Source organism: Pseudomonas sp. NBRC 111124 (assembly GCF_001320245.1).
Classification (GTDB): domain Bacteria; phylum Pseudomonadota; class Gammaproteobacteria; order Pseudomonadales; family Pseudomonadaceae; genus Aquipseudomonas.
This window is the reverse complement of sequence record NZ_BCBA01000107.1, coordinates 55,272-110,131: the sequence shown is the minus strand read 5'-3', so window position 1 is coordinate 110,131 and position 54,860 is coordinate 55,272. Positions and strand designations below refer to the sequence as shown.

Here is a 54,860-nt window from a genome sequence, read left to right as displayed (position 1 = left end):
GGTACTGACCCGCACCGTGTTCGGCCGCTACCTGATCGGCATCGGCACCAACGAAGAGGCCGTGCGCCTGGCCGGCATCGACCCACGCCCATACAAGGTGCTGGTGTTCGCCCTGATGGGGCTGCTCGCCGGCCTGGCCGCGCTGTTCCAGATCTCGCGCCTGGAAGCCGCCGACCCCAATGCCGGTTCCGGCCTGGAGTTGCAGGTGATCGCCGCCGTGGTGATCGGCGGCACCAGCCTGATGGGCGGGCGTGGTTCGGTCATCAGTACCTTCTTCGGCGTGCTGATCATTTCCGTGCTGGCCGCAGGCCTTGCGCAGATCGGCGCGTCGGAACCTACCAAACGCATCATCACCGGGGCGGTGATCGTCATCGCCGTGGTGCTCGACACTTATCGCAGCCGGCGTGCAGGCCGGCGGAACTGACAACATGGCAACCATCAAAGACGTCGCGGCCCTCGCCGGCATTTCCTACACCACTGTTTCCCATGTGCTGAACAAGACCCGCCCCGTGAGCGAGCAGGTACGGCTCAAGGTCGAGGCGGCCATCCTTGAGCTCGACTACGTGCCCAGCGCCGTGGCGCGCTCGCTCAAGGCGCGCAGCACGGCCACTATCGGCCTGCTGGTACCCAACAGCGTCAACCCGTACTTCGCCGAGCTGGCCCGGGGCATCGAGGATGCCTGCGAGCGCAACGGCTATTGCGTGATCCTGTGCAACTCTGACGACAACCCGCAGAAGCAGCGCAGCTACCTGCGCGTGCTGCTGGAAAAACGCATCGACGGCCTGGTAGTGGCATCGGTGGGCGAGGATGCCGACCTGCTGCAAAGCCTGGCCTGTGTGCGCACGCCGATGGTCATCGTCGACCGCGAGCTTGAGGGCGTCGATGCTGACCTGGTGCGCATCGACCATGAACACGGCGCCTATCTGGCGACCCGCCATCTGCTGGAGCTGGGCCATCGCGACATCGCTTACCTCGGCGGCCCGGCCGAAACCGGCGTCACCCAGTTGCGCCTGAGTGGCTTCCGCCGGGCGATGGCTGAAGCCGATGCCCAGGTGCTGGCCGGGCGTGTGCTGCACTGCGACTTCACCAGCCCCGGTGGCCATGCCGCCGCCGCGCGGTTGCTCGATGGCGAGCGGCCGACGGCGATCTTCGCCGGCAACGACATGATCGGCTTTGGCGTGCTGCGTGCCGCTGCCGAGCGCAACATCAACGTGCCGGGCGAGCTGTCGGTGATCGGCTTCGACGACATCGAGCTGAGCCGCTATGTGTACCCGCCGCTGACCACGGTCGGCCAGTCGATACGTGAGCTGGGCGAGAGTGCTGCCGCCTTGCTGCTGTCGCGCATCGCCACGCCGCGCCGCGATGCCGCTGAGCAGCGCATCGTCGCCCCGCGCATCGTGCTGCGTGAATCCACCGGGCCGCGCCCGGACCTGTTCAATGATTACCGCTAAGGAATTGCGCTATGAATGCCAAGGTAGTGGTGGTCGGGAGCCTCAACATGGACCTGGTGGCCCGCGCCCAGCGGCTGCCACGGGCCGGTGAAACACTGGCCGGGGAAAGCTTTTTCACCGTGCCCGGCGGCAAGGGTGCCAACCAGGCGGTAGCGGTGGCGCGCCTGGGGGGTAGCGTGGCAATGGTGGGCAACATCGGCGATGACGCCTACGGCCAGCAGCTGCGCCAGGCCTTGGAAGTGGAAGGCATCGATTGCCAGGCGGTCAGCGTGTGCCCGGGCGTGTCCAGTGGCGTGGCGCTGATCACCGTGGATGCTGCCAGCCAGAACTGCATTGTCATCATCCCTGGTGGCAACGGGTTGCTGACGCCTGAGTCGGTACGGCGCTTCGATGCCTTGCTGCAGGCAGCCGAGGTGATCATCTGCCAGCTCGAAGTGCCAGCCGAGACCGTGGCCTGGACGTTAGCCAGGGGGCGCGAGTTGGGCAAGCAGGTGATTCTGAACCCGGCGCCGGCCACTGGCCCGTTGCCGGCGGACTGGTTTGCCCAGATCGACTACCTCACGCCCAATGAAAGCGAGGCCGAGGCACTGACCGGGCAGCCAGTCAACGACCTGGACAGCGCGCGCCGTGCCGGCGAGCGCTTGCTGCAACTGGGCGCCGGCAAGGTGATCATCACCCTCGGCGCGCAAGGGGCCTTGTTCGTCAGCCGCGATGGCAGCCAGCATTTCCCGGCGCCTCAGGTGACGCCGCTGGATACCACGGCGGCGGGCGATACCTTCATCGGCGGTTTTGCCGCTGCGCTGGTGCAGGGCAAAGGGGAGGGCGAGGCCATCGCGTTCGGTCAGCGTGCTGCGGCGTTGTCCGTTACCCGTGCCGGTGCCCAGCCGTCGATTCCTTATCTGGCGGAGCTGACCCCATGAAGAAGACCACGCTGCTCAATGTCGCTCTGTCGCGCACCATCGCCGGGATGGGCCATGGCGACATTCTGGTGATCGGCGATGCCGGCTTGCCGGTGCCGCCAGGTGTCGAGCTGATCGACCTGGCCTTGACGGCGGGCATACCGGATTTTGCCAGCGTGCTGCGCGCGGTGCTGAGCGAGCTGCAGGTGGAGCGGCATGTGCTGGCCGAAGAGATGCAGAAGGTCGTGCCGCCGGCGCTGGTCGAGGTCGAGCGCTTGAAGGGCAAGCTGGGCAAACGTGAATGGCTGAGCCATGACGCTTTCAAAGCGCTGTCGCGCAGCGCCCGGGCAATCGTGCGCACCGGTGAATGCCAGCCCTACAGCAATATCGCCCTGATTTCCGGCGTCACCTTCTGAAGGCAAGGGCTGCGCCCTCGATCGCAGGCAAGCCAGCTCCCACAGGGATAGCAAATAGCCTGAAGGCACCGCGATACCTGTGGGAGCTGGCTTGCCTGCGATTGGGCCGCAAAGCGGCCCCAGAAAACACTACCGAGGCAACAGGAGTGCCCCATGTTCAAACCCCTGCTACAAGGACTCACCCTCATGGCCGCAGCCGCCATCAACACCCTCCAGGCCGCGCCGCGTGACCTGATCATCGATACCGACCCCGGCGCCGACGATGTGGTCGCGCTGTTCCTGGCCATGGCCTCCCCTGAAGAGTTCAACATCCGCGCCATCACCACCGTCGCCGGCAACGTGCGCCTGGACAAGACCTCACGCAACGCCCGCCTGGCGCGCGAGTGGGCCAACCGCGAAGACATCCCGGTCTACGCCGGGGCAGGGCGCCCACTGGTGCGCACGCCCATCTACGCCGCCGACGTGCATGGTGAAGAAGGCCTCGCCGGCGTGCCAGTGCATGAACCGAAACAGCCCCTGGCCGAGGGTAATGCCGTGCAGTACCTGGTCGACACCCTGGCTAGCGCCAAGCCTCACAGCATCACCCTCGCCATGCTCGGCCCGCAGACCAACCTGGCCCTGGCGTTGATCCAGCGTCCGGAGATCGTCACGGGCATCAAGGAGGTAGTGATCATGGGCGGCGCCCACTTCAACGGCGGCAACATGACGCCGGCGGCCGAGTTCAACCTCTATGCCGACCCGCATGCCGCCGAAGTGGTGCTTGCCAGTGGCGTGCAGTTGACTTACATACCGCTGGATGTCACCCACAAGATGCTTACCAGCGACGCCCGCCTCAAGCAGCTAGCCGCCGTGAACAACCAGGCCAGCAAGAAAGTGGTCGACATCCTTAAGGTATATATCAAGCACGACATGGACCTGTACGGCATGCCCGGCGGCCCGGTGCATGATGCGACTGTCATCGCCTACCTGCTCAAGCCCGAGCTGTTCAGCGGCCGGCGCATCCACATGAGCGTCGACAGCCGCGAAGGCCCGACCTTCGGCCAGACCATCGCCGACTGGTACGGCGTGCTCAAGCAACCGGCCAATGTGCTGTGGGTCAACGAGGGTGACGCTCAGGGCTTTTTCGACCTGCTCAGCGCGCGCCTGGCTCGATTGCAATAGCCGCGTGCGGCGCGAAGCGCTCGAACACCTGGTCGATGAAACTGCGCGCTGCCTCGCTGCCGCGGTCGCGCACCAGCAGGTCGATGGCAATCAACAGCAACTCTTCGGGCGTGCTGGGGCTGTAGGCGCTCTGGCCTTCGGCCCATTTGACCTTGATATCGGCGTCGATGCTGTGGCTGCTCATGAAAGGCTCTCGCTGCGGGCCCGGGACGGAGGGGCGAACACCGGATCCTGGCGTTCGAAGAAGGCACTATGCCTTCACTTCCTAAAGTAAATCATGACTTTGCAGCGCAAACCAAGCGACTCGTCGGTTGAGCGGTAAAATTCGGTCACGATTGCCTTTGGCCCCGGGGTGCCAAGTTCAGGCAGACTTGTCCGGTTTTGCAACAAATTCCGGGCGGAGCTGTCGGATCAGGCAGTTCCCAGATCGTTTTTTTAGGAGGATTCATGTTCCGTACCCGCGCTTACCTGGCAACCCTGGCAGTGGCTGCAGTCCTGGCTGGTTGCAGCACTGGCGGCAATTCGGGGGGTGGCAAGGCGCCTGAGGCATCGGCGGGCAATGATGGCCGCTGCGAGGCCAGCGGTGCCGACTTCGCCATCGGCAAGCCGGGCAGCGCCGACCTGCTGGAACAGGCGCGCAAGGCCAGTGGTTCGCAGATGGCGCGCATTCTCAAGCCGCACGACGTGGTGACCTTGGAGTACCGTTCCGAGCGCTTGAACCTGAATGTGGATGAGCAAGGTGTGGTGACTCGCGTCAACTGCGGTTGATGCACCCTTGAAGCTTGCGCTGTCCCTGTGGGAGCGGGCGAGCCCGCGAAGCAGGCATCGCGGTCTATGGCACCGGCGTTGCCGGTGTTCGCGGGCATGCCCGCTCCCACAGGATCGCGGCAAACACCCATAAAAAAACCCGCCACAAGTGGCGGGTTTTTTACAGCTGCCCGAATTACTCCGGACGAACCTGTGCAGCCTGCATGCCCTTCTGGCCGCGCTCGGCGACGAAGGTAACAGCCTGGCCTTCTTTCAGGCTCTTGAAGCCGTCGGATTCGATGGCTTTGAAGTGTACGAACAGGTCGTCGCCGCCGCCTGCTGGGGTGATGAAGCCGTAGCCTTTCTCATCATTGAACCATTTGACGGTGCCGTTTTGGCGATTGGACATGGGGTGAATCTCCAGACATTTTAATTTTTCAGTAGTGCAATGTGGCCGAGGCTACGGAGCACGGACAACATCATAGTCTAATTCTGCGCATCTAGCGCCTTTTACCTTCGCAGGATTTTGATCCACGGCAAATAATGCGTGAATCCCCCGGCGTACGGCTCATTTCGGCTTACAGGCAGCCTGCACGACGGTCTGTGCTTTCTGCATCAGCTTGGCGTCCACGCCGTCAGTGCTGTCCAGATCTGCGATCTCCTTATCGGTGAAATTCTTTTTGATGGCCTGGGCACCGCAGTCGCAGTGCTTTTTCGCGGTCGCGGCGTCGACGCCCTGGCCGCTGGCCACCTGTTGGCACTGGGTCATGTAGTGGGCCTCCTTCCCGGCTGGGAAGTTGCCAGCGTTGGCAGTCATTGGCAGCAGCAGGGCGCCAGCGGCCGCCAGGGCCAGAAGGGATGGTACTCGCATAACCAGTTACTCCTTGGGTTAAGGTCTCAACAAGAGTAGGTTGCTTCCCAAAGTCTGATAGGGTTTTTTCCGCGATAGTTCACCGAAGCGGTGCAATTTCCAAATATTTCTACGGGCCACGCAACCCGCGTGCTAGCATGCTCGGCTTGCAGCTCGCCACAGGCAGCTCGCAGCTTTTTCCTTTCCAGTCACTCTGGTTCGTCCCTGGCAAGCCGAAAGGCTTCTGCCACTGTGAGGCAGGCTTCCCTTGTGGGAAGGCAGGTCGGATCTTGTACTGGCTCATCCCAACCCACGTGACCTTTGGTAGGGGTCACCACTAGGAGAGGAGGCGCCATGCCCGTTATTACTCTTCCCGATGGCAGTCAACGTTCGTTTGATCACGCCGTATCCGTTGCCGACGTCGCCGCATCCATCGGCGCAGGCCTGGCCAAAGCCACCGTGGCCGGCAAGGTCGACGGCAAGCTGGTCGATGCCTGCGACCTGATCCACAACGACGCCACCCTGCAGATCATCACCCCTAAAGATGCAGAGGGACTGGAGATCATCCGTCACTCGTGTGCCCACCTGGTTGGCCACGCGGTGAAGCAGCTGTACCCGACCGCCAAGATGGTGATCGGCCCGGTGATCGACGAAGGCTTCTATTACGACATCGCCTTCGAGCGCCCCTTCACCCCAGAAGACATGGCCGCCATCGAAAAGCGCATGATGGAGCTGATCGAAAAAGACTACGACGTGGTCAAGAAGGTCACCCCGCGCGCCGAAGTCATCGACGTGTTCAAGGCCCGTGGCGAAGACTACAAGCTGCGCCTGGTCGAAGACATGCCGGATGAACAGGCCATGGGCCTGTACTACCACGAAGAATACGTCGACATGTGCCGTGGCCCGCACGTGCCGAATACGCGCTTCCTCAAGGCATTCAAGCTGACCAAGCTGTCCGGCGCCTACTGGCGCGGCGATGCCAAGAACGAGCAGCTGCAGCGTGTGTACGGCACCGCCTGGGCTGACAAGAAGCAGCTGGCCGCCTACATCCAGCGCATCGAAGAAGCCGAAAAACGCGACCACCGCAAGATCGGCAAGCAGCTCGACCTCTTCCACCTGCAGGAAGAAGCCCCGGGCATGGTGTTCTGGCACGCCAACGGCTGGACCGTGTACCAGGTGCTCGAGCAGTACATGCGCCAGGTTCAGCGCGTCAACGGCTACCTGGAAATCAAGACCCCGCAAGTTGTCGACCGCATCCTCTGGGAGCGTTCCGGCCACTGGTCGAACTACGCCGAAAACATGTTCACCACTTCGTCGGAAAGCCGTGACTACGCGGTCAAGCCGATGAACTGCCCGTGCCACGTGCAGGTGTTCAACCAGGGCCTGAAGAGCTACCGCGACCTGCCGCTGCGCCTGGCCGAGTTCGGTGCCTGCCACCGTAACGAGCCCTCCGGCGCCCTGCACGGCATCATGCGCGTGCGTGGCTTTGTGCAAGACGACGCGCACATCTTCTGCACCGAAGAACAGGTGAAGAAAGAAGCCGCCGACTTCATCAAGCTGACCCTGGATGTGTACAAGGACTTTGGCTTCACCGACATCGCCATGAAGCTGTCCACCCGTCCGGCCAAGCGTGTTGGCTCTGAAGAGCTGTGGGACCGTGCCGAAGGCGCACTGGCCGACGCTCTGAACGAGTCGGGCCTGGAGTGGGAATACCAGCCGGGCGAGGGCGCGTTCTACGGCCCGAAAATCGAGTTCACCCTGCGCGACTGCCTCGGCCGTAACTGGCAGTGCGGTACCCTGCAGTACGACCCGAACCTGCCAGAACGTCTGGATGCCAGCTATATCGCCGAAGATAACAGCCGGGTTCGCCCCGTCATGCTGCACCGTGCGATCCTCGGTTCGTTCGAGCGCTTCATCGGCATGCTGATCGAGCACTACGCCGGCGTGTTCCCGGCATGGCTCGCACCGACCCAGGCGGTGATCATGAACATCACCGACAAACAGGCCGATTTCGCCCTCGAGGTGGAAAATGCTCTGAACGGTAGCGGTTTCCGTGCCAAGTCGGACTTGAGAAATGAGAAGATCGGCTTTAAAATCCGCGAGCATACTTTGCTCAAGGTCCCGTACCTTTTGGTTATAGGGGATCGCGAAGTCGAAACACGAACCGTTGCAGTGCGTACTCGCGAAGGCGCAGACCTGGGCTCCATGCCCGTCGCCCAGTTCGCTGAGCTCCTGACACAAGCGGTTTCCCGGCGTGGTCGCCAAGAATCGGAGTAATGACTATTAAGCGTGAAATGAGAAACGATAAGCGTGCTGTACCGAAGGCCCCGATCAACGAGAATATCTCGGCCCGCGAGGTTCGGTTAATTGGCGCTGATGGCGAGCAGGTTGGCATCGTCTCGATTGATGAAGCGCTTCGTATCGCTGATGAAGCGAAGCTGGATCTGGTAGAAATTTCTGCAGACGCGGTACCGCCTGTCTGCAAGGTCATGGACTACGGCAAGCACCTCTTCGAGAAGAAGAAGCAGGCTAACGAAGCCAAGAAAAACCAGAAACAGATCCAGATTAAAGAAATCAAGTTTCGTCCAGGGACGGAGGATGGGGATTACCAGGTAAAACTACGCAACCTGGTACGTTTCCTTACCGATGGGGACAAGGCCAAGATCTCTCTGAGATTCCGCGGCCGTGAGATGGCCCACCAGGAGCTGGGCATGGAGCTGTTGAAGCGGGTCGAAGCCGACCTCGCCGAATACGGCACCGTTGAGCAGCATCCTAAGATGGAAGGACGCCAGCTTATGATGGTCATCGCCCCCAAAAAGAAGAAGTAATCTCCCGGGCACGGCAGGCCTGATGATTATTGTGTAATTTTTATCGAATGCGGAGTTCAACATGCCAAAAATGAAAACCAAGAGCGGTGCTGCGAAGCGCTTCCTGAAGACAGCTTCGGGCTTCAAGCACAAGCACGCTTTCAAGAGCCACATCCTGACCAAAATGTCGACCAAGCGTAAGCGTCAACTGCGCGGTGCCAGCTTGCTGCACCCGTCCGACGTGGCAAAAGTCGAGCGCATGCTGCGCGTTCGTTAATTCTGGTTAAGATAGAGGAAGTTACTCATGGCTCGTGTTAAGCGCGGCGTTATCGCTCGTAAGCGTCACAAAAAAATTCTGAAACTGGCTAAAGGTTACTACGGTGCACGCTCGCGCGTATTCCGTGTAGCCAAGCAAGCGGTCATCAAGGCAGGCCAATACGCCTACCGCGACCGTCGCCAGAAGAAGCGTCAGTTCCGCGCACTGTGGATCGCTCGTATCAACGCCGGTGCCCGCACCAACGGTCTGTCGTACAGCCGTCTGATTGCTGGCCTGAAAAAGGCTTCGATCGAAATCGACCGTAAGGTTCTGGCCGATCTGGCAGTGAACGAAAAAGCGGCGTTTGCTGCGATTGTCGAGAAAGCTAAAGCCGTTCTGGCTTAAGTACCCGCGACAATCACCCGGCGGCGCTTGCGGCGCCGGGCATTGAACGTCATCGATAGGGGAAGAGCCTTCAAAGCTCTTCCCCTATTTTCGTATCTGGAGTCTGTACATGGAAAACCTGGATGCGCTGGTCTCCCAAGCCCTAGAGGCCGTCGAGCGCGCTGAAGACATCAATACCCTGGAACAGATCCGGGTTCAGTACCTCGGCAAGAAGGGCGAACTGACCCAGGTGATGAAGACCCTGGGCAACCTGCCAGCCGAAGAGCGCCCGAAAGTCGGCGCGCTGATCAACGACGCCAAAGAGCGCGTCACCGTCGTGCTCAACGCACGCAAGGCAGCCTTTGAAGAAGCCGAGCTCAGCGCTCGCCTGGCCGCCGAATGCATCGACGTGACCCTGCCAGGCCGTGGCCAGACCACCGGCGGGCTGCACCCGATCACCCGTACCCTCGAGCGCATCGAGCAGTTCTTCACCCACATCGGCTACGGCATCGCCGAAGGCCCTGAGGTCGAAGACGACTACCACAACTTCGAAGCGCTCAACATCCCCGGCCACCACCCGGCCCGGGCGATGCACGACACCTTCTACTTCAATGCCAACATGCTGCTGCGCACCCACACCTCGCCGGTGCAGGTGCGGACCATGGAGTCCACCCAGCCGCCGATCCGCATTGTCTGCCCGGGCCGCGTGTACCGCTGCGACTCGGATATCACCCACTCGCCGATGTTCCACCAGGTCGAAGGCTTGCTGATCGACCGCGGCATCAACTTCGCCGACCTCAAGGGCACCATCGAAGAATTCCTGCGCGTGTTCTTCGAAAAAGAACTGGCCGTGCGCTTCCGCCCGTCGTTCTTCCCGTTCACCGAGCCGTCCGCCGAAGTCGACATCCAGTGCGTGATGTGTTCCGGCAAGGGCTGCCGCGTGTGCAAGCAGACCGGCTGGCTGGAAGTCATGGGCTGCGGCATGGTGCACCCGAACGTGCTGCGCATGTCTGGCATCGACCCTGAAGAATTCCAGGGCTTCGCCTTCGGCATGGGCGCCGAGCGCCTGGCCATGCTGCGCTATGGCGTCAACGATTTGCGTCTGTTCTTCGATAACGACCTGCGGTTCCTAGCGCAATTCCGCTAGGCCCAATCGACGCACTTTCTAGGAGAACAGCATGAAATTCAGTGAACAGTGGCTGCGCGGTTGGGTAAACCCGCAAGTCTCCCGTGACGAACTGGTCGCCCGCCTGTCCATGGCCGGCCTTGAAGTCGACAGCGTGACCCCCGCTGCCGGCCAGTTCAGCGGCATCGCCGTGGGCGAGATCCTCGCCACCGAACAACACCCGGACGCCGACAAACTGCGCGTGTGCCAGGTGAGCAACGGCCAGGAAACCTTCCAGGTCGTGTGCGGCGCGCCTAACGCCCGCCCTGGCATCAAGATTCCGTTCGCCATGATCGGCGCCGAACTGCCAGGCGACTTCAAGATCAAGAAGGCCAAGCTGCGCGGCGTCGAATCGTTCGGCATGCTCTGCTCGGCCGCCGAGCTGCAGATCAGCGAAGAAAACGACGGCCTGCTGGAACTGGCTGCCGACGCCCCGGTGGGCGACGACATCCGCCAGTACCTGAGCCTGGACGACGCCAGCATCGAAATCGGCCTGACCCCGAACCGCGGTGACTGCCTGTCTATCGCAGGCCTGGCCCGCGACGTCAGCGCCCTGTACGACACCCCGGTCACCCGCCCGGTCGTACCCGCCGTTGCCCCGGCCCACGACGAAGTGCGCCCGGTCGAAGTCAGCGCCCCAGCCGCTTGCCCACGCTACCTGGGCCGCGTCATCCGCAACGTCGACCTGAGCAAGCCGACCCCGCTGTGGATGGTCGAGCGCCTGCGCCGCAGCGACGTGCGCAGCATCGACGCCGCCGTCGACATCACCAACTACGTGATGCTCGAACTCGGCCAGCCGATGCACGCCTTCGACCTCGCCGAAATCAACGGCGGCATCCGCGTGCGCATGGCCGAAGAGGGCGAGAAGCTGGTCCTGCTCGACGGCCAGGAAGTGGCCCTGCGTGCCGACACCCTGGTGATCGCCGACCACACCCGCGCCCTGGCCATCGCCGGCGTCATGGGTGGCGAGCACAGCGGTGTGAACACCGAGAAAACCCGCGACCTGTTCCTCGAAAGCGCCTTCTTCGAGCCGATCTCCGTCGCCGGTAAAGCCCGTTCCTACGGCCTGCACACCGACGCCTCGCACCGCTACGAGCGCGGCGTCGACTCGCAGCTGGCCCGCGAAGCCATGGAGCGCGCCACCCAGCTGCTGCTCGACATCGTCGGCGGCGAAGCCGGCCCGATCGTCGAAGCCGTCAGCGAACAGCACCTGCCAAACGTCGCCCCGGTCACCCTGCGCGCCGACCGCATCACCCAGATGCTCGGCATGGAGATGGACCCGGCCCAGGTCGAGCAGCTGCTCAACAACCTCGGCCTGGCTACCCAGGCAAGTGGGGCAGGGCAGTGGACCGTCAACGTCCCAAGCCACCGCTTCGACATCAGCCTGGAAGTCGACCTGATCGAAGAGCTGGCCCGCCTGTACGGTTACAACAACCTGCCAGTGCGCTACCCGCAAGCCCGCCTCGCGCCGCAGGCCCGCCCGGAAACCCGCGGCGAGCTGCCAAACCTGCGCCGCCTGCTGGTCGCCCGCGGCTACCAGGAAGCCATCACCTACAGCTTCATCGACCCAAAACTGTTCGAGCTGTTCAGCCCAGGCGTCGAGCCGCTGCTGCTGGCCAACCCGATCTCCAACGACATGGCCGCCATGCGCGCCTCGTTGTGGCCAGGCCTGGTCAAGGCACTGCAGCACAACCTCAACCGCCAGCAAGACCGCGTGCGCCTGTTCGAAAGCGGCCTGCGCTTCGTCGGCCAGCTCGGTAACCTGCAGCAGCAGCCCATGATCGCCGGCGTCGTCACCGGCAGCCGCCTGCCAGAAGGCTGGGCCAACGGCCGCGACACCATCGACTTCTTCGACGTCAAAGCCGATGTGGAAGCCCTGCTGGGCTACAGCGGCGCCCTGAGCGACTTCACCTTCGCCGCCGGCAAACACCCAGCCCTGCACCCTGGCCAAACCGCTGTGATCCAGCGCGACGGCAAGGACGTCGGCTACCTCGGCGCCCTCCACCCGGAGCTTGCCAAAGCCCTAGACCTGGACCGCCCGGTGTTCGTCTTCGAGCTGGTATTGGGCGATGTGGTCGAAGGCCGCCTGCCGAAATTCAGCGAACTCTCCAAGTTCCCGGAAACCCGTCGCGACCTGGCTTTGATTGCAGGACGTGATGTAGCTTCTCAAGACGTGCTTGAAGTAATTCGTGACAATGCAGGCGAATGGCTCACAGACCTCAGGCTGTTTGATGTCTACCAAGGTAAAGGCATTGATCCTGATAGAAAAAGCCTCGCCGTCGGCTTGACCTGGCAGCATCCATCGCGCACTCTTAACGACGATGAGGTGAACACTACCCTGCAAAACATCCTCACCTCGCTCGAACAAAGGTTGAACACCACGTTAAGGAAATAACGGCATGGGTGCTCTGACGAAAGCTGAGATGGCCGAAAGGCTGTACGAGGAGCTGGGGCTTAACAAGCGTGAGGCCAAGGAGCTGGTCGAGCTGTTTTTTGAAGAAATTCGGCACGCACTTGAAGAGAACGAGCAGGTCAAGTTGTCCGGTTTCGGCAACTTCGACCTTCGCGACAAACGCCAGCGGCCGGGCCGCAACCCCAAGACAGGGGAAGAGATCCCGATTACCGCACGGCGCGTCGTCACCTTTCGTCCAGGGCAGAAGTTGAAGGCCCGGGTTGAGGCCTATGCTGGAACCAAGCCATAACGACGAACTGCCCCCCATACCGGGCAAACGCTACTTCACCATCGGTGAAGTGAGCGAGTTGTGTGCCGTAAAGCCACACGTGCTGCGGTATTGGGAGCAGGAGTTTCCTCAGCTCAACCCTGTGAAGCGGCGGGGGAACCGGCGGTATTATCAGCGGCAGGATGTGCTGATGATTCGCCAGATCCGCGCCCTGCTGTATGACCAGGGGTTTACCATTGGCGGGGCGCGGTTGCGGCTCTCCAGTGATGAGGTGAAGGATGAATCGAGCCAGTACAAGCAGCTGATTCGGCAGATGATTGTCGAGTTGGAGGATGTGTTGGTGGTGTTGAAGAAGTGACCTTGGCGGTTTTTCTGATGAGTGGAAATTTTTTGAGAAAAAGGTTTCATTTATCAGGAGGTTAGGGTACATTCTTCAACGTTCTCGGCAGGATTGAGAACATGCTTCAAGCCCAGTCGGGGCGTAGCGCAGCCCGGTAGCGCACTTGCATGGGGTGCAAGGGGTCGAGTGTTCGAATCACTCCGTCCCGACCATTATTGAAAACGAAAAAGCCCAGTCGGTGACGACTGGGCTTTTTTATTAGTCTTGTATCGTCCTAAATAAAGTTTGCACCTCCCATCCCGAATTCTCGGAACCCCGCAGTTTGAAACGCACGCAGCGGGATTGATTGCTGTCTTTTAGATTGGCAAGCGATCTAGCTGCATCGATGTGGCTGCAGTGTTGATCGAGTATTATGTTTGCGACACTGCGTTTGAGCTCAGGCGTAAAGTTTCAGCGGTGACTGCTCGTCGAACGTTTCTCGATGGCGGTGCCCGGTATCACTTGGCCGTTATATGAACTGCGTGCGTAGTCGTTCTGCTAGCAAATAGCTCTGCCACTACTCTTTAAAATCCTCTACCATCGAGCGTTATGTATGGAGACAGCCGACTTGAGGGTCATATGGCACTGAAATCAAACCTGGTAAACCTCGATGCGATGATCGCAAGAGCAGATTTTGCCATAGCCGATGCCGACGCAGCTCTGTTTGAGAATGTGGCGACCATTTCTCTGCGAGAATTTTCTTCTGGTGGGATGATGGGGCCGAATCTTAGGAAGCCTGATTTTCAGAGGGAAACCAATCATTGGACTCCAGATCAAGTGGTGTCATTGCTTGAGTGCTTCGTAGATGGAGATCTGATTCCATCGGTTATTCTGTGGCAGTCTCCAACGTATCTATTTGTGATTGATGGCGGGCATAGATTAAGTGTACTGAGATCTTGGGTGGAAGATGATTATGGGGATGGTCCGGTTTCTCAGGCGTATTTTGGATATGATATATCGCAGTCCCAGAGGGAAATCGCTAAAAAAACGCGCGATTTGATCGCGAGAAGAGTTGGTACTTGGCAACACTACCAAGCGCGGAGCTCAGATTTGGGGTCGGCTATTGTTGATAGAAAGAGGTTGACTACAGTTATTAGTAGAGGGTTGCCGATACAGTGGGTTAAGGGTGATGCAGATAAAGCCGAGAGTTCATTCTTTAAAATAAATATGAAAGGCACTCCTCTTGATGATATTGAGGAGATGCTGCTTAAAAATCGAAAGAAACCAGTCCCGATAGCTGCTCGTGCAATTATCCGATCTGGGAAGGGGCACAGATACTGGTCTAGTTTTTCCCCTGAGGCAATGCTTAAAATCGAAGATGCCGCAAAAAATCTTCATTCAACCTTGTTTGATCCAGAGCTGAAAAGGCCAATCAAAACTCTTGATCTTCCATTGGGTGGCCCGAAAGTAGTTAGGGCGGCTTTGCAAACCTTAATTGACTTTGTTCTCGTTTCTGTGCGAGATCAATTAGGCAATCCAAAAGTAATATCAGATATGGATGATGATCTTGATGGAGGTGCGACGGTTAGAGCCTTAGAAAAAGCCCTCGGTTTGGCTAAAAGAATCACCGGAAATGACAATGGAAGCTTGGGCTTGCATCCCGCAGTGTATTTTTATGGTCCGACGGGGCGTCATTCTGGAGGGCTTTTCATGGGTACTGTAGTGCTGTTGGGCAAGAAGATATCCAACAATGATCAGTCATTCTTTCCTAAATTTACCAGGGTTAGGGAAAGATTGGAGTGGGAGCTGATAGAGAAAAAGGAATTAATCGCTACTATTCTACAAAAAAGCTCCAGCAAGAGCCGCGCGGTCGTCTACGCTGAACTGCTCGAGAAGCTAATACAAGCTTTGGATAAAAACTTTGAAATTTCGGAGCAAGATATAATTAAGTTTTCAGGTGCAGCTGGGAAGGTTTTTGTTGGTGACTTGGCATCTGTTTCGAAGGTATTCAGTGACGATGTTAAGAGTGAAGCCTTTATAAGTGTTGCGCTAGCTTCTGCTCCGAAATGTGCAATTTGTAAAGGCTACCTGGATCCAGAGAAATCCATCTCGTACGATCACGTCGTCAGGGCAAGGGAGGGTGGTATTGGATCGTTAAGTAATCTGCAATTTACACACCCATACTGTAATCAGTCAGTTAAGGCCTGAGGTATTAAATCAAAATCGAGCTCTGCTGCCAAAGCGCTATTTAGCTGCAGACGGCGCGATTTCTAAAAAGCTTGACTAGGACAGCAAGGCCTAGTCAAGCTAGATATTAATAATGTTGCGCAGTGGGTTCGCAACCAAGGCAGGCATATTGCCTAGTTTCGATTTATGCGTGACAGCTCGCTGTTTGCCTTACGCCAACTTTAGGTTCCCATGCACATATTGCGAGCGACCTTTTTTCCATGCTACTAGAAGCTTGCGTGTCTCAAGGTTTGAGTGTGCGTAGATTCTTCCAGCTCGGAAGCACGTCGACATACTATTTGATAGACAATTTCTGCAATTTTATTAGCCAGCAAAGGCGGTACTGCATTTCCTACTTGGTGATATTGCTGGGTTCGATTCCCTTCGAAATAATAGTTGTCTGGGAATGTTTGAAGTCGTGCAGCTTCGCGAACGGTCAGGCTACGACATTGCGCAGGTTCGTAGTGAATAAAGTAATGCCCATCTTTAGAGATGTGACTTGTAATGGTAGTGGCCGGAAGATCTGCAAGTTGCACTCTGAAGCGGTCACTAAACTTGCCGCTTTCCCAGTTTTTGTGCGCTGGTGCAAGTCCGGGAAGTGAAAACTGCTGATGCCCCTTTGGTGAGTATTTGTTGTGCTCAGCGAAGGTGCTTGCAAATACGTACCGGCGGAGGTCCGCTCGCATATGGCTACGGGCGTCATGACTCATCCAGTATTTTATCTTGGGATCCTGATACCAATTATCCAAAGATGGGACGCCTGTGATCCCTTGCCCTTCTTTTTTAAGCACGCGCTGATCGCCGGAGCTTTTTGGTGAATCGAATAGCGCCTGGCGTGTAGCCCGAAGAGGAGCAATTAATTCACCATTTTCAAGCTCAGCATAGCGCACCAGATCATCCACTTCATCCGCAACAGCACGATACCAGGCTTCTTGAGAGTCCGTGCCCCGTGATAGCTTGCTTCTGAGCTTGGGTAGCTCTCCAATCGCTTGCTTTACCGAAACTGGTTCAGTTGTATTCAACAGCTCATGTGGCGGAATATTGCCGTATTCGTCGACAGCTATTCCTAAAAGAATGACGCGATGTCGGGCTTGAGGAATTCCGTACTTCTCAGCTTGGATGATAAAGGACTTTGGGTTCACCCTATCAATGCAGTCTGAAGAGCTGACAGACTCCTCGGAAACTAGTGAACAAATCTTGTATTTTTGACCGCCCTCTACATTATCTAAAGCTTTAGTAGGGTCCACTAGGTCCTGAAGAATTTGTGCAAAAATCCCTTTGCCTCCAACTTTAGAGGATAAAATTCCTTTTACATTTTCCATGACAAATACGGTGGGGCGATAATCCTTGATGATGCGTAGATAATCTTTATATAAGAAATGCCTATGATCATTCTCGGCGACGTAACCCTGCTTAGCTTGGTTTCTGGCTCGTCCTACAATTGAATAAGCTTGGCAGGGAGGCCCCCCTATGAGAACCCATGGACGCCCCTCTCTGTTCAATCTTTCTTTGATAAGATAGTTTAATTCTTTGTCACCGCTTTCTGAACCCAAGGTTATCTGGCGTGCTTCTTGGTCAGCCTTGTTCCAATAATCAAGTGTATCAGGGCTGAAGGGCTCTGTTGCCTCGCCATTGCAGTAGCGATAGTAATCCTTTAGGCCGTCAGGATAATCACGCTTGAGCAAGCGGTAGAAGGCACGCAGCCGCAGAGTCTGTCTGGCGATAGGATCCATTTCGGCTGAAACGATGATGTCGAACCGCTTACCCTTGCCTGAGGAAGAAAAGCCTTCACCCAGACCGCCAGGGCCAGCGAAAAGGTCGACGATCTGGATAGCATCTTCGACTGCAATGGCTGGCTCAGCGGCTGCCTTAGGCGGAAAAAGGGGGTTCTGGTATTCAATCATGGGCGTCGTCGTCACAAAATCAGGGATGGCTACAGCATGGGAAGCCGAGTCACGCTACTCTACCAGGATTGGGGCGGCAGTGCAGCTTCAGGGGCAATTTGCATGGTCACTTTTTTCCAGCTTGAGGCCGGATGGATAACCGTCGTCTCGCTGAAGTCAATCCGAGACCTCCTTTGTCTTTTTGTGCAGATAGGCTATTAACCGATAGCGAAAAAATATCCAGTTGTGCTTGAGGTGTAGGTGCGCTAAGGCTATTGCGGTAGCAGGTGTATGCGTCCTAGGGAGTGATTAATGGACAGGGTAAGCAAAGAAGTTAGGTCTCGTATGATGGCCAGCATTCGCAGCAGTAATACAGTGCCTGAGATAAAGGTCCGGAAACTTCTGCATAGGCATGGTTTTAGATATCGCTTGCATCCAAGAGAGCTTCCAGGTCGTCCAGATATAGTGCTTTCTCGCTACCGCGTCTGCATATTCGTCCATGGCTGCTTTTGGCATAGACACCCAGGTTGTCAATATGCGACCGATCCCAATTCTCGAAAAGACTTTTGGCACTCAAAATTCGAACAGAACGTGAAGCGAGACGCCAGAAATCGTACAGAATTAATTCGGCAGGGGTGGCGCGTCTTCGAGTTGTGGGAGTGTGGTATTCGAAAGCCGGATTCTGAATTAAAGTGGCTATTAGAGGCGTTGACAGACCTTGGTCGGCAATATATCTTCTGGCCCGACTTAACTAATTCTTCTTCCAGCTCACAATGAAATTGATTTAGTCAGGCCGGGGACTCTTAAGCTCTCTTGATCCGTTGCGGTCCTCTATTTCGCTTCGGTGTTAGTAGTCGCTGCTTGAACAATGATAGTGTAGGCTTTAAAATTTCTGTGATTGCAAGCCAGAAAGGTCTACTCCATACTCCAGCTGAACAACACCCGCTGGTACGACACCGCCTTCGAAACATGCAGGTGTTACACGAGGGAAGCAGTCATCAACCGTATAAGATCGCACTTCTAGCAGGTTGTATGCCTCTTTCCGTACAGCGCACCCTGCTTCCATACCAAGCCGCACTAAAGCGGCTTCTAGTATGGCGGCATCGATTCCGAGCGCAATTAGGCGATCACAGACAAGATCTATCGATAGGCCGGCTTCAACTGGCTCGAATCTGAAATGTATCAGCTCCAGCGGCTTGCCTGATGAAGCAGCCAACTGGAACTGACCAGAAATTTTGACTATGGCCCCGTAGCGGCTGATTGTTGACTTGATCTCATAGTCAGTAGCTGGGGTCTTGATATCCACTACACCGCCGTAGGGGCCGCTCCACTCAAAAGAATCTCCTCTGATGACCAGTCTCTCCAGTGCGAGCAACTCTGCGAGCACATCATAACCATGTTTGTCGATCAGTGCGTTTCCAAGTAGGTGGCGCCATCGCTCCCACCAAATAATTGGGTCAGCCAATAGTGCTGAGCGGGTATCGGTGCCAAGGTCGGTACTCACCATGTGCGCACAAATCAGTCCGAACTCGTTGCGAAGCCATTCCATGGACGATTCCAAGCGAAGAAAGCGCCTGTGCTCGCCTGAAACAATTCGTTCTACTGTTCTGAGTCTGGCGCCGGAAAATCCTTCTGAAATTTTCAGTGATTCAGAGCACTCAACTGCAACACCAAACCTATTGTCTTCTCGAAAAATCCACGCTGGAGCCTCTGAAGGCATCGCTTTGATGAGTAGCATTCGGCCGCTTTGGTCAAGGTTGGCAAAGCCTTCCTGGATTTCTTTCAGCAGGTCAGTCATGGTCACCATCCGAACTCTTAGAAGCGCAGCCCACGTCTGAAAAAAGCTCGTCGACGTAGCCGAACAAGCCCCCTTTACATAGTAGAGGCTCTTTCAAAACGATTTGCGCCGTATTGAGCTTCATGATTGCCCTGAACTGATCTTGGGAAGGGTTGCGTAGAAGACGCATCGCAAAAATCTCTCTTGTAAGGTCAATTCTGAAACCTCCCTTACCTGGGCGCTCGACCAGTTGCACAACCGTATCCGTAGTTACGCTCTCCAATATCTTACGAGTGCTCTTTTCCGAGCCTTGCCATGTTAGATACACCGTCCACCACACCGCACGCAACCAGATGCGGCTTCGCCCCTTCCAGAAGCGAACTGGTGGGGCGCTATCCCAGCGGCTTTTCACTAGGTCTGGGAGTACCCGCAATGAAAGGAAGCGCCACCAGCCATCATCGGCTGCGGTTCGAAGGTCCATACCTGCCTCTTCCAGTATCTGGAATAACGCTAGTCCGACTTTCATGTCATAAGCGCCAGGGCCTGAGAAGTTTCCTCTAGCACTTGCATCGTACGGCAATACCACAGCAAGCAGTTGCTGGCGTATTTTTTCGACTTCCGGATTGCACTTTTCTGGAGTAAACGAGCCCTGCTTCACCATTTCGTCGAAGTGGCGCTGCGATAATTTAAGATTCAGTGTCGGGAAGTTCATTTTTTGGTCTCCAGCTCCCGTACACGGTTGTCAAGCCAGCATTGGGTAGATTTGAAAAGCTCTGGAAGGGAGGCTGTATTCAGGTGACCTAATTTTATGAATGATCGCACCGCTTCCGCAATGCTTCCGATCCCGTCATCGGCTTCGGGGGCGTCCATATACGTATCGAACTCAACTCCCATGTCCTCTTTGACATTAGCAACAACCAAGGCGAGCCAAGCTGCAAAAACCTGACGCATCAGTGGCGACTGCTCGACATTAAGAGCCCGGCGATCGCGTAACTGATCGAAATGAGGGTGGCTGCTGTTAAGTACTAAAGCGACATATTCACTGGTAAACGGCTCATCCTGCGGGTCGCTCCAGTGGACCTTCAGCTCCCACAGTGGTTCCTCTTCACCCAAAGCTTCTTCGAGCACAGGGAAAAGGGAGCCGTCACCGTCAATGATAATTTCTATCGGCTGTGCCAAAGGTCCCAGTCGAGCTCCCGACTGATTTGCATAGCCTGGGATGTAGTCTGATGCGTGCCTTCCTACGAATGCTTGAACTGATATATGACCACTGCCTCTGACAGTTCCTTGTTTGAGTTCGAGCTCGAGAACTATATTTCTATCGCTTGCGTCGTGCTGCAGTCTATGCACGCCCCCAAGAGTTCTCCAGCTGGAGTCTGCAGATGCCCACTCCAATGCGAGCAAAACTTCAGTTTCCGCAGTTGCCACCCCCTCAGGACCGAATATGGCTTCCAGCAGAGGTGGTCGTTCAATCACGCATTGAACCATTAGAGAATGTTCGGCCGGATTCCAATCACTATCCTTGCCGATGGCGTACTGATAGTGAGCCACGGAGGTCACACCAGGATCGAGATAGTCATCTGAGCTGAAACTGAAATCCACTACCGAATCACTTCCGTGGGCGAGCGGTGCATTCAGCATGCGATACAGTGGCAGTCGAGTGCTCATTCCGCTCCCCCATTAGCATCCAGAATCCGAACGCCGACAACAGGTCGCAGGAGCTTGCCACCGGATTCGCTCGCTTTTACTAAAACTTCTCCCTCAAGCTCCAGATCAGAGGGAATGGGATTTGCGCCAATAATGGTAAGTTTTACGCCGCTTCCGTCAGCTGATTGTGAGCAATCTACAATGGCGGTACTACTCGTGATGCGTGGCGACTCCAATCGAAATGGAAACGAGCTGAGCCCACTTTCAAACCATCCTTCACATGTGATTGGTCCGGTCTCTGAGTCAACAGAAACTATAATCTCCCTCGGGGTATTTACTTGCACGATTCCCCACCTCAAGCACCACTTCATGGCGATGCCGGATGCTGCATGCTTGATTTCTGTTATTTCAAGCATCGGCGAAGTAACTTTTATTCCTTTGGAGCCGTGCCCAGTAGTAGCACGTGGCGTAGTTTTACCAAACCGACCATCACCACCAAAGCCTCGATTAGGTAGTACCAACTCGGCCAGTTTGCGGGACATCCGCATGGATGGTTTTACAGTCACGCTAGGCTGCGGTGGTACGCCGAACTCCTTCCAGGCTCGGCCGCACTGCGAGCGAATCTTTTCAACGATCCGCCCTCCATTTACGTCTACCCACGCAGCATGATCGGCGCGCTCGCAACTTCGCAAATAACCTTCTAGATTCTGTATGCTCGAGCGTAAGCCCCGTGCTGCCGATGGCATAAGTTCTTGTTGCGAATCTGGCAGAAAGATGCCTACCACGTATCGTCCGTCCGCAAAACCAGCGAAACCACCGGCCCAGCCTCTTGAATCAAGACTGTCATCCCAGCAGATATTCATTCCGGGTGAGCGCATGAAGGTCATGATCGGTCGGTGCGGAGCACCGCTGTCCTTCTTGGAGAAAATACACACTTCTGGGCTAGGGTTGTTGTGTGGTGCTTCCATTTGCAATTGGCGCGGAGTTAGCGCCACTGCAAGCAGTTGCCCCGCCTGACCACTGCCCACGAATTCGCTGCGCAATGAAATAGATCTATTCAGCACTTCGTTGAGCTTGACGCCCTGTGTCGTAAGGTAGTCGCTCGCTTCGGGCGCGTCCCCTACCGCGCGATCATACAAACACTGAGTTGCTCTGAAGATTGGCAACATTTTATCGCTGGTTAGCTCTTTCCCGTTTACAGATGCTCTCAGATATCTACCGCTAGCGAAAAATGGGTTGTCCAGCCGGGCGCTGAACCAGCGCTGAATCGCGACATTCACATAGTCCGCGTACGTATGGGTCCACCACGGCGCCGTCACGTCTTCTTCTTCGAATACAGGCAGCAGGGTTTCCTTCAATAACGGAATTATGATTGCCGTTCCGGTCTCTCTATCTGTGAATGGCTCGGCACCAAAGGCCATCAGAATATCTTTAATACGGCCAGGCTCGGTGATTGCTTGTAGTGCTTCTTCTGCTCCCCACCATGCGATGCCGGTTTGTGTCGTGAGTTGCAATCGGTCTTCTCGGCTCTCATCTTCAACCAGTGAGGCCACCAGCCGCTCCTCATACCCTTCGGCATTTTTGATCCGGCTGTAATAGATAACCAAACCGGCGCCCATTCGGAAGTAGCACGTCTTGCCTAACCCCCATGAACCGCCAGCGCCGTCATCTGATCGAGTTCTTCCGATTTCGAACACAAGCTTCAGAAAATTTCCATGCTGGCCGTTGTTTTCGACACTGTCGAAGGTCATCGGCCCAGTCAGACCTTCTGTATCAGAATCGCGAATTTCGAGCAGTTTCGGTGTGCGCGAGTAGCGCTTGGCCAGCATCTGCAGATCTAGACCGTCACTAAAAGTGGAAGAAATGGCATCCAGAGAGTGCTCGCGGATATGGAAATCCACTGAAACTGGACGTCCCCGAAATCCATTTCGGCCTGCATCAAGGGCATTCTGAACGGATTCGCGTACCAATAGGTCCAGCAATGGGGTTTCTTCGTTCTGCAGCGCGCGAAGCAAAAACGCCCCGGACTCTTGCATGGGTTGCAGTGGGAGGCAGTAGTATTTCATGTGTCAGATCGCGCCTACTTTCTCTTCGAGACTTTCTTCCGATCCCGAGAGAGGTTCAGGAATGTGCACAGTCACGTGAGTGACATAGCTCTTCTTCTTACCTTGCGAGCCCGGTAGATATAGACTGATGCCTACGATGTGGGCTTTGGCATTTAGTGACTCTCGCTCTCTACGCGGTGCAGGCTTCACCTTTGACGGATTGTCATATTTGCTGGCTTTATCTATGAGGTAGATGAGTAGTTGAGGCGTATTTCCGACTCCACCTTTACTGCGTAACTCTGCTACCTTGGAATTGGTGAAAATCGCCTTTGAAAGGTCGTCGTCTTCAAGCTCTCTTGCGTCCGCCAGCAAATCCTTTGGATCTCGCAGCGCGCCAATGGATACGCCATCATCCGAGCGTTTGTCAGCAAACCGGCTACGGTTAATCCGACCAACAGCTTTGCCGGCGATCTCCCAACTATTTCCTTCCTTTGGAGAACTGCCAGCAACGACAACGTTCCAGTTTGTATAGCCGGCAGCATCAGCATGTTCGCCGAGCCATTCTAGAAAAGCTGTAATGTCGGAGAAGAACTGATTGCCTGGATGGAAAGACAAACGTGCCAAATACTCAGCTATTTGGCTCACATCTACGTTGCGCCAGACGAGGCTATTGGCCCCCTTCAAATCAGACTTCTCGAGAAGGGCACCTGCTGAATTCAGAAATTTCTCTGTAAGCTGTAAATTACCATTAAGCGCTTCTACAGCATCATCGCCATCATGGAAGACCGTCGTCTGCCGATTAATACCTGAAAAGTCGAATGCTGCTTTGATCGCGCGCTGCATTCTGTTCGCACCAGTCGGACGAATCCAAGCCAGCCTTGCATGCACCCGGACACGCGGACCGAATTCATCAGGCCTTGAGCCGCCATGCATGAAGCGCTGCAGATCATCACGAAGCTCTTCTTCCGCAACTGTCATGAATTCGTATTTGGCTCGCGTGTCATCAGACATCCAGATCCTAGGCAACAATTCATAACCCTTGCGATATCCAAACCAACGTCCCATCTGCATGAGGGAGTCTGCCTGTGCCGAGCCACGCAGGAAGAAGGTACTAACTAGGTTCTCAATTGTCAGTCCGCGGGAAAGGGTTCCGCCACCGATCACAATAAAAGCTGTGCAATAGTCAAGTTTTTGTGCGGCGTCAGGATAGAATAGGCGCCGAACTTCATTGTCATCGTTGACCCCATTGTTGGCGCAGTTGTCAACGCAAACATGGACCCCTCGGTGATACATAAGCCTGGAGTCAGCGTCGAGTTGAATGGCTGTTACCGTATTTAGAAGAATTCGTATTTCTGGGAAAATACTTTCAAACGCTGGCAGCTCTCGAAGTTCTGAGAGTCGTCCGTAGTCAGGGAAACGGATAGAAAACTGGTTGACGTCTAGATCTTGCGAGACTTTTTCCCATACATGCCTAAACAATTGATCCAGCTTAGTATCACTGTATTCTGACCATGCTTCGAGCGCAGTCTGTACTGCTTTGCTCATGTAATCATGGTGCGCCTGCCTTGCGCTTGTATGAATCAACATACTGACGGGTTTTGCAAGACCTGACAACCGCATCGCGGCCACGCAGCACAAGTACCAGATGAGGCTTTCTCTCAGCGCTTGAGGTAGGGCAAGGTCTTCGCCTTCATGAATGCCGCGAACCTTTTCCAAATCATCGTTAGTTATTTCACGAACGATTCCAAGCGGCTCCTTATTCTGGTCAGGGTATCCGAAAATCTGCACAGGTCCGAAATGTTCATCCGCTTGTGGCAAAGCAGCTATGAAATCGGTGGGGTAGAGGGTTTCACCAGGACCTTCGTTAAGGAAGTTGGCTGCCGGAGTAGCAGTAAACGCCACGTAGTTCACGCTTTGAAGCGGCAAATTGATCAATTGCAAGATGAGATCGTTGATAACCGTGCGTTCATCCTTGGAAACGTCATTCGCGTTAACTCCTGCCTGATCCGCCTCGTCATCTATTACCACGAGCCGCATTTGCGACATTCCCTGCGGGTATGCACTGATCCAATCTATGAGGTGCCTCAAGCGCGCGGGGTTCTTCAGGCAGACCACTAAATGACGGTCTCTCCGGCCGGCGTCGAACTGCATGTCCTGCGCGCGACCTCCATAAGGACTATTTCTAGACGGGTGTTCAATTGACTTCCAGCTGAGGTTGCCATCATGCTCGAAAAGATCGCCGACGAGTCGCTTGCCGGTTTGTACGCGCAGATTCTCCAGCGTGCCGGTGAGAACGACGAATAGGTTCCATCGATAGTCTGCGGCCATTGAAATTAGGCCGGCCATGTTGGCAGTTTTTCCGGACTGCACATGCCCCACCACCAAGCCTTTCACTGCGGCTCGGTCTTTTGTGTTTTGGCGAAGGTGCTTGAGCACACGCAAAGCAGATTTCTGGATGTTATCGACCGAGGCTTCCTTCCAGCCTTGGTTGATCAGATGTTTCCTGTAGAGCTGCCAAGCACTCCGCCCCTCTTGTGGCACAGCTAAGCCAGGCTCGGCCTCTTCGGGCCCAACAATGATCAAGGGTCTCGCCGCGGCGACAGACTGCTGCTCTGCGTGTTCCTTGTGCCAGACAAGTTCCTTCCAACGTTTGAATCGCTCTTCCGGGCTATTTCCTAGCGAAGGCCAATCCTCCATTTCCTCCTGCATCAAGAACCAGTCATTGACCTTCTCGAGTGATTCCCCCAAACGGCCCAGCGCGGCAATGTTGTCCCAGTTCCTGCCTTTCAGGCGCCAGCCATCAATGAAAGCACGGCATTTGTCGTACGCTGGGTCAATGCTGTAATCAGCCATGAGCATCCCTACTTTAGTCGGAAGACAACCTGGATCAGGTACGTTCGCCTTACATCCAGGTCAGAGAACGGGATAGTGGCACAGCGCCGCATGCCTTGCAAAACCGCATTAGCAATGCGGCCACTAAGTACCCTCCATGATTGCTTGAGCGCTCTTTTCCTCTCGAACCATAGCCACCTATTGAGTAGAGAGATTCCAAATCTGACCGAAAGCTGTGGGACCGGAGACCGACCTTGCGACGACGCTTTGCTTCAACCGTCTCGCTGTTTTACATCGTTAGCGGGATATGACTCTTAATCGATGTATCGAGAGGAATGGTGTACGGGCGATGGGTATTAGAGTCTTGAGCGCATGCTGACTTGCAAATGTGGTTATTAAATTCCGTGCTTCAGGCAATGGAAGGCGCTGGGGTAGTCTTGAGGATACCAAGCGCAACACGCCATGTTTTCGCTGATCAGTCCACCCACCGCCACAACGGCTCATCCAGCAACCCAACCCCACGCAACTGCGTCTGCCCCTGGTGCTTCTCCAGCTCCAGCACATTGCACCCCTCACACGCCGTCAAAGCCTCAATCAGCGGCCTGCTGTGCGATACCACCCACACCTGGCTGCGTTGCGAAGGGCGGATTATCAGCCGCGCCAAGGCGGGGAGCAGGTCGGCTGCAGGCTGGTTTCCGGTTCGTTCAGCACCATCAGCGATGGCGGCCGTGGCGTCAGCAGCGCGGCCATCAGCAGCAGGTAGCGCAGGGTGCCATACGATAATTCGGCGTCTCCCAGCGGGCGCAGCAGCCCGTGCTGGTACAACCGCACGCTGAACAGGCCACCCGGTGGCGCGTCGATCTCCAGGCGGCTGCCCGGGAATGCATCCTCCAGCGCGGCAACGAGGTCTTCCACTTCACCAATCTCGATGATGGTCTGCAGCGCCGAAGCGAGGTTGCGGCCATCGTGGTGCAGCACTGGTGAGCGGGTGCCCAGCTGGGGCTGGCGGCAGGGCGCATCGCGGTCTATGCGGAAGTGGTCATAGAACCGCCAGCTGTTGATGAATGCCCGCAGCTCGCCGATCTCTGGCGCTTGCCGGGGGCGTCCGACGATGTTGAAGAAGCTCTCACAACTATCGGCATGCTGATCGAGCACCGTCCAGCTGTTGCCCTCGCGGGCACGCACCACGGCGTTCTTGCGCTCTACCAACAAGGAAGCGGGGCGGTAGGCTCCAGCACCCCAGATGGCTTCAGATTTGATCTCGGGGTCGAGCATGAATGCAGTGGGATAGGGCAGGGGAATCGGCAGGCCGAGCGAGATGGCAAAGCCGAAATCCTCGGTAGCGAAACCCAGGCGCAGGCGTTTGACGTCGCTTGGATGCTGGCCTTGGATGGGCACTTCACCGCGCTTCATGCGTGCACTCATCTCAGGCCCGGCCCACCAGGTCGAATCCAGTCCGCCTTCGCGGGCAAGCGCTTCGATCACGCCGCCCTGGGCGGTTTCGGCGAGCAGGCGCAGGGCCTTGTAGAGATTGGATTTGCCGCTGCCGTTGGCACCTGTCACCAAGTTGAGTTGGCCTAGTGGCAACACAAGGTGATTGATCGAGCGGTAGTTGCCGATGGCGAGGGTGGTGAGCATCCGGTGCGTCCCAGCTTGAACGGAGTGGCCGATTGTGGCCGAACTGGGGCGGCGTTACTACCGGTCAGCTGGGGTTCGGGAGAGGGGGCGGGTGTGTTCGAATTCATCAAACAGGGCGCGAACCATCATGTTGAGGTAGTGGGAGGCAGCGACTCTGCGGTGGTCGCCTAGCATGACGCCGGTGTGGTTGAGGTAGCGGGCGCAGTCCAACAATTTCGCGGCTTGTTCTTTTGCTTGGGTGGTGGGTATCCCGGGGATTGCGGTGATCAGTTGTTGGGATGGTTTATAGCTTGGGGCCGGAATGTTGTTGCTCCCACTACTCGGGGTATTGTTTTGGGGCATCTGTGAAATCTCCTGGAATCGGCGCAGGGGCTTGGATTGCTGGGGCCGCGTTGCGGCCCTTTCGCGACACAAGGCCGCTCCTACACTGGGTGGCGCCGGTGCTGACAATTCAATCTTTCGTCATGCCCAGTTCGGCATCATCGAGCAGGGCCTTGGCCAAGGCGCTGAGGTAGTGCGAGGCCCAGAGCAGCTGGGGTTTGTCTTCCATCAGGCCGTCGATGGTCAGGTCGCGGACGTAGCCCATCAGTTCAGAGGCCTGTTCGCGGGCGCTTTGGCAGGGGATGCCGGGTTCGATGCGGAAGAGGGGATGGGTCTGGTTATCACCTTGGTAGAAGGTGGTTTTGCCGACTGTGAATTTGGTTTCTTCGGTGGCCATTGGTTGATCTCCCTGAAGTTGTAGCTGCCTGGGCTGGCCCAATCGCTCGCAAGCTGGGGGCCCGAAGACGAAAGCGTCAGTCCAGGCATGAGCATGATGCGAGTTAATGCAGCGTCTGCGGATCGGCTGGTTTCTGGATTTGAACCAGCGCCGATTCGAGCAATTTGCGCAGGGTTTCGAGTTCATGCATTGACGTCATGATCAACAGCGACACGGGGGACTTGGGCTGCATCAGCATTGCCTGCTGGGCAACGACCTCTGCGCAAAGTGCATAGTCAGCCGCCATCATCAGGGTGTCTTCGAGGGAGTGGAGATTGTGGGGTGGATCTGGAACTATTTTTAACATTGGCTGTGTTCTCGATGGGGCTACCGCCAATCCGCTGTCAAACGGAATGGTGGCAGCTGTGTATGGGTTGACAGACCGGCGAACACAGAAACCGGCGCACGCGAACGTGCCCCATACACAACCGCCATGAACGGCTGTGCGCTGTATATCGTCGCGGCCTGTCAAAGCCGGTCGTTGATGTGCAACGACCCACCGAGCCTAAAACTCAGAAATAACAACCGCAACGAAAAACAGGCGTCGGCAGTATCTTTGGGAAAGGTCCTACAAGGAAGGGGCTAAATCTGATTTTATTAGCCAGAGGGGGTAACAATATATGACTGCTCAGCCCCATAAGCCGGCTCGAACAATCGCGGCAGTGGCCCACCCATCAAGGGTGAGCCAACTCAGAATCAGGCTTTCTTGCGCTTGAACAGCTTGCCGAAGAACCCGGCAATGGCCACCAACCCCAGCACGATAAACTTCTTGAACGCCAGCAACGCAACACCAATCTTGGCGAACAGCCCCGCCTTGGCAGCAATGCCTCCGGCGACCAGTGCGGCCAGCCCATAAGGCGCCAGCTTGTCGGTCTTGGCGTCGTAGTCGGCGTAGCGGTTGCCGTCGGTGAAGTTGGTGAAGGCGAGGATCTTCGGCGTTTCCTGCTTGATAGTCTGCAGGTCGGCCATCGCCGCCACGGCGTTGAGCTCCAGCACGCCTTCGCGGCCCAGCACGCGGATGCTGTAGTTCAGCGTGGTCTGGTCGGCGTCTTCGGCCTTCAACTCGCGCGCCCAGTACATCTTGTGGGTCGCCTGGTCGTAACTCGGTGGCTCGGCCCAGCCCAACAGGGTCAGGCCGGCATAGCCTTGCTCGCGACGCTGCTTGTTGTCTTCCTCGTCTTCGGCCTTCATCTGCTCGAGCAGCTCGGCGTAGTCGATCTTGGCGGCGTCATCGTCGGAAATGTGGCCGTCGTTCTTGTAGCTGATGATCACGCCCCAGCCGTTGTCGGCCAGTGGGTTGACGGCGGTCGGGATGATCATGCCGAGGGTCTTGAAGCCCGGTGGGTTGCCCCAGCCTTCGGTCAGCAGGCGCTCGGTGTCGTCCGGCGACAGGTAGTAGAACTCATTGTTGAGTTGCAGGCTGGCGATGCCGCTGGGCAGGGTGATGGTGCCGTGCTGTGGCTTCAGCGTGGCCAGCCATTGTTCGGCGGTTTGGTGCGATTGTTCGCTGGCGGTTGGCGCAGAGGCGGGCGTGCTGGCGGCAATGGCGGGCAAAGTGGTTGCGCAAAGCAACACTGCCGCCAACAACTGGCGCAGGTGTTTCATTGTAGTCCCTTACAATTTGAATCAATTTGGGCGCGCAGGATAACTGAAAGAACTGGCCAATCGCCAGAATTTCATGTTCGTGACTGTTTTGCGTGGGCAACGGGATACCATTGCACTTACGCCTCTCTGGCGGCCCACGGGGCTATTCCATGCGGTGTTGGCGATGAAAATATCAAGCGCTACGGTTTATTGAGGAACCACTGGCAAGTCCGTGCATTCACAGTTTAAAGATCACTTGTGAGGGCTATGCCATGTCAGACCAGAAACAAGACCCGCAACAATCGGAGGTGCCTGCTCACTCGACCGAGGAGGAAAAAGCGCGGCTCAAGGACAAGAACAAGGACGGTATTCCGCCAGGCGCTGAGTGATGGCTGGAGCCGGGGTTAGTGTCCTTCGGTTGTGGGATTGATCTGAGGGGGTTGGCTGGGGCTGGGATCGTTGGGGCCGCTTTGCGGCCCTTTCGCGGCACAAGGCCGCTCCTACAGGGGCCGAGTCAGGCTTGAGGCAGTTGCACCCACACGGCAGCAGTGTGGGTGCTGCAGCGAGGTCAGCGCTGGTAGGCTTTGCCGAAGTGTCGCTCAAGCCGTGCCTGCACCAGCTCCAGCAGGATCGACAACACCCAGTAGATCACCGCCGCCGTGGTCAGCATCTCGAGGTACCGATAGCTCGAGCGCCCATACGACTGCGCCAGGAACATCACCTCCCAAACCCCCATCACCGAGATCAGCGACGAGTCCTTGAGCATCGAGATGAACTGGTTGGCCGTAGGCGGAATGATCACCCGCATCGCCTGGGGCAGCACGATGCTGCAGAAGATCTGCACCGGCCGCAGGCCCAGCGCCAGTGCCGCTTCGCGCTGACCACGAGCCACGCCGAGGATGCCGGCGCGGAAGATCTCGCTCAGGTACGCACCGTAGTTCAACGACAACGCGATGATGCCGGCGCTGATGGCCCCGGGCACCAGGCCCAGCTGCGGCAGGCCCAGGTAGATGAGCAGAATCTGGATCAGCAGCGGGGTGCCGCGGAAGAACGAGGTGTAGAAGCTGGCGATGCCCACCAGCACCGCGCTGTTCGACAGGCGTGCAAGCGCGGCGGCAAAGCCGAACGCCACCGACACCACCATCGAGCACAGGCACAGGAACAAGGTCAGCGCGGCGCCTTGCAAAAACCCGTTGGGCCCGAGCTTGAAGCCGGCGAGGTTGGGGAATTTCTCGACGATGATCGCGAACTTCAAATCGAAGCTGAGGAAAAACGCCACGAACAGGGCGAACAGCGCCAGCCAGGTCAGGTACAGCCGGGTACGAAAGCCGAACAAGCGTAGGCCCGTGGCGCGGGCCACGGGTTTGGGGGCAGGGGGGTAGGTGCTCATTTGCTGATGTCGGCGCCGATCCATTTCTGCGAAATCTGCGCCAGCGTGCCGTCAGCTTTCAGTTCGGCAAACACCTGGCGCACCTTGGCGTCCCACTCGGGGTCGCCTTTCTCGATGGCCACCGAATTCGGCTCTTCATACAGCGGGGCGCCGGCCAGCTTGAAGCGGTTGTCCTGGTCCAGGCGCGGCTTGGCGGTCACCAGGTTGGTGAGGATGGCGTCCAGGCGCACGCCAGCACCCAGGCCAAGGTCCTGGAAGGCGACGTTGTCAGTGTCGTAGGGGGCGATCTGCACGGCGTCGAAGGGGTAGTCGATGTGCTGGTCTTCGGCGCCTTCGATCACCAGGTTCTTGTTCAGGTAGCTTTCATAGCTGGAGGCGGCGGTCAGGCCGACCTTGCGCCCGTCCAGGTCCTTGGCGCTGTGGATGCGCTCATCCTTGGCGTTGACCACGATGACGGCGGGCGAGGCGTAGTACTCCACCGGGAAGGCGAACACTTCGGCGCGGGCCTTGCTCGGGGTCATCGAGCAGATGCAGATGTCGTAGCGGCCGCTCCAGCGGCCAGCGGCAATCACGTCCCACGAGGGGGTTTCCAGGCGCAGCTTGACGCCGAGCTTCTGCGCCACGGCCTTGGCCACGTCCACATCAAAGCCGTCGAGCTGGTTCTGGTCGTTGAGGAACGAGAACGGCGGGTAGCTTTCCATCAGCACGTTCACCAGTTCCTTGTTGCCCTCGACACGCTGCAGCGTGGTGCCGGCGAACGCTGATGGGAGGGAGGCGAGCAGCAAAAGGCTCGCGCCGAGCAGGGCGGGGATGCGCATGTAAACACCTGAACAGTTGGCAAAACGGGATGGGATGTATTAAATAGTTATAAATAATTCATTCATAATGAATTTTATTCATAAGCACCTTTAGGGACGTTATATGACACAGCGAGCAGTGGTGATTCTGGACGGTGGCATGGGGCGGGAGTTGCAGCGCAGCGGTGCGCCGTTTCGCCAGCCCGAGTGGTCGGCGCTGGCCCTGAGCGAGGCGCCTGACGCGGTTGTCGGTGTGCATGCGGCGTACATCGCCGCCGGTGCGCAGGTGATCACCAGCAACAGCTACGCCGTGGTGCCGTTCCATATCGGTGAGGAACGTTTCGCGCAGGAGGGCCTGCAATTGGCCACGGTGGCGGGGCAGCTGGCACGTCGGGCGGCGGATGCCAGTGCGCAGCCGGTGCAGGTGGCGGGGTCGTTGCCGCCGCTGTTCGGCTCGTACCGGCCAGACCTGTTCCAGCCGGAGCGGGTGGCTGAAGTGCTGGCGCCGCTGCTGCAGGGGCTGGCGCCCCATGTCGATCTGTGGCTGGCAGAGACCCAGAGCTCGATTGCCGAGGTGCGGGCTATTCACAGCCATCTGCCAGCGGACGGCAAACCGTTCTGGGTGTCGTTCACCTTGCAGGACGAAGACGTCGACAGCGTGCCGCGCCTGCGTTCCGGCGAGCCGGTGGCCGACGCCATTGAAGCGGTGGCGGGCCTGGGCGTGGCGGCGGTGCTGTTCAACTGCAGCCAGCCTGAAGTGATCGGCGCGGCGCTGGATGTGGCGCGTTCGGTGATCGAGGCCCGCCAGGCGGATATCGCCATTGGCGCTTATGCCAACGCCTTCCCGCCGCAACCGAAGCAAGCCACCGCCAACGATGGCCTGGATGAACTGCGTGAAGACCTCGACCCGCCGGGCTATCTGATATGGGCCCGCGATTGGCGAGCGCGTGGGGCGAGCCTGATCGGGGGTTGCTGCGGCATCGGCCCGGAGCACATCGCGGAACTCAAGCGCAACTTGTGAGTGCCGCGGGGTGCAGGCGGGCGTTCCAGGGATCTCGGATATACAGCTCGCCTGGCCGCTACCTGCGAAGGAGCAAACCCGTGTAAATCAGAACACCGACCAGCCAATCCGCGAACTGAGCAGCTCCAGCGCCGCCATCCCAGCGAGGGAGTTGCCCGCCGCATTCAGCTCCGGCGACCACACGCACACGGTAAATTGCCCCGGCACGATTGCCACGATCCCACCGCCCACGCCGCTCTTGCCGGGCAACCCGACCCGGTAGGCAAAATTGCCGGCCTCGTCATACAGCCCGCTGGTGGCCATGATCGAGTTCACCTGTTGGGTCTGGCGCCGGGTCAGAATCTGCTCACCGCTGTGCTTGCAGAATCCGTCGTTGGCCAGGAAGCAGAAGGCGCGGGCGAGGTCCAGGCAGCTCATTTGCAGCGCGCAGTAACTGAAGTAGCTGCGCAGCACCGTCTCGACCTCGTTGTGGAAGTTGCCGAAGGCCTGCATCAGGTACGCCATGGCCGCGTTGCGCGCGCGGAACTGATACTCAGAATCGGCAACCTTGGCGTCGATCGCGATGTGCGGGTTGCCCGACAGCCGGCGGACGAAATCGCGCATCGACAAGGTGGGCGCTGCAAAGCGCGACTGGTTGATGTCGCAGATCACCAGCGCGCCAGCGTTGATGAACGGATTGCGCGGGCGCCCCCGCTCGAACTCCAGCTGCACCAGCGAGTTGAACGGCTGGCCCGAGGGCTCGTGGCCCAGCCGCTCCCAGATGGCTTCACCCGAGTGGCCGATCGCCTGGACCAGGCTGAACACCTTGGAAATGCTCTGCACCGAAAACGGCACCAGGGCGTCGCCTGCGCAGTAGTAGCTACCATCGTTGCCATACACGGCAATGCCCAGCTGGTTCGCCGGCACGTCGGCCAGCGCCGGGATGTAGTCAGCCACTTTGCCCTTGCCGATCAAAGGACGCACTTCGTCGAGAATCTCGTTCAACAGCGTTTGCATGGAAGGCCTTGTTATCAGTCCCCGGGCGACAGCGAGGGGGGTGCGCTTGTGACGCAGACTGAACAAGAGAAATCACACACCCGCCAATGAAATCTCGCAGTGGCCTGCCTTCGCCGCCTTACAAGGTCGTTGACTTGCCCATCCGGTCCATCTCGAACACCTTGCTGCGTTGCAGGCACTCGCGCAGGTAACGCGCCGCCGGCCCAGGCTGGCGCTTGCGGTGCCATAACAGGTCCACCCCCACCAGCCAGTCAGTGTGGGGGTAGGCCTCCAGTTGCAGCTCCACCAGCTGCCCGCTTTCCAGCTCGCGCTGTACCAACTGGCGCGGCAGGGTCGCCCAGCCAAGCCCGCCGCGCACCATCTCCACCAACGCCAGGTAGCTTTCTGCCCGCCACAGCTGGCCGGCACGCAGGTATTCGCTGCTGGGTAGCTTGTCGGCATGGGCAAAAAAAGCCAGCCGGCGATGGGCGTTGAGGTCGGCAAAGCTGACCGGGCACTGCCGCGCCAAGGCGAATTGCGGGTGGCAGACGTGGGTCATGATCAGCTTGCCCAACTGCTGGAAGGCAAGCTCCGACGGGTAGCCAGGCTGGGCGAAGCTCACCCCCAGGTCCGCCTCGCCGGTGAGGATCATCTCGCTGACATCGCCGTGCACCGGGTGGCGGATCAACAGGTCGACAAAAGGGAACGCCGCGTCAAAGCCCCTGAAGGGCGGTATCAGCGGGCCATAGGGCACTTCGATCGCCAGGGTCAGCGCTGCTTCCACCTGGCCGGCCAGGCTGTCGGCGCTGCCCTCCAGGGCATAGCAGCGCTCAAGGATGCCCTCGGCACGCAGGAGCAGTTTATGGCCCGCCGCGGTCAAGGCCGGGATGCGGCTGGTGCGGTCGAACAGCTGCACACCCAGGTCGGTTTCCAGGTTGCTGATGGCCGCGCTGACGGTCGACTGCGTGCGCCCCAGCCGCCGCGCAGCGGCAGAGAACGAGCCGGCTTGCACGGCACTGACGAATACCTGCAACTGCTCCAGTGAAAAGCGCATCACTTGCTCCTGTCCACGCATCGATCCATCGATGGTAGCGATGGTTAATCATTTGCTCCATCGGTGATTTCACAGGAATCTGCACTTCGACATCGGCACAGCTGCCACGCTTCCCTGCGCTGCATGTCACTCCGGGCGCCTTCAACAATAAAAAGAGCCGCACTTCAGGAGATTCACGACATGAGCCAACCTGTTATCCACCCCGTGGACGAAATACTGCCTGCGCGGCAGCTGTTCACCTTCGGCCTGCAGCATGTGCTGGTGATGTACGCCGGTGCCGTCGCCGTGCCACTGATCCTGGGTAGTGCCCTGGGGCTGACCCAGGCCCAGGTGGTGACCTTGATCAATGCCAACCTGCTGACCTCGGGTGTCGCCACCCTGTTGCAAACCCTCGGGCTGTGGCGTTTCGGCGCACGCTTGCCGCTGATCCAGGGCTGCTCGTTCATTGCCCTGGCGCCGATGATCATGATTGGCAAGGAGTTCGGGCTACCTCACGTGTTCGGTGCGGTGATCGCAGCCGGTGCGCTCACCATTGCCATCGCGCCGCTGTTCAGCCGTTTGCTGCGGTTTTTCCCGCCAGTGGTGATCGGCAGCCTGATCACCGTCATCGGCATTTCGCTGATGCCGGCTGCGGCCATCTGGCTGGGGGGAGGGCAGCCAGGCACTGCGGACTTCGGCAAGCCGGCCAACCTGATGCTGGGTGTGGTCACGGTGGCGCTGACGCTGGTGATCCACGCTCGTTTTCGCGGATTTATCGGCAACCTCAGCGTGCTCCTGGGGCTGATTGCCGGCAGCGTGGTCGCCGCGGCCTGCGGCATGACCGACTTCAGCCGCGTAGCCGATGCAGCCTGGTTCGAACTCAGCGCGCCGATGGCGTTCGGCGTGCCGCAGTTCGCCTTCACACCGGTGCTGATCATGCTGCTGGCGATGCTGGTGATCATGGCCGAGACCACCGGCAACTGCCTGGCCATTGGCAAACTGACCGGCAAGCCCACCGACCAGCGCACCCTGGGCAATGCGTTCCGCGCCGATGGCCTGTCGACCATGCTCGGGGGCGTATTCAACAGTTTTCCTTACAACGCCTTCACGCAAAACACCGGCCTGATCGCGCTTTCCGGGGTCAAGAGCCGCTTCGTGGTCGCCGCCTCGGGCGCCATCATGGTGTTGATGGGGCTGTTCCCCAAGCTGGGTGCGCTGATTGCCAGTGTGCCGACGCCGGTGCTCGGTGGTTGCGCCATCGTGATGTTCGGCATGACCACGGTGGCGGGCATCCAGGAACTGGCCCGCGTACGTTTCGAGGGCACCCGCAACGGCCTGGTGGTGGCGGTGTCGGTCAGCATCGGTGTGTTACCGATGTCGATGCCGGCGCTGTTCGAACAGGTCAGCGGCCCGCTGAAGCTGGTGCTGGAAAGCGGGATCTTCCTCGCCGCAGTCAGCGCCATCCTGCTCAACCTGCTGCTCAACCGTGAAGCCGAGCCCAGCAGCCAGGACGCCATCGAAACCCGCCTGGCCAAGTGAGCCTGCATTCTCACGCGCGCCCCTGGGCGCGCTTTCAACTGCCGTTCAAGGAGTAACCGCCATGACTTACACCCGCCCCAGCGCTGACCTGTCCGAGTTGGACCTGGCCCTGCTGCGCGAGTCGATCCGCCTGTCCGAACAATCGCGCCAGGGCGGCCGACACCCATTCGCTGCCCTCGTGGCCGATGCGCAAGGCCAGATCATCGCCAGCGCCGGCAACAACTCCATGCCCCCCGAAGGCGACCCGACCCAGCATGCCGAGCTGGTCGCAGCGGCCCGCGCGGCCAAGCTGCTGACAGCGGAGCAACTGGCAGGCTGCACCCTGTACACCAGCGCCGAGCCCTGCTGCATGTGTGCTGGCGCGGTGTACTGGACCGGCATTGGCCGGGTGGTGTACGCGTTGTCTGAGCATGCGCTGCTCGGGCTGACCGGTGCGCACCCTGAAAATCCCACCTTTTCGCTACCGTGCCGCGAGGTATTTGCCCGCGGTCAGCGCACGGTTCAGGTGCATGGCCCGGTGCTTGAGGACGAGGCCGCGGCTGCCCACCAGGGGTTCTGGTCATGAACGGTGGCATCTCCGTGCATGTGGTGGACATTGCCAGTGGGCGAGCCGCGCAAGGGCTGCGCCTGAGCATCGGGCTGGCGGGCGGCGCGCCGATAGCAGAAGGCATCATCGATGCGCGCGGCCAGTGGCCGGGGCTGGCTGATTTGAACGCGCGCTTCGCAGCGGGCGTGTATGAAGTGCGTCTGCAGGTGGCCCGGTTTTATCGTGAGGGGGGTACGCAGTTGCCTGAAATACCCTTTCTGGATGAGCTGGTGTACCGCTTCGGTATCGGTGATGCGCAGGCGCACTATCACTTGCCGTTCAAGCTCACCGCCTGGGGTGTCAGCTGCTTCCGGGGTGGCGCTTGAGAGGCGTATGACGATGGCGGGTAACTAAATCAGCAGCAATTCATCCTCTTTCTGCTGCTCACAAGCGCTGCATGGCTTATCCTTGCGTCACGCAATCAACGTAGAAGCAGTGAATTAACGATGGGTTTTGAACAACTAGCCGAATTACGTGACCGCCTGCGGTCTGAAAAACAGCAGCAGGCGAAGGCCGACACCCCGCGCCCGCCCAAGCGTAAGCCCGCCCCGCAGGCCAAGGCTCGCGAGCAGGATCCGGCCGTGGAAGCGATCTGGCCACTGCAGAAGCACTTCCCTTTGGCCTTCCCGGTAAACCCGGCCCCCAAAGTGCCGCTCAAGGAGGGCATCTTCAAGGATGCCGAGCAACACCTGGAGCTGCTGGGCATCACCAGTGAACAGCTCAAGCTGGGCATCTCGACCTGGTGCCGGGGCAACCGCTACTGGTCAAGCATGGTAGAGAACGCACCGCGCCTGGACCTCAATGGCCAGCCTGCGGGCGTTGTTACCGCCGGCCAGGCGCTGTATGCCAAGCAGCAAGCCTCGCGCCAGCGCGGTAAAAGCCGTAAGGATCGTGCAAAGGCAAAAGCGCCTGCTCAGGCCCCTGCCGCCGATACCGCAGTGGAACAGGCTGCGGAGTAAGTCCAGTCGCGCTCGGCCCCGTACCAGTCAGTTTGCTGGTGCAGGGGCTGAGTTCGGATCAGACCAGTGGCAACAGCCCCATCACCGTCACGGCGGCCTGCACCACGATCGTCACCAGCAGCCATTTCGGCCACCTGCGGATAAACCAGTAGACCGCGTTCAACAGCAACGTGATCAAGTTGGTGAGCCACAGCACGCTGAGCGCCAAGACGCCTGAGATGTTGACGGGCGAGGAGGTGGGTGATTGCAGAACGTACACCGCCAGTATCAGGCCAACGATCACGGTCACGATAGAGAAGCCGGCGACCCAGCGGGTAAACCGTAAAGCATCATGTGGCATCATTGCCGGAGCACTTCCTTGACTAAGCTGGCTTGGGATTTTGCCTGCGATCTTCGAACTGGCCAATACTCTCCCAAGGTGTAATCGTTAACCGGATCAACCCCCCAGGCTGATTTCAGAGGAGTCCGTCATGAGCTTGGTCGATCGCCTTAGGTATCTGCGCGTCGTTCTGGTTCTGGCAGGCCTCGCATGCCTTGCCCTCTACCCACTCATGCTGTTCTGGCCGTCCGGCTGGGCCTGGCACATCGGTCACTCGGACTACCCGATGATGATTGTTGGCATCTACGCCACACTCGGCGTGTTCCTGATCCTGGCCGCACGTGATCCACTGGCCAATCTCAGCCTTATCTGGTTTGCCGTATGGTCCAGCGCCGTACATGGGGCAATCATGGCTGTTCAGGCGGTAACCCAGCCGGAGCAAATGGGGCACCTGGCAGGTGACGTGCCTGCGCTCCTCATCGTGGCGGTTGCCTTGGCCTTTTTGACGCCTCGTTCCAAGCAGGCCGGTCGGCCCCGTACACACGATGGGCACTGAAGCCTCACGTACATCTGGAAATAGCGATGCATCCAAACAAAGCATGCCCAGTAGTGCATTCGAACACCACGCCACCGAAGCTGCTGCTGTTTCGGCATCCCCTGGTAGGCACGCTGAATCGCCCCTAGTTGCGTATACGCTTGCACACCTCCAGGATTGTCAGCTCACTCGAAGCCGTTCGCTTTTGGCCGTTTGCCGCGCTCGGCGATGGCAGCTACGGGTCATAAGCAGCCATCGCGATCGAGCAACAGGCCCCATAGAAGTCGACCTAGGGGCAAGGCTTAGCAAGCTTTTTGGATTCGAACTACCAGGTACGGTTACTCAGATAAGTGAGCGTACACGTTGCCATTCACTCCAGCATTCTTCTGGGGCTATGTCTTCGTAACCGCGTTCTTTTTCCAACGCTAAAGCGACACTGAAGGGCACCGCTGTCGCGGTTGCATTATCTCGAATCTCAAGCACCTCATCCTCGCTGAGCGGTGTGCCTTTGCGATCCTCGGCCGCTTTTAACAGTGATACAAGCGTCGGTATACATACCAGGCAGAGCGGGTCTGTAGACAAGGGTTGCCTCGTGGGAAAGGTAATCGGGTTTGACAATTGCAGCTTATAGCCCCGAGCGGCACACGCAAAGCCCAACCTCACATTGGCTGCTTTAACAGTCGAAGCGATATGCTTGGGCGAAAAGCTAACGGCTGCGGGCGTCTGCTTTCGACCCATAGCTGCCTTTCGCGGAAGACAGCTAAACTCATTGGGACGCTCCAAGTGGCATTGGAATTTGGGATAGGAAGCTCATTGGAGCCTCGGGACGAAGGCCTTCGTCACCGAAATCAAACCGCCAATACCCCACATCATGCCAAGCATCGAGTTTGAATCCGACCTGCGCAAACGTGCCGATGTGCTGGAAACCGAGTCGCTCATGCAGCCCGACACTGCCTTCATTCGGCAAGGCAATGCCGGCATACGCCGAACGATATCCCAATTGTTTCAGAGCCGGCAGCAGCACGTCATAGAGCTGCCGAGCAATCCCGCTGCGGCGCTGCCCCTCAGCGACATACACCGTCACATCTACCGCCCACCGGTACGCCGCGCGTGCCCGGTGCTGACTGGCGTAGGCATAGCCGACTACCCGTCCCTCTAGCACAGCCACCAGATAAGGGTAGGTTTGCAGCGTCGTGGCGATCCGCTCACGCATTTGCTCCACGCTCGGCACTGCCTCTTCGAATGAGATAGCCGTGTTGAGCACGATGGGCGCGTAGATGATCTGGATCTCTTCTGCATCCTTCGGTCTGGCGACACGAATCTCGATTCCGCTATGCATCCGGCTGCTCCAAGCTGTTCAGGTGTTCAACTACTTCGTTAACTATGCTGCGCGCGGTACGGGTGACGCCGATCAATGTCGCCGAGGCCAGGCCGGTCCAGTCGGTTTCCCCACCGTTGGGCCAGACGACTCCGTCAGGAGTGATGGGGCAACGATTTCAATGAGTAAGGATGCGACATGCTCATGACCTCAAATAGACCGAATATTGACTCTCTTGGATAGTTCTTCCGCCGACTCTTTGCGCTCGGAGTAGCGGTCTACCAAATAATCCTGGCGATCACGCAGCAGGAGAGTGAACTTGGTCAGTTCCTCCATTACGTCCACCAGTCGATCGTAGAAAGAAGACGGCTTCATGCGCCCGGCTTCATCAAACTCCAGGAAGGCTTTCGGCACCGAGGACTGGTTCGGGATGGTAAACATACGCATCCAGCGGCCAAGCACGCGCAGTTGGTTCACCACGTTAAAAGACTGCGAGCCCCCGCAAACCTGCATCACGGCGAGGGTCTTGCCCTGGGTTGGGCGAACGGCGCCCATGGCCAGCGGTACCCAATCGATCTGCGCCTTGAAGACAGCACTCATTGAGCCGTGACGCTCGGGCGAGCACCACACCTGGCCCTCGGACCATTGCATCAGCTCGCGGAGTTCCAGCACCTTCTCGTGGGAGTCCGGAGCGTCATCCGGCAGGGGCAGGCCGGAAGGGTCGAAAATACGGGTTTCGGCGCCGAACTCTTCCAGCAGGCGCGCAGCTTCCTGGACCATCAAGCGGCTGAATGAGCGTTCGCGGGTCGATCCGTACAGCAGCAGGATGCGCGGTTTGTGTGTGGAAGGATCCTTCGGCGCCAGCCGCTCCAGCGACGGCAGATCAATCAGTTCAGGTTGGACATTTGGCAGGTGGTCGTTCATTTCGGTCTCCATTGATCCAGGCCTAGAGCGCGCCGATGCGGGCAAGTTCGGCTTTCAGTTCGTCCTGGTTCAGTTGCGAGAAAGGCAGCGCAATGAAGGCGCGCACGCGCTCATCGATCTTCGCAAGTGTGGTCTGGAAGGCTTCTTCGATTTCTGCCTCACTCCCGGTGACCGCCGAAGGGTCGGCCAGGCCCCAGTGGGCTTTAAGCGATGGACCGAAGAAGATCGGGCAGGCTTCGCCGGCAGCGCGGTCGCACACGGTGACAACGATGTCGGGAGGAGTGCTCTCGAAGGCATCCGAGGCCTTGCTTGAAAGACCAGCGGAGGGGATACCGGCGGCTTCCAGGGTATTCAGTGCCCGCTCATTGACCTTACCGCTTGGGAAGCTGCCCGAGCTCACAGCTTCCATACCCTCGGGGGCCAGGTGATTGAACAGCGCCTCGGACAGGATGCTGCGGCAGCTGTTGTGGGTGCACATGAACAAGACTTTCATCAGGTATCTCCGGTTCAAAAGCTCAGGCGGATGGCCAATGCGGCCAAGGTGGCAAGCAGGATCGGCAGCGTCAGGACGATGCCGGTGCGGAAGTAGTAACCCCAGGTGATGACGATGTTCTTGCGGGCCAGCACGTGCAGCCACAGCAAGGTGGCCAGGCTGCCGATTGGTGTGATTTTCGGACCGAGGTCACAGCCAATGACGTTGGCGTAGATCATGGCCTCGCGCACGATGCCGGTGGCCTCGGCGGAATGGATCGACAAGGCCCCGACCAGCACGGTGGGCATGTTGTTCATGACCGACGACAGGCCAGCGGCAAGCAGCCCCGTCCCGAGGGATGCGCCCCAGATCCCGTAGCCGGCGAAGACATTGAGGATCTGCGTCAGATAGTCGGTGAGGCCGGCGTTACGCAGGCCATAGACCACGAGGTACATGCCAAGCGAGAACACCACGACCTGCCAAGGCGCGTCCTTGAGCACCTTGCGGGTAGAAATCACGTGCCCGCGCGCGGCGATCAGGTAGAGGATCAGCGCACAGGCAGCAGCGATGGCGCTGATCGGAACGCCCAGCGGCTCGATGGCGAAAAAGCCGACCAGCAACAGCGCAAGCACCCACCAGCCGGCAACGAACGTCGCCTTGTCGCGGATAGCGGCCTCGGGAGCCTTCAGTTGGTCGAGTTCATAGGTACGCGGCAGGTCCTTGCGGAAGAACCACAGCAGCATTCCCAGGGTGGCGGCGATGCTGACCAGGTTCACCGGCACCATGACCGAGGCGTACTCGCTGAAGCCAATGCCAAAGTAGTCGGCGGAAACGATGTTCACTAGGTTGGACACCACCAGCGGCAAGCTCGCGGTATCGGCGATGAAGCCCGCCGCCATGACGAATGCCAGCGTCGCCGCCGGGGAGAAGCGCAGGGCCAGCAGCATGGCGATGACGATTGGGGTCAGGATCAGTGCCGCACCGTCGTTAGCGAACAGCGCCGAGACGGCGGCGCCCAGCAGGATGATGAAGGCGAACAGCTTGCGGCTGCTGCCTTTGCCCCAGCGGGCCACGTGCAATGCCGCCCACTCGAAGAACCCCGCCTCATCCAGCAGCAGGCTGATAATGATAACGGCGATGAAAGTGGCGGTAGCGTTCCACACGATCTGCCAGACCACGGGGATATCGGACAAGTTCACGATGCCCGCCAGCAGCGCCACGACGGCCCCCAGTGCGGCGCTCCAGCCCACGCCCAAGCCTTTGGGCTGCCAGATGACGAGAACGATCGTCACCAGGAAAATCAAAAATGCGATCAGCATGACTACAACTCAATCAGCTAAGGGAAGTCTCAAGCACAAGCAACAGGGCTCTGCGGCCGCTCGCCCATTTCGGCAAGGCGCAACGCATCGAGGCTCAACCATTCCTGGTTCGCATCGACCACTCCCTTCAGCATCGCGTCCACCCACTGCGGCAGTTCGGGGTGCAGTCGGTAGTACACCCATTGACCCTTGCGGCGATCCATCAGGATTCCAGCCTCGCGCAAATGGGCAAGATGCCGGGAGATCTTCGGCTGGCTCAGCTCCAGCGCGTGGGTAAGTTCGCAGACACAGAGTTCGCCTTCACGGGCGATCAGCAGGGTCATCCGGGCCCGGGTGTCATCAGCCAGGCATTTGAAAACGAGGGGGGGAGTCAGTGTTTCCCGCATGTGACCTCCTGAGGAATGCGTGCACGGCCAATATCTGGAAACCCGAATATATGCATATTCGAATATATGGTAAAGCAGATATTTAGAGCCGCCTCGCCTTACGGGACGTCATAAACTGGAAAAAGCCCGGGCTCTGGGCCCTGGCCATTCAACTGGCGCTATTTTTTATTCTCTTGCCTCGCCGTACCCTGGTGGAATGCCATTTGCCAATCGTCTCCCACCTGGCGCCATATTGAGCTTCTCAAAGATTCGCTGCTGCCGCTCGGACTAAGGACAGTGCATCGATAGGTGGTCAGTACCACTTTTTCGGACAGGATGCGTATCTGAAAATCGTTGATCTGACGCTGGACAAAGTCCTGCTCCAGCAAGGCGTCTATGATCTGTGTTCGGTTCCAAACGGCACCATTCGCGCCAAATTCCACAAAATCTGGAGCCAGCAAGCTGTTCAGTATGTCGCGATCAAGGCGAGCCTCGCGTTCAAGCAGACGTACTTCCAGCGAGTAAATGGCTGACAGCAGCCATGCCTTCGAAACACCCATGTGGTTAACCTCCTTGAGCGAAGCATTTAACCCCGATAGGCATGGCTGGATGGAACCAGGCCGTTACTGTTGTTCTGAGGACACCGCCGAAACAGCTTGCGTGGTTGGGGAGCAGGAAAAATTTGCTGACGCGGCCATAGGCGCCAGTTGATCGTGGCACGAATACAACCCAGTCGAAAGGTATTGCTCTGGCAAGTTATTGTGTCAGCCGCAGCTTTGGGTCGAGAGTTACCGGTGCAATTGACCGTAAATGACCCCGATTTGCCGCCGAGCCCTGCTTACCGACCGCTCGGCAAAGGCGGCCGCGTTTCGACTTGTTCAAGGCTTACGCGGTAGGTGGTGTAAGTATCACCGTCCTCAAGGTAAAGGTCGCTCCGGTAGCGCGAGACTGCACCTTTGAGCTTGATGTGCAGGCCGTTGGCGACACGCTGGATTACCACATCTTGCAAGTCCGTGTCCGAGACCAGGAAAGGCGGGGTCTTGGCGAGGAGCGTCTTCATCGTCGCATCACTTCTGCCGTCGCCGTCGTTGACGTAGAACCTCAGGCTTCTGGGCTCGTCGGGATCTCTGGCAGCCTGCACGATGTAGATCGATTGCCCCGCAATGAAATCCTGCTTCAGCACGACCTCAGACGGAAATTGCGGCTTATGCAGGTACCCGTAGGTGAGAACGCATGCAAGGCAGATCAAAAAGCCAATCGCGAAATACTGTTTAACGTTCACCCTAAGGTTTTGACGTTCGGTCTTGTCCATGGGTTCGGCAGGGTTCTTCCTTGTGGGCGCCCCAGGCGGCGACGCCAGCTAATAACGTTATGGCCGGCATCGGAATGTTGTATTACATCTGCCCGCACACGGCTGTTTAGCATCGTCGATGTCTTCCTGTCGACGAGAACAACAACGTGAACCTTGGAACGATCATTACCCGAAGTGCCCGCTACTGGCCGGACCACCTCGCCGTGGCGGACAGCCAGGCGCGCCTGACCTACGCCCAGCTGGAACGCCGCAGCAACCGCCTGGCCTCCGGGCTGGGGGCGATGGGCGTGGCCGTCGGCGAGCATGTGGCGATCCTTGCTGCCAACCGCGTCGAGCTGGTGGAAGCGGAAGTGGCGCTGTACAAGGCGGCGATGGTCAAGGTGCCGATCAATGCGCGGCTGTCACTGGATGAAGTGGTGCGGGTGCTGGAAGACTCCTGCAGTGTTGCCGTGATTACCGATGCCAGCTTTGCCCAGGCGCTGGCAACGCGCCGTGCGCAGTTGCCGCAGCTGCGCCAGATCATCGTGCTGGACGGCGAGGGCGGTGACCTGGGCTATGCCGCCTTGCTCGACCGTGGCAGTGAAACACCGCCGGGCCTGGACCCGGCTGATGATGCGCTGGCCGTGCTCCACTACACCTCTGGCAGCTCGGGCGTGCTCAAGGCCGCCATGCTGTCTTTCGGCAACCGCAAGGCGCTGGTGCGCAAAAGTATCGCCAGCCCCACCCGGCGTTCCGGGCCGGGCGACGTCATGGCCCATGTCGGGCCCATCACCCATGCCAGCGGCATGCAGATCATGCCGCTGCTGGCAGTCGGTGCCTGCAACCTGCTGCTGGACCGCTACGACGATCGCCTGCTGCTCGAGACCATCCAGCGCGAACGGGTGACGCGCCTGTTTCTGGTGCCGGCGATGATCAACCGGCTGGTCAATTACCCCGGCGTCGAGCGCTTCGACCTGTCCAGCCTCAAGCTGGTCATGTACGGCGCTGCGCCCATGGCGCCGGCCCTGGTGAAAAAAGCCATCGAACTGTTCGGGCCGATTCTGGCGCAAGGCTACGGCGCCGGTGAGACCTGCTCGCTGGTGACGGTGCTGACCGAGCAGGACCACCTGGTGGAAGACGGCGACTATCAGCGCCTGGCCTCCTGTGGGCGGTGCTATTTCGAGACGGACCTGCGGGTGGTCAACGAGGCGTTCGAGGATGTGGCGCCCGGCGAGGTCGGCGAGATCGTGGTCAAGGGGCCGGACATCATGCAGGGCTACTGGCGCGCGCCGGAGCTCACCGCCGAAGTCATGCGTGAGGGCTACTACCTCACCGGCGACCTGGCAACGGTCGATGCGCAGGGTTACGTGTTCATCGTCGACCGCAAGAAGGAAATGATCATTTCCGGTGGCTTCAACGTGTACCCCAGCGAAGTGGAGCAGGTGATCTACGGCTTCCCCGAAGTGTTCGAGGTGGCGGTGGTCGGCGTGCCCGATACGCAGTGGGGCGAAGCGGTGCGCGCGGTGGTGGTGCTCAAGCCCGGGGCGCAGCTGGAGGCCGCCGAGCTCATCGAGCGCTGCGGCCGTGCGCTGGCCGGTTTCAAGAAACCGCGCAGCGTCGATTTTGTCAGCGAACTGCCGAAGAACCCCAATGGCAAGGTGGTGCGCCGCCTGGTCCGGGACACCTACTGGCAACACAGCGAACGTCGTATCTGACCAGGGAGCATGACCATGTATCAACCAAGTGCAAAGGCCGCACAGATCATCGAAGCCATCGAAGGCTTCGTCCGCGATCAGGTACGCCCGCTGGAGCAGCAGGCGCAACTGGATTGGGCTCGGCCCCATCCGCAGGCGGTGCTGCGGCAGGTGTGGCAGCGCTCCAGCGAGCAAGGCCTGTACACCTTCATGCTGCCCGAAAGCATGGGGGGCGCCGGCCTGAACGTGGCTGACTTGTGCGCGGTAAAGGAGGCCACGGTGCTGACCGGTTCGATGCTCGCGCCGCATGTGCTCGGCGAGCTGTCGGGGCCGCCGCGGGTCGGGCACCTGTTCAAGGTGGCCAGCCCGTATCAGGTCGAGGCCTTTCTGAAACCGGTATGCCGCGCCGAAAAAGCCGTGTGCTTTGCGCTGACCGAAGCCGAGGCCGGTTCGGATGCGACCGCCATACGCACCCAGGCACGCCGTGACGGTGATCACTTTGTGCTCAGTGGCAGCAAGCGCTACATCTCCGGCGCCACCTACGCGGACCTGGCGGTGCTGCTGGCGGTGACCGGGCCGGGGCAGGGCGCCCAGGGTATATCTGCATTCTTCGTCGACCTCAAGGCCCCCGGTGTGCGAATCGACAGTGACTATTCAGTGATGTCCGGTGGCGGTGCCCATGGTGACATCGTGCTCGATCAGGTGCGCGTGCCGGCGGCCAACCTGATCGGTGAAGAAGGCCAGGGTTTCAAACTGGCGATGGGGCGCATTACCCTCAATCGCCTGCTGCATTGCCCGACCCTGCTGGGTATGGCCGGCCTGGCCCTCAACCTGTCGATCGAACATGCCCGCAGCCGCAAGCAGTTTGGTCAACCGATTGCCATGTTCCAGGCGGTCAACCACATGATCGCCGACATGGCCACCGAGCTGCACGCTGCGCGCAGCATGGTGTACGCCACGGCGCAGGTGAACGATGCGGGGGGCGATATCCGCACCCAGGCACCGATGTGCAAGCTGTTCGTCTCCGAGGCTGTGTTCCGCATCGCCGACAAGGCGGTGCAGGTGCACGGCGGCGCCGGGTTGATGCAGGGCCACCCGGTGGAATGGATTTTCCGCGCCACGCGGATGATGCGTATCCTCACCGGCACCAGCGAGATCCAGCGCAACACCATCGCCAAAGGCGTGCTGATGCCGGCCTGACCGAGGGCCGCCGTTGCGGCGGCCTTCTGGCAACACCCCCACAACAATAACAAGAGTATTCGCCATGACTTTGGATGCTTCCCTGCCCAACCCCCGCACGGCCTGGCGGGTGGCCGCGCTGCTGGCGCTGCTGATGCTGGTCAACTTTCTCGACAAGGTGGTGATCGGCCTGGTGGCGGTGCCGATGAGCGCCGAGCTGGGCCTGACGGCTACCGAATTCGGCCTGATCGGCGGCGCGCTGCATTGGTGCTTCGCCCTCTCGGCGGTGATCGGTGGCTTCATGGCCAACCGGCGGCCCACCCGCACCTTGCTGCTGGGCATGGGCCTGTTCTGGGCGCTGATCCAGCTGCCGATGCTGTTTGCCACATCGCTGTGGGCCATCGTCGCCTGCCGCGTATTGCTGGGCATTGGTGAGGGGCCGGCATCGCCGGTGGCCACCCATGCGCTGTACAAGTGGTTCCCCAACCACCAGCGCAACCTGCCGGTGGCCCTGCTGCATGCCGGCAGTGCCATGGGGCTACTGGTGGCCGGGGCGATGATCCCCTGGGTCAGCCTGCATTACGGCTGGCGCAGCAATTTCATCATCCTGGCGGCGGTCGGCCTGGTGTGGTGCCTGCTGTGGTGGCGGCTGGGCCAGGAAGGCACCCTTGAGCGCCTGCGTGCCAGCCAGCTCAAGGCCGATGAACCGGCCATCCCTTATCGCAGGCTGCTGGGTGACCCCAGTGTGCTGGGCAACTACCTGTGCCATTTCGCCGCCAACTGGTCGTTGGCACTGACCCTGACCTGGGTGCCCAGTTACCTGCAGGTGGGTTTGGGCATCGACCCGCTGCAGACCGGGCACATCTTTGTCATGTTCGTGGTCGTGACCACGCCGCTGAGCCTGCTGCTGGCCTGGTTCTCCCAGCGCCTGATGCGCCGTGGCCTGCCTTCGCGGCTGGCACGGGGTGTGTTCGTTTCAGGGTGCCTGATACTGGCTGGCCTGTTGTCGGCCTCGCTGATGCTGCCCGGGTTGAACACTGCCGCACGGGTTGCCGCGCTGACCCTCAGCGGTGGCCTGGCCTTGGTCATGTATTCCGTGGGCCCGGCGATGCTCGCCGAGTTCACCCCGGCGGGCCAGCGCGGCGGCATTCTGGCCATCGGCAACGGCATCGCTTCACTGGCCGGGTTGGCAGCGCCGGTAGTGACCGGCTTGCTGGTGCAGGGCGCGGGTGCTGAACACCCGGCGGGGTACGCCCAAGGGTTCCTGGTGTGCGGGGCAGTGTTGGGGGTGGCCGGGCTGGTCGGTCTGGCCACCTTGAACCCGCAGCGCACGCTGCAGCGCTTGGGCGAGTCGGTTGCAGCGGGCGGGCGCGCGCGCGCTCAGACCGCCAGCTGAACGCCCAGTACGGACGCCAGCGGCTCGGCCTCCTTGCCGATCAGTTCGCCGCGCCAGCGGCCGCTGTTGACCAGGTCGATCAGCACGCTGCGCACCAGGTCGCGCAGGCAACCGGCGGCGAACGACAGGGGCTTGTGCCGGGAGTGCGCCAAGGCGATGGTGCGGGTAATGCGCGGCTCGACGATGCGCCGCGCCGCCGTGGGTTCGAGCAGTTCGCTCAGCGGCGGCCAGTTGCTGATGGTCGCTGCCAGGCCTGCGCGCACCAGGCTGGCGATGCCGGGCGCCGATTGTTGTTCGTAGGCTGCGGTTAGCGGCACGCCGGCTTGCATGGCGGCTTGCTCGATGCGCCGGCGCAAGTGTAGCGCCCGGGGCGGCAGCACCAGGCGGGTGGCGGTGGCTTCGGCTAGGGTAATGGTGTCGGGGGCGCCCGGTGCTGAGGCGCCGACCCAGTACAACGCCTCGGTGAAGATCGGCTCGGCCTCGACATGGTCGAGCTCCTCGGCATTGGGCACCACGCCAAAGTCCACCTTGCCCAGCTCGATGGCCTGGCCGCCTTCGCGGCTGAGGCCGTCCCACACCGTCAGGGTTACGCCCGGGAAGCGCTGCTCGGCGCGCCTGACGATTTCCGGCAGCAACAGGTCGGCGGCGCTGGCCGGGATGGTAATGGCCACGTGGCCCTTGGGGTCGCCGCGGCTGGATTTCAGCTCGTCTTTCACCGAGTCGAGCTTCTGCACCACCTGCCGAGCGACTTCATAGAGCTGGCGCCCGGCATCGGTCAGGGCAATGCCGTCGTGCTGGCGGTCGAGCAGCTGCATTTCCAGTTCACTTTCCAGCAGGCTGATCTGCCGGCTCAAGGCTGGCTGGGCAATGTAGGCGCGGCGCGAAGCCGAGGAGAAGCTGCCCGCTTCGACGATGGCAATCAGGTAACGGAGCTGTTTGAGGGTCATTGGAGCGGTTCCAAGGCTATGCCGAACTGATATGGCACGTATCCGAACACGTTATTTGTGGGGTTCGAAGCGCGGCTCCTAGTATCACCCCGAAAGCACGGGCCAAGGCAAGCCCGGCCAGGACAACACAAAACAAGAGGCCAAGCCCGATGAAAACTGCCGCCCTGCTGCGCAGCATCCTGCTCGTCAATGCCAGCCTGCTGGCCCTGCACGTGGGGGCTGCGCCGTTGCTCCCAGACCTGACGCCAGTCGGGGCCGAACGCGGGCCCGGCAGCGACGGCCGCATTCCGGCCTGGAGCGGCGGCCTGCAAGCGGGGCAGGTGTCGCTGGCGGTCAATGGCACCCCCCTGGACCCGTACGCCGACGAGCAGCCGCTGTATGTCATCACCGCGAGCAATTACACCCAGTACCGCGAGCAGCTTACGGCGGGGCAGGTGGCCTTGCTCCAGCGCTACCCGCAGTCGTTTCGCCTGCCGGTGTACCCGTCTCACCGCAGCGTCGCGGTGCCTGCACAGGTAAGCAACTGGGCCCGGCACAATGCTGCCACTGCCCGGCTGGTCAACGACGGCAACGGCGTGCAAGGCTTCACCGGCGTGCTGGCCTTTCCAAGGCCCGAGAATGGCCTGCAGGTGTTGTGGAACCACCTCACCCGGCCACGCAACGGCAGTTACAACCTGGCCTCGGACAGTGTCACCCCGCGAGGCGATGGGCGCTTCGCCGTGATCAGCCTGCAGCAGACGTTTGCCCGCCCCGACGTGCTGCAAGATGGCCAGCCGGGCAATGTGCTGTATTACCTGAGCTACCGCATGACCGCTCCGTCGCGCCTGGCGGGCGATGCCGTGGTGCTGCACGAAACCCTCGACCAGGTGGCGCAGCCGCGCCTGTCGTGGCTGTACAGCAGCAGCCAGCGGCGGGTGCGGCGCGCCCCGGCGCTGGCCTATGACAGCATCACCCCGGGCACGGCCGGCCTGCGCACCGCCGACAGCCGCGACATGTTCAATGGCGCGCCGGACCTCTACCAGTGGACCCTGGTGGGCAAGAAGGCTCTGCACGTGCCGTACAACAGCTATCGCCTGGCATCGCCCCTGCTCGGTTATGCCGCGTTGGTCGGCCCGGGCCACGTCAACCCGCAACCCACGCGCTACGAGTTGCATCGGGTGTGGGAGGTGGTGGGTACGCTCAAGCCTGGGGCGCAGCATATCTATGCCAGCCGCCGCTATTACCTGGACGAGGACAGTTGGGCCATCGTCGAGGCCGACTTCTTCGATCACCAGGGGAAGCTGTGGCGCACCGCCCAGGCCCATAGCTACTACCACGTGACCGGGCAGGCGCTGGTCAATGCCATGGAGGCGATCTACGACCTGCGCACGGGCCGCTATCAGCTGTCGGGCCTGACCAACGAACAGCCGAGGCCGTACACCTTTGACGTGCGCACCAGCGCTTCCTACTTTTCCCCCGGGGCACTGCGCAGCCAAGGGCTGCGCTGACACAACGCGGCCAAGCATCCGGATCAGGGCGTGACGATGTTGAAGCGGCCATCCGCTTCGTCCAGCCCTGCCATGAAGCGCAGGAATTTCAGCCGCTCGCCACTGATGTCGATATCACCCACGGTCGCTTCCTTGAGAAAGCCGGTCTGCTTCAGGGCGATGCGGTCCAGGGTGGCTTTGCTCATCTTCACCTCGACATCGGCCTGCCCGTGGCGGCGCTGGTCGCGGTGGGTGAGCACGCCATTGCGCAAGGTCAGGGCGTAGTCTTCGTTCAGGTCGCTGAAGTGCCAGTTGATGGTCAGGTCCTGCTCGGCGGCCTTGGCGGCATCCACGCGTACCCCCAGGTAATCGAAGAACAGCGTCGGGGTCAGGGCGCGCACCAGGTCGTCGGCGCTGCCGCCCTTGCTGGCGGCCGGCGCCACACCGTTGCGCAGCTCCTGTGCACCGGTCAGGTAGGCGTTGCGCCAGGTGGCGTTCTCGCTCTGGTAGCCCAGTTGCTCCAGGGCGTCGGCCTGCAGCTCGCGCGCCGCGCTGTTGTCGGGCTCGGCGAATACCAGGTGCCGGGTAAGCTCCGCGACCCAACGGTAGTCGCCACTGCCATAGGCTTCACGGGCCAGTGTCAGCACCCGTTCGGCACCGCCCAGAGCCTTGACGTAGTGCGCGCCGGCGTCGCTTGGCGGCAGCGGGTTGAGGGTCGCCGGGTTGCCGTCATAGAAGCCCATGTAGCGCTGATACACCGCCCGTACATTGTGGCTGAGCGAGCCGTAGTAGTCGCGGCTGTACCATTTGCTGGCCAGCCGTGGCGGCAGCGTGGTCAACTCGGCGGCGATCTCGGTGGGGCCAAGGCCGCGGTTGATCAGGCGCAGGGTCTGGCTGTCGATGAACGCATACATGTCGCGTTGATCGGCCAGGTAGTCGCGGATCGCGGCGCCGCCCCAGGTCGGCCAATGGTGCTGGGCAAACACCACCTCGGCCTGGTCGCCATAACGCACCAGCGACTGGTCCAAGTAGTGCGCCCACACCTTGGCATCGCGCACCTGAGCGCCGCGCAGGGTGAGCACGTTGTGTTGCACGTGGGAGGCGTTTTCGGCCATGCACAGGGCCTTGAACCCGGGGAACCACAGGTTCATCTCGGCGGGCGCTTCGGTACCGGGGGTGAGCTGGAACTCGATATCCACACCGTCGATGCGCAGGGTCTCGATGGGCTGTTCGATCAGCCGGGTCGGTGCGATCAGGCTGACCGTCGCATTGGCCGGCACGCCCTTGCCCAGCCCGGCATCCACCTGGCCGCGTGGCCCGCGTGGCAGCGGTGCGCCATACATGTACTGGGCCCGGCGCTTCATGGCGGGCCCGGCCAACACGTTTTCGCTGATGGCGTGCTCGAAGAACCCCTGCGGGGCGATGACCTGGACGTTGCCGGCCTTGACCTGGGCCTCGTCGATCACCCCGCGCACCCCCCCGAAATGATCGACGTGCGGGTGGGTGTAGATCACCGCGACCACCGGCCGCTGCGGGCGATGGCGGAAGTACATCGCCAACCCGGCCCTGGCGGTTTCCACCGACAGCAGCGGGTCCATCACGATCAGGCCATGCTCGCCTTCGATCAGGGTCATGTTGGCAAGGTCCAGGCCGCGCACCTGGTAGATGCCGTCGGTGACCTTGAACAAACCGGCAATGGTATTGAGCTGGGCGATGCGCCACAGGCTCGGGTTGACCGTGGCTGGCGCCTCGCCGTTGAGGAAAGCGTAGCGCTGCAGGTCCCAGACGGTCTTGCCATCGGCGTTGACCACGGCCTGGTCGACGGCCTCCAGCAGGCCGCGGCGGGCATTGTCGAAGTCGCTGCGGTCGTCAAAGGGCAAGCGCTGCAACCAGTGCTGGTTGCTCTGGCGGGTAAGCTCGGTGGCATCCTTGGCCGGCTCCTCGGCCAGCGCCGCGAAAGGCAGGGTCAGGGCCAGCAGACAGGGCAGTGGTCGTAGACGCATGGCGGGGTCCTTGTTGTTGTGAGGGCGATCACTCTAAGGACAGACCTCGCCGGCGAACCAATACCACTCTTGCATGGCTGCCCATGCCGTAATGCGATGGCTCAGCCGGCGCCCACGTCCATGATGCGCGCCACCAGCCAGGCCAGTGCCGGGTCATGCTGGCGATGGGCAAGGTACACCAGCTCCAGCTGGAACGGCTCCAGGGTAAACGGCAGGTCGAACACCTGCAGCGGCAACAGCCGGGCGAAGTGGCGGGCCAGGGCGGTGGGCAGTACCACGCACAGGTCGGAGCTTGCCGCCAGGTGTGCCGCCTGCAGGTAATTGGGCGTGGTGTAGGCGATGCGCCGGGCCAGGCCCTGTTCGCCCAGCCATTGATCGACCATGCCGCGGGTCTGGCCGCCATGCACCCACAGGTGGCGCAGGGCGAGAAAGGCCTGCAGGTCCAGTGTGCCGTCCACCTCGGGGTGGCCTTGGCGCACGGCCACGTGCAGGGTTTCACTGCGCCAGTGGCGCCGCTCGTAGCGCGCGGGCACCTCATCGAAGCGCCCCAGCACCAGGTCGAGCTCGCCTCGGTCCAGGGCTTCGGCAGGCAGGTTGGGCGCCAGGTGCTGGACGTCCACGCGCAGGTGCGGCGCCTGGGTTTGCAAGGTGGCCAGCAGGCCGGGCATGCACAGCTGTTCGGCGAAGTCGGTGAGGGCGATACGCAGCTGCCGGTGGCTGAGCTGCGGGTCGAAGCTGTCGCCGGCGCCGAGGGTCTGCTCGATCTGTTGCAGCGCCGCGCGGATCGGGCCTTCCAGGGCCAGGGCGCGCGGGGTGGGGCGCATGCGCCGGCCCACCCGCACCAGCAGGGGGTCGCCCAGCAGGTCGCGCAGCCGCGCCAGGGCGTTGCTCACGGTTGGCTGGGTCAAGGCCAGGCGCTCGGCGGCACGCGACACGTTCTGTTCACGCAACAGCATGTCCAGCACCCGCAGCAGGTTGAGATCGAAGTTGGCAATATTCATGCGAAAAATACATGGGATGGAAAATGAGAATTTCAAAAATAGTAGGCGCCTGACTAGGGTGAGGGCAATGCCTTCCCATCACCCATCAGGAGCGTCACCCGTGAGTACTCCCTACACCCTTCAACAAGCGGCGGTGATCGGCGCTGGCACCATGGGCCGCGGCATTGTCATCAGCCTGGCCCGTGCTGGGTTGCCGGTGCTGTGGCTGGACAACGACCCCAGCGCCACCGAAGCCGGCCTGGCCATGCTGGCGCAGACCTGGGCCCAGCAGGTGGCCAAGGGGCGTATCGACCAGGCCACGGCCGACGCCTGTCTGGCGCGGGTGCGCCGGGCGACGGCCTATGCCGACATCGCCGAAGCCGACCTGGTGATCGAAGCGGTGTACGAAAACCTGGCGCTCAAGCAGGACATCTTCCGCACCCTGGACAGCACGCTCAAGGCTGACGCCATCCTGGCCAGCAACACCTCGGCACTGGATATCGACGCCATCGCCGCCGCCACCCGTCGGCCTGAGCAAGTGCTGGGCATGCACTTCTTCAGCCCGGCCCATGTCATGAAGTTGCTTGAGCTGGTGCGTGGTGAGCGCACCTCGCCTGCGGTGCTCGATGCGGCCCAAGCCCTCGGCCAGCGCATGGGCAAGGAAGTGGTGGTGGCCGGTAATTGCCCTGGCTTTATCGGCAACCGCATGCTCGCCACTTATGTGGCCGAAGCGCGCAAGCTGCTGCTCGAAGGCGCCACGCCGCAGCAGGTGGACGAGGCGCTGCAGGGGTTCGGCATGGCCATGGGCCCGTTCCGCATGTATGACG

55 protein-coding genes, 1 tRNA gene and 2 pseudogenes (2 of these 58 cut by a window edge) are annotated in these 54,860 nt (G+C 59.8%); 28 read left to right on the top strand and 30 right to left on the bottom strand.

Annotated features, from left to right (window positions below; translation table 11 throughout):
• The 5 genes from APH28_RS26880 to APH28_RS26860 form a co-directional block, all read left to right on the top strand.
• Positions 1–424: the final stretch of an ABC transporter permease gene (locus APH28_RS26880; protein WP_060513447.1), read on the top strand. The gene continues 572 nt to the left of window position 1, outside the view; the window shows 424 of its 996 coding nt (coding positions 573–996); its start codon lies beyond the left edge, outside the window; it ends in the stop codon at positions 422–424.
• Positions 425–428: 4 nt separating this feature from the next.
• Positions 429–1,451 (top strand): LacI family DNA-binding transcriptional regulator, encoded by a 1,023-nt coding sequence (locus APH28_RS26875; RefSeq protein WP_060513446.1) that lies wholly within the window; start codon positions 429–431, stop codon positions 1,449–1,451.
• A gap of 11 nt (positions 1,452–1,462) precedes the next feature.
• Positions 1,463–2,371: a ribokinase gene (gene rbsK / locus APH28_RS26870; protein WP_060513445.1), complete on the top strand. Its 909-nt coding sequence runs from the start codon at positions 1,463–1,465 to the stop codon at positions 2,369–2,371.
• Positions 2,368–2,766, top strand: coding sequence for a D-ribose pyranase (gene rbsD, locus APH28_RS26865; protein WP_060513444.1), 399 nt, complete (start codon positions 2,368–2,370; stop codon positions 2,764–2,766). The genes rbsK and rbsD overlap by 4 nt, the downstream gene beginning before the upstream one ends.
• A gap of 153 nt (positions 2,767–2,919) precedes the next feature.
• Positions 2,920–3,927, top strand: coding sequence for a nucleoside hydrolase (locus tag APH28_RS26860; RefSeq protein ID WP_060513443.1), 1,008 nt, complete (start codon positions 2,920–2,922; stop codon positions 3,925–3,927).
• On the opposite strand, the gene APH28_RS26855 is transcribed toward APH28_RS26860, so the two are convergent.
• The gene (locus APH28_RS26855) at positions 3,899–4,111 is read right to left on the bottom strand and encodes a hypothetical protein (RefSeq protein WP_060513442.1); all 213 of its coding nucleotides are present in this window, start codon (positions 4,109–4,111) and stop codon (positions 3,899–3,901) included. The two genes, APH28_RS26860 and APH28_RS26855, sit on opposite strands and share 29 nt — an antisense overlap.
• A gap of 263 nt (positions 4,112–4,374) precedes the next feature.
• Here APH28_RS26855 and APH28_RS26850 point away from each other — a divergent pair, with 263 nt between their 5' ends.
• Positions 4,375–4,695 carry an I78 family peptidase inhibitor gene (locus tag APH28_RS26850; protein WP_060513441.1) on the top strand — a complete coding sequence of 107 codons (321 nt, stop codon included), beginning with the start codon at positions 4,375–4,377 and terminating at the stop codon, positions 4,693–4,695.
• A gap of 175 nt (positions 4,696–4,870) precedes the next feature.
• Here the strand turns inward: APH28_RS26850 and APH28_RS26845 are convergent, their stop codons facing one another.
• Complete coding sequence (locus APH28_RS26845) at positions 4,871–5,083, bottom strand: cold-shock protein (RefSeq protein WP_008100414.1); 213 nt, start codon at positions 5,081–5,083, stop codon at positions 4,871–4,873.
• A 159-nt stretch (positions 5,084–5,242) separates the two neighbouring features.
• The gene (locus APH28_RS26840) at positions 5,243–5,545 is read right to left on the bottom strand and encodes a hypothetical protein (protein WP_060513440.1); all 303 of its coding nucleotides are present in this window, start codon (positions 5,543–5,545) and stop codon (positions 5,243–5,245) included.
• A gap of 333 nt (positions 5,546–5,878) precedes the next feature.
• On the opposite strand from APH28_RS26840, the gene thrS reads away from it, so the two are divergent.
• From thrS to APH28_RS26790, 10 genes are all read left to right on the top strand, one after another.
• On the top strand, positions 5,879–7,801 hold the full coding sequence (gene thrS / locus APH28_RS26835; protein WP_060513439.1) for a threonine--tRNA ligase: 1,923 nt from the start codon (positions 5,879–5,881) through the stop codon (positions 7,799–7,801).
• Positions 7,801–8,352, top strand: coding sequence for a translation initiation factor IF-3 (infC, locus tag APH28_RS26830; protein WP_012052879.1), 552 nt, complete (start codon positions 7,801–7,803; stop codon positions 8,350–8,352). Before thrS ends, infC begins: the two co-directional genes overlap by 1 nt.
• Positions 8,353–8,413: 61 nt before the next feature.
• On the top strand, positions 8,414–8,608 hold the full coding sequence (rpmI, locus tag APH28_RS26825) for a 50S ribosomal protein L35 (RefSeq protein ID WP_003250667.1): 195 nt from the start codon (positions 8,414–8,416) through the stop codon (positions 8,606–8,608).
• 27 nt (positions 8,609–8,635) lie between these two features.
• Positions 8,636–8,992 carry a 50S ribosomal protein L20 gene (gene rplT, locus APH28_RS26820; protein ID WP_003250671.1) on the top strand — a complete coding sequence of 119 codons (357 nt, stop codon included), beginning with the start codon at positions 8,636–8,638 and terminating at the stop codon, positions 8,990–8,992.
• Between the two features lie 109 nt (positions 8,993–9,101).
• The gene (gene pheS / locus APH28_RS26815) at positions 9,102–10,118 is read left to right on the top strand and encodes a phenylalanine--tRNA ligase subunit alpha (RefSeq protein ID WP_060513438.1); all 1,017 of its coding nucleotides are present in this window, start codon (positions 9,102–9,104) and stop codon (positions 10,116–10,118) included.
• A gap of 31 nt (positions 10,119–10,149) precedes the next feature.
• Positions 10,150–12,531, top strand: coding sequence for a phenylalanine--tRNA ligase subunit beta (gene pheT / locus APH28_RS26810; protein ID WP_060513437.1), 2,382 nt, complete (start codon positions 10,150–10,152; stop codon positions 12,529–12,531).
• Between the two features lie 4 nt (positions 12,532–12,535).
• Positions 12,536–12,838: an integration host factor subunit alpha gene (ihfA, locus tag APH28_RS26805; RefSeq protein WP_003250679.1), complete on the top strand. Its 303-nt coding sequence runs from the start codon at positions 12,536–12,538 to the stop codon at positions 12,836–12,838.
• Complete coding sequence (locus APH28_RS26800; protein ID WP_008100384.1) at positions 12,819–13,175, top strand: MerR family transcriptional regulator; 357 nt, start codon at positions 12,819–12,821, stop codon at positions 13,173–13,175. The genes ihfA and APH28_RS26800 overlap by 20 nt, the downstream gene beginning before the upstream one ends.
• Positions 13,176–13,292: 117 nt before the next feature.
• A tRNA-Pro gene (locus tag APH28_RS26795) sits at positions 13,293–13,369 on the top strand.
• A gap of 406 nt (positions 13,370–13,775) precedes the next feature.
• Positions 13,776–15,344, top strand: a complete 1,569-nt coding sequence (locus tag APH28_RS26790; protein ID WP_060513436.1) for a DUF262 domain-containing protein — start codon at positions 13,776–13,778, stop codon at positions 15,342–15,344.
• Between the two features lie 245 nt (positions 15,345–15,589).
• Here APH28_RS26790 and APH28_RS28480 read toward each other — a convergent pair whose 3' ends face one another.
• Positions 15,590–17,266, bottom strand: a complete 1,677-nt coding sequence (locus APH28_RS28480) for a DNA cytosine methyltransferase (protein WP_082432404.1) — start codon at positions 17,264–17,266, stop codon at positions 15,590–15,592.
• Between the two features lie 291 nt (positions 17,267–17,557).
• On the opposite strand from APH28_RS28480, the gene APH28_RS28475 reads away from it, so the two are divergent.
• Complete coding sequence (locus APH28_RS28475) at positions 17,558–18,022, top strand: very short patch repair endonuclease (protein ID WP_082432403.1); 465 nt, start codon at positions 17,558–17,560, stop codon at positions 18,020–18,022.
• 106 nt (positions 18,023–18,128) lie between these two features.
• Here the strand turns inward: APH28_RS28475 and APH28_RS26785 are convergent, their stop codons facing one another.
• The 12 genes and pseudogenes from APH28_RS26785 to APH28_RS26730 all read right to left on the bottom strand — a co-directional run bounded on the left by APH28_RS26785 (position 18,129) and on the right by APH28_RS26730 (position 31,733).
• Positions 18,129–19,043 carry a PD-(D/E)XK motif protein gene (locus tag APH28_RS26785; protein WP_177334304.1) on the bottom strand — a complete coding sequence of 305 codons (915 nt, stop codon included), beginning with the start codon at positions 19,041–19,043 and terminating at the stop codon, positions 18,129–18,131.
• Positions 19,036–19,734: a hypothetical protein gene (locus tag APH28_RS26780; RefSeq protein ID WP_060513434.1), complete on the bottom strand. Its 699-nt coding sequence runs from the start codon at positions 19,732–19,734 to the stop codon at positions 19,036–19,038. Before APH28_RS26780 ends, APH28_RS26785 begins: the two co-directional genes overlap by 8 nt.
• Positions 19,731–20,690 carry a hypothetical protein gene (locus tag APH28_RS26775; protein ID WP_156340959.1) on the bottom strand — a complete coding sequence of 320 codons (960 nt, stop codon included), beginning with the start codon at positions 20,688–20,690 and terminating at the stop codon, positions 19,731–19,733. The genes APH28_RS26780 and APH28_RS26775 overlap by 4 nt, the downstream gene beginning before the upstream one ends.
• Complete coding sequence (locus tag APH28_RS26770; RefSeq protein WP_156340958.1) at positions 20,687–22,735, bottom strand: hypothetical protein; 2,049 nt, start codon at positions 22,733–22,735, stop codon at positions 20,687–20,689. Before APH28_RS26770 ends, APH28_RS26775 begins: the two co-directional genes overlap by 4 nt.
• 3 nt (positions 22,736–22,738) lie before the next feature.
• Positions 22,739–25,567, bottom strand: coding sequence for a Z1 domain-containing protein (locus APH28_RS26765; protein ID WP_177334303.1), 2,829 nt, complete (start codon positions 25,565–25,567; stop codon positions 22,739–22,741).
• A gap of 454 nt (positions 25,568–26,021) precedes the next feature.
• Positions 26,022–27,184 (bottom strand): annotated as a pseudogene (locus tag APH28_RS26760) (AAA family ATPase).
• Between the two features lie 57 nt (positions 27,185–27,241).
• Positions 27,242–27,526 (bottom strand): DUF3077 domain-containing protein, encoded by a 285-nt coding sequence (locus APH28_RS29600; RefSeq protein WP_060513430.1) that lies wholly within the window; start codon positions 27,524–27,526, stop codon positions 27,242–27,244.
• A 109-nt stretch (positions 27,527–27,635) separates the two neighbouring features.
• On the bottom strand, positions 27,636–27,902 hold the full coding sequence (locus APH28_RS26750) for a DUF3077 domain-containing protein (RefSeq protein WP_060513429.1): 267 nt from the start codon (positions 27,900–27,902) through the stop codon (positions 27,636–27,638).
• Positions 27,903–28,005: 103 nt separating this feature from the next.
• A complete protein-coding gene (locus APH28_RS26745; protein ID WP_060513428.1) occupies positions 28,006–28,248 on the bottom strand; it encodes a hypothetical protein in 243 nt (80 codons plus the stop codon).
• A gap of 389 nt (positions 28,249–28,637) precedes the next feature.
• Positions 28,638–29,546, bottom strand: coding sequence for a DUF2167 domain-containing protein (locus APH28_RS26740; RefSeq protein ID WP_060513427.1), 909 nt, complete (start codon positions 29,544–29,546; stop codon positions 28,638–28,640).
• A 547-nt stretch (positions 29,547–30,093) separates the two neighbouring features.
• The gene (locus APH28_RS26735; RefSeq protein ID WP_060513426.1) at positions 30,094–30,915 is read right to left on the bottom strand and encodes an amino acid ABC transporter permease; all 822 of its coding nucleotides are present in this window, start codon (positions 30,913–30,915) and stop codon (positions 30,094–30,096) included.
• Complete coding sequence (locus tag APH28_RS26730; RefSeq protein WP_060513425.1) at positions 30,912–31,733, bottom strand: ABC transporter substrate-binding protein; 822 nt, start codon at positions 31,731–31,733, stop codon at positions 30,912–30,914. Before APH28_RS26730 ends, APH28_RS26735 begins: the two co-directional genes overlap by 4 nt.
• Before the next feature lie 103 nt (positions 31,734–31,836).
• Between APH28_RS26730 and APH28_RS26725 the strand changes: the two genes are divergently transcribed.
• The gene (locus APH28_RS26725; RefSeq protein WP_060513424.1) at positions 31,837–32,733 is read left to right on the top strand and encodes a homocysteine S-methyltransferase family protein; all 897 of its coding nucleotides are present in this window, start codon (positions 31,837–31,839) and stop codon (positions 32,731–32,733) included.
• 87 nt (positions 32,734–32,820) lie between these two features.
• Here the strand turns inward: APH28_RS26725 and glsB are convergent, their stop codons facing one another.
• Together glsB and APH28_RS26715 are read right to left on the bottom strand one after the other, a co-directional pair.
• On the bottom strand, positions 32,821–33,729 hold the full coding sequence (gene glsB, locus APH28_RS26720; protein ID WP_060513423.1) for a glutaminase B: 909 nt from the start codon (positions 33,727–33,729) through the stop codon (positions 32,821–32,823).
• Positions 33,730–33,847: 118 nt separating this feature from the next.
• Positions 33,848–34,762, bottom strand: coding sequence for a LysR family transcriptional regulator (locus APH28_RS26715; RefSeq protein WP_060513422.1), 915 nt, complete (start codon positions 34,760–34,762; stop codon positions 33,848–33,850).
• Between the two features lie 180 nt (positions 34,763–34,942).
• On the opposite strand from APH28_RS26715, the gene APH28_RS26710 reads away from it, so the two are divergent.
• The 4 genes from APH28_RS26710 (at position 34,943) to APH28_RS26695 (ending at position 37,825) form a co-directional block, all read left to right on the top strand.
• A complete protein-coding gene (locus tag APH28_RS26710) occupies positions 34,943–36,280 on the top strand; it encodes a nucleobase:cation symporter-2 family protein (RefSeq protein ID WP_060513421.1) in 1,338 nt (445 codons plus the stop codon).
• A 61-nt stretch (positions 36,281–36,341) separates the two neighbouring features.
• A complete protein-coding gene (locus tag APH28_RS26705) occupies positions 36,342–36,845 on the top strand; it encodes a nucleoside deaminase (RefSeq protein ID WP_060513420.1) in 504 nt (167 codons plus the stop codon).
• Entirely contained in the window at positions 36,842–37,192 is a 351-nt protein-coding gene (locus APH28_RS26700) for a hydroxyisourate hydrolase (protein ID WP_060513419.1), read from the top strand. The genes APH28_RS26705 and APH28_RS26700 overlap by 4 nt, the downstream gene beginning before the upstream one ends.
• 120 nt (positions 37,193–37,312) lie before the next feature.
• A complete protein-coding gene (locus APH28_RS26695) occupies positions 37,313–37,825 on the top strand; it encodes a ProQ/FinO family protein (protein ID WP_060513418.1) in 513 nt (170 codons plus the stop codon).
• Positions 37,826–37,883: 58 nt separating this feature from the next.
• Here the strand turns inward: APH28_RS26695 and APH28_RS26690 are convergent, their stop codons facing one another.
• Positions 37,884–38,168: a hypothetical protein gene (locus APH28_RS26690; protein WP_060513417.1), complete on the bottom strand. Its 285-nt coding sequence runs from the start codon at positions 38,166–38,168 to the stop codon at positions 37,884–37,886.
• Between the two features lie 127 nt (positions 38,169–38,295).
• Between APH28_RS26690 and APH28_RS26685 the strand changes: the two genes are divergently transcribed.
• On the top strand, positions 38,296–38,700 hold the full coding sequence (locus APH28_RS26685) for a DUF6632 domain-containing protein (RefSeq protein WP_060513416.1): 405 nt from the start codon (positions 38,296–38,298) through the stop codon (positions 38,698–38,700).
• Between the two features lie 745 nt (positions 38,701–39,445).
• Here APH28_RS26685 and APH28_RS26680 read toward each other — a convergent pair.
• From APH28_RS26680 to APH28_RS26650, 8 genes and pseudogenes are all read right to left on the bottom strand, one after another.
• Positions 39,446–40,018 carry an arsinothricin resistance N-acetyltransferase ArsN1 family B gene (locus APH28_RS26680; RefSeq protein ID WP_060513415.1) on the bottom strand — a complete coding sequence of 191 codons (573 nt, stop codon included), beginning with the start codon at positions 40,016–40,018 and terminating at the stop codon, positions 39,446–39,448.
• Positions 40,011–40,130: pseudogene (locus tag APH28_RS29315) on the bottom strand (pyridine nucleotide-disulfide oxidoreductase); the annotation flags it as partial. The pseudogene APH28_RS29315 and the gene APH28_RS26680, both read right to left, overlap by 8 nt.
• A gap of 77 nt (positions 40,131–40,207) precedes the next feature.
• Complete coding sequence (arsH, locus tag APH28_RS26675) at positions 40,208–40,921, bottom strand: arsenical resistance protein ArsH (RefSeq protein ID WP_023048559.1); 714 nt, start codon at positions 40,919–40,921, stop codon at positions 40,208–40,210.
• A gap of 22 nt (positions 40,922–40,943) precedes the next feature.
• The gene (locus APH28_RS26670) at positions 40,944–41,414 is read right to left on the bottom strand and encodes an arsenate reductase ArsC (protein WP_060513414.1); all 471 of its coding nucleotides are present in this window, start codon (positions 41,412–41,414) and stop codon (positions 40,944–40,946) included.
• 14 nt (positions 41,415–41,428) lie between these two features.
• On the bottom strand, positions 41,429–42,712 hold the full coding sequence (locus APH28_RS26665; protein WP_060513413.1) for an arsenic transporter: 1,284 nt from the start codon (positions 42,710–42,712) through the stop codon (positions 41,429–41,431).
• A 29-nt stretch (positions 42,713–42,741) separates the two neighbouring features.
• A complete protein-coding gene (locus APH28_RS26660; protein ID WP_060513412.1) occupies positions 42,742–43,098 on the bottom strand; it encodes a metalloregulator ArsR/SmtB family transcription factor in 357 nt (118 codons plus the stop codon).
• Positions 43,099–43,256: 158 nt separating this feature from the next.
• Positions 43,257–43,637 carry a DUF4440 domain-containing protein gene (locus APH28_RS26655; protein ID WP_060513411.1) on the bottom strand — a complete coding sequence of 127 codons (381 nt, stop codon included), beginning with the start codon at positions 43,635–43,637 and terminating at the stop codon, positions 43,257–43,259.
• Positions 43,638–43,915: 278 nt separating this feature from the next.
• Positions 43,916–44,389: a hypothetical protein gene (locus APH28_RS26650; protein WP_060513410.1), complete on the bottom strand. Its 474-nt coding sequence runs from the start codon at positions 44,387–44,389 to the stop codon at positions 43,916–43,918.
• 146 nt (positions 44,390–44,535) lie between these two features.
• Here APH28_RS26650 and APH28_RS26645 point away from each other — a divergent pair, with 146 nt between their 5' ends.
• The 3 genes from APH28_RS26645 (at position 44,536) to APH28_RS26635 (ending at position 48,637) form a co-directional block, all read left to right on the top strand.
• Positions 44,536–46,083: an AMP-binding protein gene (locus tag APH28_RS26645; RefSeq protein ID WP_060513409.1), complete on the top strand. Its 1,548-nt coding sequence runs from the start codon at positions 44,536–44,538 to the stop codon at positions 46,081–46,083.
• Between the two features lie 15 nt (positions 46,084–46,098).
• Positions 46,099–47,262, top strand: a complete 1,164-nt coding sequence (locus APH28_RS26640) for an acyl-CoA dehydrogenase family protein (protein WP_060513408.1) — start codon at positions 46,099–46,101, stop codon at positions 47,260–47,262.
• Positions 47,263–47,326: 64 nt separating this feature from the next.
• Entirely contained in the window at positions 47,327–48,637 is a 1,311-nt protein-coding gene (locus tag APH28_RS26635; RefSeq protein ID WP_060513407.1) for an MFS transporter, read from the top strand.
• On the opposite strand, the gene APH28_RS26630 is transcribed toward APH28_RS26635, so the two are convergent.
• A complete protein-coding gene (locus APH28_RS26630) occupies positions 48,622–49,584 on the bottom strand; it encodes a LysR family transcriptional regulator (protein WP_060513406.1) in 963 nt (320 codons plus the stop codon). The genes APH28_RS26635 and APH28_RS26630 overlap by 16 nt on opposite strands.
• Before the next feature lie 149 nt (positions 49,585–49,733).
• Here APH28_RS26630 and APH28_RS26625 point away from each other — a divergent pair, with 149 nt between their 5' ends.
• A complete protein-coding gene (locus tag APH28_RS26625) occupies positions 49,734–51,071 on the top strand; it encodes a DUF1329 domain-containing protein (protein ID WP_060513405.1) in 1,338 nt (445 codons plus the stop codon).
• A gap of 23 nt (positions 51,072–51,094) precedes the next feature.
• Here the strand turns inward: APH28_RS26625 and APH28_RS26620 are convergent, their stop codons facing one another.
• Both APH28_RS26620 and APH28_RS26615 read right to left on the bottom strand, forming a co-directional pair.
• Positions 51,095–53,053: an alkyl/aryl-sulfatase gene (locus APH28_RS26620; RefSeq protein ID WP_060513404.1), complete on the bottom strand. Its 1,959-nt coding sequence runs from the start codon at positions 53,051–53,053 to the stop codon at positions 51,095–51,097.
• 101 nt (positions 53,054–53,154) lie between these two features.
• Positions 53,155–54,054, bottom strand: a complete 900-nt coding sequence (locus APH28_RS26615) for a LysR family transcriptional regulator (RefSeq protein ID WP_060513403.1) — start codon at positions 54,052–54,054, stop codon at positions 53,155–53,157.
• Positions 54,055–54,154: 100 nt separating this feature from the next.
• On the opposite strand from APH28_RS26615, the gene APH28_RS26610 reads away from it, so the two are divergent.
• A protein-coding gene (locus APH28_RS26610; RefSeq protein ID WP_060513402.1) for a 3-hydroxyacyl-CoA dehydrogenase crosses the window boundary here: on the top strand, positions 54,155–54,860 show its 5' portion. The gene runs 533 nt beyond the window's last position; 706 of the gene's 1,239 nt are visible here — the first part of the coding sequence; the start codon lies at positions 54,155–54,157; the stop codon falls past the right edge of the window.

Excerpts from the sequence above, each read along its gene's own strand:
- infC (WP_012052879.1), top strand. The coding sequence starts at position 7,801 with ATGACTATTAAGCGTGAAATGAGAAACGATAAGCGTGCTGTACCGAAG.
- glsB (WP_060513423.1), bottom strand. The coding sequence starts at position 33,729 with ATGCAAACGCTGTTGAACGAGATTCTCGACGAAGTGCGTCCTTTGATC.
- APH28_RS26765 (WP_177334303.1), bottom strand. The coding sequence starts at position 25,567 with ATGGCTGATTACAGCATTGACCCAGCGTACGACAAATGCCGTGCTTTC.
- APH28_RS26875 (WP_060513446.1), top strand. The coding sequence starts at position 429 with ATGGCAACCATCAAAGACGTCGCGGCCCTCGCCGGCATTTCCTACACC.
- APH28_RS26725 (WP_060513424.1), top strand. The coding sequence starts at position 31,837 with ATGACACAGCGAGCAGTGGTGATTCTGGACGGTGGCATGGGGCGGGAG.
- APH28_RS26690 (WP_060513417.1), bottom strand. The coding sequence starts at position 38,168 with ATGATGCCACATGATGCTTTACGGTTTACCCGCTGGGTCGCCGGCTTC.
- APH28_RS26785 (WP_177334304.1), bottom strand. The coding sequence starts at position 19,043 with ATGACTGACCTGCTGAAAGAAATCCAGGAAGGCTTTGCCAACCTTGAC.
- rpmI (WP_003250667.1), top strand. The coding sequence starts at position 8,414 with ATGCCAAAAATGAAAACCAAGAGCGGTGCTGCGAAGCGCTTCCTGAAG.
- APH28_RS28480 (WP_082432404.1), bottom strand. The coding sequence starts at position 17,266 with ATGATTGAATACCAGAACCCCCTTTTTCCGCCTAAGGCAGCCGCTGAG.
- APH28_RS26845 (WP_008100414.1), bottom strand. The coding sequence starts at position 5,083 with ATGTCCAATCGCCAAAACGGCACCGTCAAATGGTTCAATGATGAGAAA.
- APH28_RS26705 (WP_060513420.1), top strand. The coding sequence starts at position 36,342 with ATGACTTACACCCGCCCCAGCGCTGACCTGTCCGAGTTGGACCTGGCC.
- ihfA (WP_003250679.1), top strand. The coding sequence starts at position 12,536 with ATGGGTGCTCTGACGAAAGCTGAGATGGCCGAAAGGCTGTACGAGGAG.
- APH28_RS26640 (WP_060513408.1), top strand. The coding sequence starts at position 46,099 with ATGTATCAACCAAGTGCAAAGGCCGCACAGATCATCGAAGCCATCGAA.
- APH28_RS26650 (WP_060513410.1), bottom strand. The coding sequence starts at position 44,389 with ATGGACAAGACCGAACGTCAAAACCTTAGGGTGAACGTTAAACAGTAT.
- rbsD (WP_060513444.1), top strand. The coding sequence starts at position 2,368 with ATGAAGAAGACCACGCTGCTCAATGTCGCTCTGTCGCGCACCATCGCC.
- APH28_RS26730 (WP_060513425.1), bottom strand. The coding sequence starts at position 31,733 with ATGCGCATCCCCGCCCTGCTCGGCGCGAGCCTTTTGCTGCTCGCCTCC.
- APH28_RS26680 (WP_060513415.1), bottom strand. The coding sequence starts at position 40,018 with ATGCATAGCGGAATCGAGATTCGTGTCGCCAGACCGAAGGATGCAGAA.
- pheS (WP_060513438.1), top strand. The coding sequence starts at position 9,102 with ATGGAAAACCTGGATGCGCTGGTCTCCCAAGCCCTAGAGGCCGTCGAG.
- APH28_RS26840 (WP_060513440.1), bottom strand. The coding sequence starts at position 5,545 with ATGCGAGTACCATCCCTTCTGGCCCTGGCGGCCGCTGGCGCCCTGCTG.
- APH28_RS26745 (WP_060513428.1), bottom strand. The coding sequence starts at position 28,248 with ATGTTAAAAATAGTTCCAGATCCACCCCACAATCTCCACTCCCTCGAA.
- APH28_RS28475 (WP_082432403.1), top strand. The coding sequence starts at position 17,558 with ATGGACAGGGTAAGCAAAGAAGTTAGGTCTCGTATGATGGCCAGCATT.
- APH28_RS26710 (WP_060513421.1), top strand. The coding sequence starts at position 34,943 with ATGAGCCAACCTGTTATCCACCCCGTGGACGAAATACTGCCTGCGCGG.
- APH28_RS26665 (WP_060513413.1), bottom strand. The coding sequence starts at position 42,712 with ATGCTGATCGCATTTTTGATTTTCCTGGTGACGATCGTTCTCGTCATC.
- APH28_RS26860 (WP_060513443.1), top strand. The coding sequence starts at position 2,920 with ATGTTCAAACCCCTGCTACAAGGACTCACCCTCATGGCCGCAGCCGCC.
- APH28_RS26660 (WP_060513412.1), bottom strand. The coding sequence starts at position 43,098 with ATGCGGGAAACACTGACTCCCCCCCTCGTTTTCAAATGCCTGGCTGAT.
- APH28_RS26750 (WP_060513429.1), bottom strand. The coding sequence starts at position 27,902 with ATGGCCACCGAAGAAACCAAATTCACAGTCGGCAAAACCACCTTCTAC.
- APH28_RS26695 (WP_060513418.1), top strand. The coding sequence starts at position 37,313 with ATGGGTTTTGAACAACTAGCCGAATTACGTGACCGCCTGCGGTCTGAA.
- APH28_RS26715 (WP_060513422.1), bottom strand. The coding sequence starts at position 34,762 with ATGCGCTTTTCACTGGAGCAGTTGCAGGTATTCGTCAGTGCCGTGCAA.
- APH28_RS26775 (WP_156340959.1), bottom strand. The coding sequence starts at position 20,690 with ATGAGCACTCGACTGCCACTGTATCGCATGCTGAATGCACCGCTCGCC.
- APH28_RS26740 (WP_060513427.1), bottom strand. The coding sequence starts at position 29,546 with ATGAAACACCTGCGCCAGTTGTTGGCGGCAGTGTTGCTTTGCGCAACC.
- APH28_RS29600 (WP_060513430.1), bottom strand. The coding sequence starts at position 27,526 with ATGCCCCAAAACAATACCCCGAGTAGTGGGAGCAACAACATTCCGGCC.
- APH28_RS26700 (WP_060513419.1), top strand. The coding sequence starts at position 36,842 with ATGAACGGTGGCATCTCCGTGCATGTGGTGGACATTGCCAGTGGGCGA.
- APH28_RS26620 (WP_060513404.1), bottom strand. The coding sequence starts at position 53,053 with ATGCGTCTACGACCACTGCCCTGTCTGCTGGCCCTGACCCTGCCTTTC.
- rbsK (WP_060513445.1), top strand. The coding sequence starts at position 1,463 with ATGAATGCCAAGGTAGTGGTGGTCGGGAGCCTCAACATGGACCTGGTG.
- arsH (WP_023048559.1), bottom strand. The coding sequence starts at position 40,921 with ATGAACGACCACCTGCCAAATGTCCAACCTGAACTGATTGATCTGCCG.
- APH28_RS26670 (WP_060513414.1), bottom strand. The coding sequence starts at position 41,414 with ATGAAAGTCTTGTTCATGTGCACCCACAACAGCTGCCGCAGCATCCTG.
- APH28_RS26655 (WP_060513411.1), bottom strand. The coding sequence starts at position 43,637 with ATGGGTGTTTCGAAGGCATGGCTGCTGTCAGCCATTTACTCGCTGGAA.
- pheT (WP_060513437.1), top strand. The coding sequence starts at position 10,150 with ATGAAATTCAGTGAACAGTGGCTGCGCGGTTGGGTAAACCCGCAAGTC.
- APH28_RS26855 (WP_060513442.1), bottom strand. The coding sequence starts at position 4,111 with ATGAGCAGCCACAGCATCGACGCCGATATCAAGGTCAAATGGGCCGAA.
- APH28_RS26735 (WP_060513426.1), bottom strand. The coding sequence starts at position 30,915 with ATGAGCACCTACCCCCCTGCCCCCAAACCCGTGGCCCGCGCCACGGGC.
- APH28_RS26615 (WP_060513403.1), bottom strand. The coding sequence starts at position 54,054 with ATGAATATTGCCAACTTCGATCTCAACCTGCTGCGGGTGCTGGACATG.
- APH28_RS26625 (WP_060513405.1), top strand. The coding sequence starts at position 49,734 with ATGAAAACTGCCGCCCTGCTGCGCAGCATCCTGCTCGTCAATGCCAGC.
- thrS (WP_060513439.1), top strand. The coding sequence starts at position 5,879 with ATGCCCGTTATTACTCTTCCCGATGGCAGTCAACGTTCGTTTGATCAC.
- APH28_RS26770 (WP_156340958.1), bottom strand. The coding sequence starts at position 22,735 with ATGAAATACTACTGCCTCCCACTGCAACCCATGCAAGAGTCCGGGGCG.
- APH28_RS26630 (WP_060513406.1), bottom strand. The coding sequence starts at position 49,584 with ATGACCCTCAAACAGCTCCGTTACCTGATTGCCATCGTCGAAGCGGGC.
- APH28_RS26850 (WP_060513441.1), top strand. The coding sequence starts at position 4,375 with ATGTTCCGTACCCGCGCTTACCTGGCAACCCTGGCAGTGGCTGCAGTC.
- APH28_RS26685 (WP_060513416.1), top strand. The coding sequence starts at position 38,296 with ATGAGCTTGGTCGATCGCCTTAGGTATCTGCGCGTCGTTCTGGTTCTG.
- APH28_RS26790 (WP_060513436.1), top strand. The coding sequence starts at position 13,776 with ATGGCACTGAAATCAAACCTGGTAAACCTCGATGCGATGATCGCAAGA.
- rplT (WP_003250671.1), top strand. The coding sequence starts at position 8,636 with ATGGCTCGTGTTAAGCGCGGCGTTATCGCTCGTAAGCGTCACAAAAAA.
- APH28_RS26800 (WP_008100384.1), top strand. The coding sequence starts at position 12,819 with ATGCTGGAACCAAGCCATAACGACGAACTGCCCCCCATACCGGGCAAA.
- APH28_RS26635 (WP_060513407.1), top strand. The coding sequence starts at position 47,327 with ATGACTTTGGATGCTTCCCTGCCCAACCCCCGCACGGCCTGGCGGGTG.
- APH28_RS26780 (WP_060513434.1), bottom strand. The coding sequence starts at position 19,734 with ATGAACTTCCCGACACTGAATCTTAAATTATCGCAGCGCCACTTCGAC.